The 55,771-nt window shown below is 71.9% G+C and carries 50 protein-coding genes and 1 tRNA gene (2 of these 51 running past the window's edge); 21 read left to right on the top strand and 30 right to left on the bottom strand.

The window, feature by feature from the left end:
* Together AC2D8W_RS18410 and AC2D8W_RS18415 are read right to left on the bottom strand one after the other, a co-directional pair.
* A protein-coding gene (locus AC2D8W_RS18410) for a serine hydrolase domain-containing protein (protein ID WP_484672747.1) crosses the window boundary here: on the bottom strand, positions 1–330 show its start. 906 nt of this gene lie to the left of the window's left edge; 330 of the gene's 1,236 nt are visible here — the first part of the coding sequence; the start codon lies at positions 328–330; its stop codon lies beyond the left edge, outside the window.
* Positions 331–430: 100 nt separating this feature from the next.
* Positions 431–2,008 carry a sulfatase family protein gene (locus tag AC2D8W_RS18415; RefSeq protein ID WP_484672748.1) on the bottom strand — a complete coding sequence of 526 codons (1,578 nt, stop codon included), beginning with the start codon at positions 2,006–2,008 and terminating at the stop codon, positions 431–433.
* A 145-nt stretch (positions 2,009–2,153) separates the two neighbouring features.
* Here AC2D8W_RS18415 and AC2D8W_RS18420 point away from each other — a divergent pair, with 145 nt between their 5' ends.
* Complete coding sequence (locus AC2D8W_RS18420) at positions 2,154–3,485, top strand: dicarboxylate/amino acid:cation symporter (RefSeq protein ID WP_484672749.1); 1,332 nt, start codon at positions 2,154–2,156, stop codon at positions 3,483–3,485.
* 5 nt (positions 3,486–3,490) lie between these two features.
* Here AC2D8W_RS18420 and AC2D8W_RS18425 read toward each other — a convergent pair whose 3' ends face one another.
* The 4 genes from AC2D8W_RS18425 to AC2D8W_RS18440 form a co-directional block, all read right to left on the bottom strand.
* Positions 3,491–3,925 (bottom strand): response regulator, encoded by a 435-nt coding sequence (locus tag AC2D8W_RS18425; protein WP_484672750.1) that lies wholly within the window; start codon positions 3,923–3,925, stop codon positions 3,491–3,493.
* Between the two features lie 509 nt (positions 3,926–4,434).
* Positions 4,435–5,889: a sensor histidine kinase gene (locus tag AC2D8W_RS18430; protein ID WP_484672751.1), complete on the bottom strand. Its 1,455-nt coding sequence runs from the start codon at positions 5,887–5,889 to the stop codon at positions 4,435–4,437.
* A gap of 90 nt (positions 5,890–5,979) precedes the next feature.
* Complete coding sequence (locus tag AC2D8W_RS18435; RefSeq protein ID WP_484672752.1) at positions 5,980–6,360, bottom strand: hypothetical protein; 381 nt, start codon at positions 6,358–6,360, stop codon at positions 5,980–5,982.
* Between the two features lie 76 nt (positions 6,361–6,436).
* Positions 6,437–8,089 carry a M20/M25/M40 family metallo-hydrolase gene (locus AC2D8W_RS18440; protein WP_484672753.1) on the bottom strand — a complete coding sequence of 551 codons (1,653 nt, stop codon included), beginning with the start codon at positions 8,087–8,089 and terminating at the stop codon, positions 6,437–6,439.
* Positions 8,090–8,104: 15 nt separating this feature from the next.
* Here AC2D8W_RS18440 and AC2D8W_RS18445 point away from each other — a divergent pair, with 15 nt between their 5' ends.
* From AC2D8W_RS18445 to AC2D8W_RS18460, 4 genes are all read left to right on the top strand, one after another.
* On the top strand, positions 8,105–8,428 hold the full coding sequence (locus AC2D8W_RS18445; protein ID WP_293485991.1) for a hypothetical protein: 324 nt from the start codon (positions 8,105–8,107) through the stop codon (positions 8,426–8,428).
* A gap of 133 nt (positions 8,429–8,561) precedes the next feature.
* Positions 8,562–9,230, top strand: a complete 669-nt coding sequence (locus tag AC2D8W_RS18450) for a hypothetical protein (RefSeq protein WP_484672754.1) — start codon at positions 8,562–8,564, stop codon at positions 9,228–9,230.
* 4 nt (positions 9,231–9,234) lie between these two features.
* On the top strand, positions 9,235–9,633 hold the full coding sequence (locus tag AC2D8W_RS18455) for a phage holin family protein (RefSeq protein ID WP_484672755.1): 399 nt from the start codon (positions 9,235–9,237) through the stop codon (positions 9,631–9,633).
* Positions 9,630–10,478: a DUF3618 domain-containing protein gene (locus AC2D8W_RS18460; protein WP_484672756.1), complete on the top strand. Its 849-nt coding sequence runs from the start codon at positions 9,630–9,632 to the stop codon at positions 10,476–10,478. Before AC2D8W_RS18455 ends, AC2D8W_RS18460 begins: the two co-directional genes overlap by 4 nt.
* A 25-nt stretch (positions 10,479–10,503) precedes the next feature.
* Here AC2D8W_RS18460 and AC2D8W_RS18465 read toward each other — a convergent pair whose 3' ends face one another.
* Positions 10,504–11,589, bottom strand: coding sequence for a copper resistance protein B (locus AC2D8W_RS18465; RefSeq protein WP_484672757.1), 1,086 nt, complete (start codon positions 11,587–11,589; stop codon positions 10,504–10,506).
* Positions 11,586–13,301, bottom strand: coding sequence for a copper resistance system multicopper oxidase (locus tag AC2D8W_RS18470; RefSeq protein WP_484672758.1), 1,716 nt, complete (start codon positions 13,299–13,301; stop codon positions 11,586–11,588). Before AC2D8W_RS18470 ends, AC2D8W_RS18465 begins: the two co-directional genes overlap by 4 nt.
* A gap of 64 nt (positions 13,302–13,365) precedes the next feature.
* Between AC2D8W_RS18470 and AC2D8W_RS18475 the strand changes: the two genes are divergently transcribed.
* Complete coding sequence (locus AC2D8W_RS18475; RefSeq protein ID WP_484672759.1) at positions 13,366–14,079, top strand: PepSY domain-containing protein; 714 nt, start codon at positions 13,366–13,368, stop codon at positions 14,077–14,079.
* A 19-nt stretch (positions 14,080–14,098) separates the two neighbouring features.
* Here AC2D8W_RS18475 and AC2D8W_RS18480 read toward each other — a convergent pair whose 3' ends face one another.
* Positions 14,099–14,374, bottom strand: a complete 276-nt coding sequence (locus AC2D8W_RS18480; RefSeq protein ID WP_484672760.1) for a metal-sensitive transcriptional regulator — start codon at positions 14,372–14,374, stop codon at positions 14,099–14,101.
* Positions 14,375–14,451: 77 nt separating this feature from the next.
* Between AC2D8W_RS18480 and AC2D8W_RS18485 the strand changes: the two genes are divergently transcribed.
* Positions 14,452–16,806 (top strand): heavy metal translocating P-type ATPase, encoded by a 2,355-nt coding sequence (locus tag AC2D8W_RS18485; protein ID WP_484672761.1) that lies wholly within the window; start codon positions 14,452–14,454, stop codon positions 16,804–16,806.
* 13 nt (positions 16,807–16,819) lie between these two features.
* Here the strand turns inward: AC2D8W_RS18485 and AC2D8W_RS18490 are convergent, their stop codons facing one another.
* The gene (locus AC2D8W_RS18490) at positions 16,820–17,233 is read right to left on the bottom strand and encodes a four-helix bundle copper-binding protein (RefSeq protein WP_484672762.1); all 414 of its coding nucleotides are present in this window, start codon (positions 17,231–17,233) and stop codon (positions 16,820–16,822) included.
* Positions 17,234–17,348: 115 nt separating this feature from the next.
* On the opposite strand from AC2D8W_RS18490, the gene AC2D8W_RS18495 reads away from it, so the two are divergent.
* The gene (locus AC2D8W_RS18495) at positions 17,349–17,639 is read left to right on the top strand and encodes a hypothetical protein (protein ID WP_484672763.1); all 291 of its coding nucleotides are present in this window, start codon (positions 17,349–17,351) and stop codon (positions 17,637–17,639) included.
* A gap of 3 nt (positions 17,640–17,642) precedes the next feature.
* On the opposite strand, the gene AC2D8W_RS18500 is transcribed toward AC2D8W_RS18495, so the two are convergent.
* From AC2D8W_RS18500 to AC2D8W_RS18530, 7 genes are all read right to left on the bottom strand, one after another.
* Complete coding sequence (locus tag AC2D8W_RS18500; RefSeq protein WP_484672764.1) at positions 17,643–18,731, bottom strand: hypothetical protein; 1,089 nt, start codon at positions 18,729–18,731, stop codon at positions 17,643–17,645.
* 109 nt (positions 18,732–18,840) lie between these two features.
* Positions 18,841–20,076, bottom strand: a complete 1,236-nt coding sequence (locus AC2D8W_RS18505; RefSeq protein ID WP_484672765.1) for an MFS transporter — start codon at positions 20,074–20,076, stop codon at positions 18,841–18,843.
* 44 nt (positions 20,077–20,120) lie between these two features.
* The gene (locus tag AC2D8W_RS18510) at positions 20,121–21,296 is read right to left on the bottom strand and encodes a zinc-dependent alcohol dehydrogenase (RefSeq protein WP_484672766.1); all 1,176 of its coding nucleotides are present in this window, start codon (positions 21,294–21,296) and stop codon (positions 20,121–20,123) included.
* Between the two features lie 13 nt (positions 21,297–21,309).
* Entirely contained in the window at positions 21,310–21,879 is a 570-nt protein-coding gene (locus AC2D8W_RS18515) for a hypothetical protein (RefSeq protein ID WP_484672767.1), read from the bottom strand.
* A 160-nt stretch (positions 21,880–22,039) separates the two neighbouring features.
* Positions 22,040–22,651 (bottom strand): DUF4142 domain-containing protein, encoded by a 612-nt coding sequence (locus AC2D8W_RS18520; protein ID WP_484672768.1) that lies wholly within the window; start codon positions 22,649–22,651, stop codon positions 22,040–22,042.
* Between the two features lie 39 nt (positions 22,652–22,690).
* Positions 22,691–23,653 carry an aspartyl protease family protein gene (locus AC2D8W_RS18525; protein WP_484672769.1) on the bottom strand — a complete coding sequence of 321 codons (963 nt, stop codon included), beginning with the start codon at positions 23,651–23,653 and terminating at the stop codon, positions 22,691–22,693.
* Positions 23,654–23,666: 13 nt separating this feature from the next.
* Complete coding sequence (locus AC2D8W_RS18530; protein WP_484672770.1) at positions 23,667–24,734, bottom strand: beta-N-acetylglucosaminidase domain-containing protein; 1,068 nt, start codon at positions 24,732–24,734, stop codon at positions 23,667–23,669.
* Positions 24,735–24,815: 81 nt separating this feature from the next.
* On the opposite strand from AC2D8W_RS18530, the gene AC2D8W_RS18535 reads away from it, so the two are divergent.
* Positions 24,816–25,973, top strand: coding sequence for a saccharopine dehydrogenase family protein (locus tag AC2D8W_RS18535; RefSeq protein ID WP_484672771.1), 1,158 nt, complete (start codon positions 24,816–24,818; stop codon positions 25,971–25,973).
* 155 nt (positions 25,974–26,128) lie between these two features.
* Here AC2D8W_RS18535 and AC2D8W_RS18540 read toward each other — a convergent pair whose 3' ends face one another.
* The gene (locus AC2D8W_RS18540) at positions 26,129–27,604 is read right to left on the bottom strand and encodes an MFS transporter (RefSeq protein ID WP_484672772.1); all 1,476 of its coding nucleotides are present in this window, start codon (positions 27,602–27,604) and stop codon (positions 26,129–26,131) included.
* Between the two features lie 122 nt (positions 27,605–27,726).
* On the bottom strand, positions 27,727–28,473 hold the full coding sequence (radC, locus tag AC2D8W_RS18545) for a RadC family protein (protein ID WP_293485951.1): 747 nt from the start codon (positions 28,471–28,473) through the stop codon (positions 27,727–27,729).
* A 355-nt stretch (positions 28,474–28,828) separates the two neighbouring features.
* Between radC and AC2D8W_RS18550 the strand changes: the two genes are divergently transcribed.
* The 3 genes from AC2D8W_RS18550 to AC2D8W_RS18560 all read left to right on the top strand — a co-directional run bounded on the left by AC2D8W_RS18550 (position 28,829) and on the right by AC2D8W_RS18560 (position 31,925).
* The gene (locus tag AC2D8W_RS18550) at positions 28,829–29,620 is read left to right on the top strand and encodes a TetR/AcrR family transcriptional regulator (protein ID WP_484672773.1); all 792 of its coding nucleotides are present in this window, start codon (positions 28,829–28,831) and stop codon (positions 29,618–29,620) included.
* Between the two features lie 76 nt (positions 29,621–29,696).
* Positions 29,697–31,049, top strand: a complete 1,353-nt coding sequence (locus tag AC2D8W_RS18555; RefSeq protein ID WP_484672774.1) for an NtaA/DmoA family FMN-dependent monooxygenase — start codon at positions 29,697–29,699, stop codon at positions 31,047–31,049.
* A 3-nt stretch (positions 31,050–31,052) separates the two neighbouring features.
* Entirely contained in the window at positions 31,053–31,925 is an 873-nt protein-coding gene (locus tag AC2D8W_RS18560) for a DMT family transporter (protein ID WP_484672775.1), read from the top strand.
* Between the two features lie 98 nt (positions 31,926–32,023).
* On the opposite strand, the gene AC2D8W_RS18565 is transcribed toward AC2D8W_RS18560, so the two are convergent.
* From AC2D8W_RS18565 to sfsA, 6 genes are all read right to left on the bottom strand, one after another.
* Entirely contained in the window at positions 32,024–35,623 is a 3,600-nt protein-coding gene (locus tag AC2D8W_RS18565; protein WP_484672776.1) for an ABC transporter permease/M1 family aminopeptidase, read from the bottom strand.
* A gap of 14 nt (positions 35,624–35,637) precedes the next feature.
* A complete protein-coding gene (locus AC2D8W_RS18570; RefSeq protein ID WP_484672777.1) occupies positions 35,638–36,519 on the bottom strand; it encodes an ABC transporter ATP-binding protein in 882 nt (293 codons plus the stop codon).
* A 105-nt stretch (positions 36,520–36,624) separates the two neighbouring features.
* On the bottom strand, positions 36,625–38,271 hold the full coding sequence (locus AC2D8W_RS18575; RefSeq protein ID WP_484672778.1) for a tetratricopeptide repeat protein: 1,647 nt from the start codon (positions 38,269–38,271) through the stop codon (positions 36,625–36,627).
* A gap of 56 nt (positions 38,272–38,327) precedes the next feature.
* The gene (map, locus tag AC2D8W_RS18580; RefSeq protein WP_484672779.1) at positions 38,328–39,146 is read right to left on the bottom strand and encodes a type I methionyl aminopeptidase; all 819 of its coding nucleotides are present in this window, start codon (positions 39,144–39,146) and stop codon (positions 38,328–38,330) included.
* A gap of 105 nt (positions 39,147–39,251) precedes the next feature.
* Positions 39,252–40,604 carry an MATE family efflux transporter gene (locus AC2D8W_RS18585; protein ID WP_484672780.1) on the bottom strand — a complete coding sequence of 451 codons (1,353 nt, stop codon included), beginning with the start codon at positions 40,602–40,604 and terminating at the stop codon, positions 39,252–39,254.
* Between the two features lie 275 nt (positions 40,605–40,879).
* A complete protein-coding gene (gene sfsA / locus AC2D8W_RS18590) occupies positions 40,880–41,587 on the bottom strand; it encodes a DNA/RNA nuclease SfsA (RefSeq protein WP_484672781.1) in 708 nt (235 codons plus the stop codon).
* Between the two features lie 48 nt (positions 41,588–41,635).
* On the opposite strand from sfsA, the gene AC2D8W_RS18595 reads away from it, so the two are divergent.
* The 4 genes from AC2D8W_RS18595 to AC2D8W_RS18610 all read left to right on the top strand — a co-directional run bounded on the left by AC2D8W_RS18595 (position 41,636) and on the right by AC2D8W_RS18610 (position 45,062).
* A complete protein-coding gene (locus AC2D8W_RS18595; protein WP_484672782.1) occupies positions 41,636–42,403 on the top strand; it encodes a competence/damage-inducible protein A in 768 nt (255 codons plus the stop codon).
* A 203-nt stretch (positions 42,404–42,606) separates the two neighbouring features.
* On the top strand, positions 42,607–43,308 hold the full coding sequence (locus AC2D8W_RS18600) for a nucleotide-binding protein (protein WP_484672783.1): 702 nt from the start codon (positions 42,607–42,609) through the stop codon (positions 43,306–43,308).
* Positions 43,309–43,390: 82 nt separating this feature from the next.
* Positions 43,391–44,170: an SDR family NAD(P)-dependent oxidoreductase gene (locus AC2D8W_RS18605; RefSeq protein ID WP_293485932.1), complete on the top strand. Its 780-nt coding sequence runs from the start codon at positions 43,391–43,393 to the stop codon at positions 44,168–44,170.
* 55 nt (positions 44,171–44,225) lie between these two features.
* Entirely contained in the window at positions 44,226–45,062 is an 837-nt protein-coding gene (locus AC2D8W_RS18610) for an enoyl-CoA hydratase/isomerase family protein (RefSeq protein ID WP_484672784.1), read from the top strand.
* 109 nt (positions 45,063–45,171) lie between these two features.
* Here AC2D8W_RS18610 and AC2D8W_RS18615 read toward each other — a convergent pair whose 3' ends face one another.
* The 4 genes from AC2D8W_RS18615 to AC2D8W_RS18630 are packed head-to-tail and all read right to left on the bottom strand — an operon-like array spanning position 45,172 to position 47,961.
* On the bottom strand, positions 45,172–45,558 hold the full coding sequence (locus AC2D8W_RS18615; RefSeq protein ID WP_293485929.1) for an EF-hand domain-containing protein: 387 nt from the start codon (positions 45,556–45,558) through the stop codon (positions 45,172–45,174).
* The gene (gene purU / locus AC2D8W_RS18620) at positions 45,558–46,400 is read right to left on the bottom strand and encodes a formyltetrahydrofolate deformylase (protein WP_484672785.1); all 843 of its coding nucleotides are present in this window, start codon (positions 46,398–46,400) and stop codon (positions 45,558–45,560) included. The genes AC2D8W_RS18615 and purU overlap by 1 nt, the downstream gene beginning before the upstream one ends.
* A 44-nt stretch (positions 46,401–46,444) precedes the next feature.
* Positions 46,445–47,134, bottom strand: a complete 690-nt coding sequence (locus AC2D8W_RS18625; RefSeq protein ID WP_484672786.1) for a superoxide dismutase — start codon at positions 47,132–47,134, stop codon at positions 46,445–46,447.
* A 56-nt stretch (positions 47,135–47,190) separates the two neighbouring features.
* Positions 47,191–47,961 (bottom strand): glycine zipper domain-containing protein, encoded by a 771-nt coding sequence (locus AC2D8W_RS18630; RefSeq protein WP_484672787.1) that lies wholly within the window; start codon positions 47,959–47,961, stop codon positions 47,191–47,193.
* Between the two features lie 101 nt (positions 47,962–48,062).
* On the opposite strand from AC2D8W_RS18630, the gene AC2D8W_RS18635 reads away from it, so the two are divergent.
* The 3 genes from AC2D8W_RS18635 to AC2D8W_RS18645 all read left to right on the top strand — a co-directional run bounded on the left by AC2D8W_RS18635 (position 48,063) and on the right by AC2D8W_RS18645 (position 51,044).
* Positions 48,063–48,149, top strand: a tRNA-Leu gene (locus tag AC2D8W_RS18635).
* Positions 48,150–48,252: 103 nt separating this feature from the next.
* Entirely contained in the window at positions 48,253–50,214 is a 1,962-nt protein-coding gene (locus AC2D8W_RS18640) for a pyrroloquinoline quinone-dependent dehydrogenase (RefSeq protein WP_484672788.1), read from the top strand.
* Between the two features lie 11 nt (positions 50,215–50,225).
* The gene (locus AC2D8W_RS18645; protein ID WP_484672789.1) at positions 50,226–51,044 is read left to right on the top strand and encodes an EthD domain-containing protein; all 819 of its coding nucleotides are present in this window, start codon (positions 50,226–50,228) and stop codon (positions 51,042–51,044) included.
* Positions 51,045–51,074: 30 nt separating this feature from the next.
* Here the strand turns inward: AC2D8W_RS18645 and AC2D8W_RS18650 are convergent, their stop codons facing one another.
* Complete coding sequence (locus AC2D8W_RS18650) at positions 51,075–54,128, bottom strand: tetratricopeptide repeat protein (RefSeq protein ID WP_484672790.1); 3,054 nt, start codon at positions 54,126–54,128, stop codon at positions 51,075–51,077.
* Between the two features lie 189 nt (positions 54,129–54,317).
* Between AC2D8W_RS18650 and AC2D8W_RS18655 the strand changes: the two genes are divergently transcribed.
* Positions 54,318–55,499, top strand: a complete 1,182-nt coding sequence (locus AC2D8W_RS18655) for an acyl-CoA dehydrogenase family protein (protein ID WP_484672791.1) — start codon at positions 54,318–54,320, stop codon at positions 55,497–55,499.
* 20 nt (positions 55,500–55,519) lie between these two features.
* Positions 55,520–55,771, top strand: the 5' portion of a protein-coding gene (locus tag AC2D8W_RS18660) for a MerR family transcriptional regulator (RefSeq protein WP_293484977.1). Its footprint extends 162 nt past the window's final position; the window shows 252 of its 414 coding nt (coding positions 1–252); its start codon is at positions 55,520–55,522; the stop codon falls past the right edge of the window.

Genomic DNA, 55,771 nt, shown 5'->3' on the forward strand with positions numbered 1-55,771 from the left:
CTCCCACAGCTGCATCATGGCCACGCCGGCGATGGGCTTGGTCATGGAGGCGATCCGGAAGATCGAGTCGGCGGCCATCGGCGTGGCCTGCGAGACGTCCTGCCGCCCGTAGGCGTCGAGGTTCACGACCTTGCCCTTGCGGGCCAGCAGGGTGACCACGCCGGCCAGTTTCTGCTGGTCGACGAGGGCGTGCATCTCGCGGTTCAGCGCCGCCACGCCGGCGGCGGAAAAGCCTGCGGAAGCAGGGGGTTGGACCGTGACCTTCGCCCAGGCCGGGGCCGCGAAGCCGGCCGCGGCCGCCCCCAGCAGAAGATTGCGCCGATCGAGCATCTGATCCTGTCCTCCCCACGCCGGTCCGTTCGCGGACTCTCGCGCCACAGCATTCCCTGTCTTCGAAGAATGGGCCAGCCGTTTTGCGGCCGTGTTTCGCTCAGCGCGTCCCGGGCCCGGCCGGCCGGGCGAACTCGGGCGGGAAGGGCCCCTGGGCCGCCCCGTCGGCGCGCCTCAGCATCGCGCGGAAGCCCGCGTCCCGGGGCAGGGGGATGTCGGTCCCGCCGCTGGCGGCCAGCATGTCGAACAGCTTGCCGTTGAGCTGCTTCACGATCGCCTCGTGGCCCGGGCTGAAGATGAGATTCTCGGCCTCCAGCGGGTCGGCCTGCAGGTCGTAGAGCTCGTCGATGTCCCAGAGGCCGTGGTAGCGGATGTACTTGTACCGCTGCTCCCGCACGGCGTGGACCGTGGGCGTCATGGGGAAGTTGCGCTCCCAGTAGTACTCGTAGAGCAGCGCCTGCCGCCACGGCGCGGGCTTGCCCTGGGCGAGCGGCAGGGCGTTGGCGCCGGCCAGGCCCTTCGGCGCCTGCAGGCCCGCGGCGGCGAGCAGGGTCGGCGCGACGTCGATGTTGGCCACCACCTGGTCGACCACCGTCGCGGCCGGGAACAGCTCGGGGCAGCGGGCCAGCATGGGGATGCGGATCGATTCCTCGTAGGCGGTGCGCTTGTCGATCAGGCCGTGCTCGCCGAAGGCGAAGCCGTTGTCGCCCATGTAGAGGATCAGGGTGGAGTCCAGGACGCCGCGGCGCTCCAGGTGGTCCATCAGCCGGCCGGCGCTCTCGTCGACGGCGAGCAGGGTCTCGGCGTAGCGGCGGTAGTACTCGGCGATGTCGAGCCGAGAGTGGTAGGGGAAGTCGACGCCGTGCCAGCTGTTGCGCTGGTCCTGCACCCAGCGCGGCCGCGACCCCGGGTTGGCGGGCGCCGCCATGGTGGCCGGGTAGCGGAACGGCGCGCCGGCGTAGCGGCCCCTGTGCCGCGCGGCGGGCACGAAGTCGGAATGCACCGCCTTGTGCGACAGGAAGAGCAGGAAGGGCCGCTCGCCCGTCCGCCCCTCGAGCCAGCGCAGCGCATAGTCGGTGAGTTCGTCGGTGATGTAGCCCTGCTGGGGGACCTTGCGGCCGTCGACGTTCAGGCCGTTCGGGCTGGGCAGGTAGGTCCCCTGGCCCTTGAAGCTCACCCAGTGGTCGAAGCCGGGCTGCGGGTCGTCGCCCTCGGGGCCCATGTGCCACTTGCCGACGAAGGCGGTCTCGTAGCCCGCGCGCTGCAGGTGCTCGGGGAAGAAGGTGAGCGCCGGGTCGATGGCGTGGTTGTTGTCCACCACCCGGTGCTGGTGGGCGTAGAGGCCGGTGAAGATGGAGGCCCGCGACGGCGAGCAGAGGGCCGTCGTGACCATGGCGTTGCGGAAGTGCACGCCCTCGGCGGCGAGGCGGTCGAGGTTCGGCGTCTCGAGGAACGACTGGGTCTTCAGGAAGCCGAGGGCGTCGTAGCGGTGGTCGTCGGTCAGGATCACCACGATGTTGCGCGGCTTCGCTCCGGCCAGCCGGGCCAGCGGGGCCGGCCGGCGGCGCGGCCCCGGGGCCGCGGCCGCCGCGGCGTCCCACGAGAAGAGGCCCATGGGCGCAGCGAGGCCCAGGCCCGCCAGCAGCACCCGGCGGTCGGTCGAAGTCTCGTGGCTCATGTGCGCCTCCCGCGGTCATCGGGCGCCGGCGCCGGCAGGGCGTCAAGGGCGCGGCGGCGCGGAAATGGTCGCGGACAGCGCGGCCGCGCGTCGTCTAGATTGCCGGCCGACGACTGCCGACGACTGCGACTTTGGGGGGACTTCCGTGGCCGGACCGCTTGCCGAGGCTCCGCCGCCAGCACGGCGGCCGCTGTGGACGCAGCTCTATGTGCAGGTTCTGGCGGCGATCGCGCTGGGCGCCCTGATCGGCCACGTCTGGCCCACGGTGGGCGAGAGCCTGAAGCCGCTGGGCGACGCCTTCATCAAGCTGGTGAAGATGATCATCGCCCCGGTGATCTTCCTGACCGTCACCACCGGCATCGCCCACATGCGCGACCTGGGCAAGGCCGGCGGCACGGCGGTGAAGGCGTTCGGCTATTTCATCGCCGTCTCCAGCTTCGCCCTGGTGGTGGGGCTGATCGTGGCCAACGTCCTCAAGCCGGGCTGGAGCATGGCGCCAGTGGACCCGGCCACGCTCGATCCCTCCAAGGTGACCGACTACGCCACCAAGGCCCACGACCTGACCATCGTCGGGTTCCTGATGGACATCATCCCCTCGTCGGTGGCCAGCGCGTTCGTCGACGGGAACATCCTGCAGGTGCTGTTCTTCTCGATCCCCTTCGGGATCGCGCTGGCCATGATCGGCGAGCGGGCCGAGCCGGTGCTGAAGGTCCTGGACGCCACCGCTCAGGCCTTCTTCAAGCTGGTGGCCATCTTCATGCGCGCGGCGCCGATCGGGGCGTTCGGCGCGTTCGCCTTCACCATCGGCAAGTACGGGATCGGCTCGGTGGTGAGCCTGGCGGCGCTGGTGGCGACCTTCTACCTGACGTCGCTCGCCTTCGTGCTCGTGGTGCTGGGGGCGATCGCGGCGCTGAACGGATTTTCGATCCTGAAGCTGATCCGCTACCTCAAGGAGGAGCTGCTGCTGGTGCTCGGGACCTCGTCGTCCGAGGCCGCTCTGCCTTCTCTGATGGAGAAGATGGAGCGTGCGGGCGCGGCCAAGCCGGTGGTGGGGCTGGTGGTGCCGACCGGCTATTCGTTCAACCTCGACGGCACGAACATCTACATGACGCTGGCGGCCCTGTTCATCGCCCAGGCCCTGCGCATCGACCTCTCGCTGGCCGACCAGCTCCTGCTCCTCGCCGTCGCCATGCTGAGCTCGAAAGGCGCGGCCGGCGTCACGGGCGCGGGCTTCATCACCCTGGCCGCCACGCTCCAGGTGGTGCCGACCGTGCCGCTCGCGGGGATGACGCTGATCCTTGGGGTGGACCGGTTCATGAGCGAGTGCCGGGCCCTGACCAACTTCATCGGCAACGCGGTCGCCAGCCTGGTCGTGGCCGGCTGGGAGGGGCAGCTCGATCGCGGGAAGCTGGCGGCGGCGCTGGCGGGCGAGCCCGAACCAATCGCCGCGCAGCCGGTGGAGGCCGACGCGGACTGACCGCCTCAGCCCGCCTGACGCTCCAGGGACGCCGTGGCGGGGGGCGCGACGCAGCAGCGCTTGATGGCCGCCATCAGGTTCGACACCAGGATCGGCTTCGAGACGAAGTCCGAGAACCCGAGGGCGACGTACTCGGCCGGGCGGCGCGAGTAGATGTCGGCGGTGAGCGCGATCACGGGCACGTCGCGCTGCGGGCTGGCGGGCGCGCGCAGCTTCTCGACCACTTGGACGCCGGTCATCCCGGGCATGTGGATATCGAGAAGCACGAGGTCGAAGGCTTCGACGGCCAGGCGGTCGAGGGCCTCCTGTCCCGAGCAGGCGATCACGCCCTGATGCCCGAAGGCGCCCAGGATTTCCTGCACGACGCGCAGGTTCATCGGGTCGTCATCGACGTGCAGGACCTTGAGCGGCCTGCCGCCGTCGCCAGTCGTCTCCGACACTGGACTGCTCCGGCTGGGAGGCGCTGGGGGGTGCGCCTGCTGGCCCGACCATGTCCCGGGGCGGTTTAAGGTAACTTTATCGAAGGTGCTGAATCGTCGTTAACCCGGCTGATTCGCGGGCCGCGCCCCTGGAGAAGCCGGCGCCGGAGACACGGTCCGGCAGGGTTTCCGCGGCCGATCGTTCGGATTCTAAGCGTTAAGGAACAGCCTCGCCTCAGAGAAGCCCGGCCGTCACGGCGATGACGCCGGCCGCCGAGGCCGTGAGCGCGAGGATCTCGGTGACCCTGGCCCAGCGGATGATGTAGCGCGGGCGCATCGCGTCGCCTCCTGACGGGGGGACTCGCCACCCGGGCCGCCCGCCGCCGTGGGGGAGGTGGGGGGGTGCGGGCAGGCCCTGGCGTGGGGAGCGCCGGGGCAAGGGCCCGAGTGGCGAGATCTCGGAAATCCAGTTGTTGAGAGTTTAGTAAATACTGGAGTCGCGGCTGTCAACCCGGCCGCTTGGAGTCCCGTCAGATCTGGTCCGGGCGTGGCGCCGTCTCGAGAGGCGCGGAGATCCGGCAGACGACCCCCTCCGGGTCGAAATGCAGCTCGGCTTCCCCGTTGAGGTCGGAGCGTAGCCCTTGCGAAAGAAGGCGCCAGCCGAAGCCGCGCCGCCTTGGCGGCGTCACCGGCGGCCCCCCGACCTCGCGCCACTCGAGTTCGAACCGAGCCTGCTCGCCCTCGCAGTGCGCCCGCCAGCCGAGGATCACCTGGCCCGCGTCGCCCGACAGCGCGCCGTACTTCGCCGCGTTGGTAGCCAGTTCGTGCAGCGCCATGGAGAGCGCGATGGCCGCTCGCGCCCCCAGGCGGACCTCGGCGCCCGACGCCTGGATCCGCGCCTCGTCGAAGGGGGCCAGGGCGACCTGCACGATCTCGCGCACGGCCGCTCCCTCCCAGTGCTCGCGGGTGAGGATGTCGTGGGCCGCGGACAGCGAGACGAGGCGCGAGGTGAAGGCCGCGGACATCTCCGCCGGATCGCGCCCGCTGCGCAGGCTCTGGCGGGCGATCGACTGCACGGCGGCCAGGGTGTTCTTGACCCGGTGGTTGAGCTCGTTGATCAGCAGGCTGCGGCGCTCCTCGGCGCGCTTGCGCTCGTCGATGTCGATGGCGGCGTTCAGCGTCTGGGCGACCCGGCCCGAGGCGTCGCGCTCGAAGACGGCCCCACGGTCGAGGATCCAGCGGTAGCTGCCGTCCGCCCGGCGGATCCGAAGCTCCAGCTCCATGACCACGCCGTCCGGCTGCTTCGCGAGCGCGGCCACGCGGGCCATGACCCGCGGGAAGTCCTCAGGGTGTATCAGTCCGCGGAGGAACGCCCGGTCGGCCGCCTGCATGGCCTCGGCCGAGACGCCGTAGACCGCCTCCATCATGCCGGCCGCCCACGGCACGCGGCCCTCCAGGAAGTCGAAGATGTAGTTGGCCGTCGGCGTGACGGCGTTGATGTGGGTGAGGCGCGCCTCGTTCTCCCTGACGGTGCGGTCCAGCGCCTGGGTCTCGGTGACGTCGTAGAGCGTCACCACCGCGCCCGTGATCCCTTTGGCGCCGGACGCCCGGGGCGAGACCAGCAGCCGCAGCGCGCGGACCTCGCCCTCGATATCGCGCAGCGTGACGTCGCCCTCGGTGGCGTGCCCCTCGAAGGCGGCGGCCAGCGGCGCCTCGAGCGCCTCTCGCAGGCCTGGGAGGAGAGCCTCGTCGGCGGCGACGCCGAAGGCCGGCGCCGGCACGGCGAGCCAGCGCTGTGCGGCGCGGCTGGCGACGTCGATGCGGCCGTCGACGGACAGGGCCATCACGCCCCAGGGCGCGCTCTCGAGCGTGCGGTACAGGCTCGCACGGTCGATGGTCGGCTTGGCCGACAGCTCGGCTTCCAGCTCGGCCACGCGCGCGCGCAGCCGCCGGAGCTCAGCCTCAGGGGTCTCGGACGACGCCATTCCAGCCCCACGAGCGCCACGCCAGGGATCTACATCCTACGGTAGCGTCGTGGGGCGGGATTGGCGAGGGCCTGCATCGGCCCCCGGGGTTCAGCAGGGGTACTCGCGCTGGATCTTCACGTGACGACCGATGTAGGGGTCCCAGACCCGCTCGCGCGTGACGCAGATGCGCCGGTCGCGCGGGTAATATCCGCCATAGTAGCTGTCGTAGTAGGGATCGTAGCGGTAGCCGGTGCTGTAGCTGCGGCTGTACGTGCGCGGGCCGCGGCGATCGTTGTCGGACAGGGCGGCGCCCAGGGCGAGGCCCGCGATGCCCGCGATGGCGGCCACGGCGACGTCGTTGCCGCCTCCGCCGCGATGGTGGTGCCGATAGTAGTGGCGGCGGTCGCCCGCGTCGGCCGGGCCGGCCACGGCCAGGACGGGTCCGGCGGCCATGACGGCGGCCAGGGCCGAGACGACGTACTTGCGCATGAGAGCCTCCTGATCTTGGAGGAGAGTTAACGGGCGTTGACCCTGAACCCAGCCTGAACGCCGCCGACAGGTTCGCTCAGCGCCGCGCACCGGCCGAGGCGGCGCGGACCGCCTTGAACTCGCTGGTGTCGTTCCAGTCCGGCCAGCGGCCGCCGTCGGCAAGCTCCCGGCCGGCCTCGAAGGCGAGCTGAACGTCGGCGGCCGCGCCGCGGTAGTCCTGGGTCGCCTCCCACCGGTCGCAGGTCTGGTGGTAGCAGCGGGCCGTGTAGTCCTCGACCCAGCGGTCCCCGGCGGCCCGGCCGCCCGTCTCCAGGTCGGCGCCGCCGCTCATCCCCATGAAGAGCAGCGTCGGCACGCCCCGCTTGGCCAGCGAGAAGTGGTCGGCGCGGTAGAACAGGGCGCGCTCGGGCCGCGGGTCGGGCGTCACCGTGCGGCCGCGCCGGGCGGCGACGGCGGCGAGATGCGGCTCCAGCTGGTTCTGTCCCGAGCCCACCAGCACCACGTCCTTCGCCGGGCCCGCGGTCTGCAGGACGTCGAAGGTGTAGCTGGCCGCCATCCGGGGCAGGGCCGCCTCGTGCGCCTGCGCCCAGTATTCGCTGCCCAAGAGCCCGCGCTCCTCGGCCGTCCAGGCGGCGAAGAGGATGGTCCGCGCGGGCGGCGGTCCCGCCTTGAAGGCGCGGGCCGTCTCGATGACGCCCGCCACGCCCACCGCGTCGTCCACGGCGCCGGGCCGGACCGTCGCCCCGTCGGCCGAGGCCGGACCCACGCCGTAGGCGTCCCAGTGCGCGGCGTAGAGGATCGTCTCGTCGGGCCGCGTCGCGCCCGCGATGCGCGCCAGCACGTTGCGGCTGACGAGCCGGGTGAAGCGGTTGCGGTAGTCGGCGGAGAACGTCGCGTTCTTCAGGGTCACCGGGCGGAACGCGGTGGTCCGGGCGCGGGCCTTTTCCGCCTCGAAGTCGAGCCCGGCCTGGCGGAAGAGGTCGACTGCCAGGTCGCGCTGGATCCAGCCCTGCAGCAGCAGCTTGTCCTTGGCGGGGTTCCTGCGCACGACGTCGTAGCTTTCGCCGTTCGGCGCGACCACGGTCGACCAGCCGTACGCCGCGCCGGCGGTCTCGTGCACGATCAGCACGCCCAGGGCGCCGCGGCGGACCGCCTCCTCGTACTTGTAGACCCAACGCCCGTAGTACAGCGCCGCGCGCCCCCCGAAGCGGCCCGCCACCGGCTCGCCGGGCTGGGCCTCGAAGTCCGGGTCGTTGATCAGGACGAGAGCGATCTTGCCCTTGAGGTCGACGCCCTTGAAGTCGTCCCACTGCCGCTCGGGCGCGGTGACCCCGTAGCCGACGAACACGATCGGCGCCGCGCGGATCGCCACGCGCTCCACCGGCCGCTGGGTTTCGATGCGAAGGTCGGACTGCTCGTGCAGCGCCTTGGCCTGGCCGTTGACCGTCAGGGTGTAGGTTCCGCCCGGTTCGGTCTGGTAGCGCCAGAGCGGCACGTCCTGCGTCCAGCCGCCGCCGTCGCCCGCGGGCTCCAGGCCCAGCGCCTTGAATTGGCCGACAATGAAGTCGATGGTCATCGCCTCGCCAGGTCCGCCGGGCGCGCGGCCCTGGTAGGCGTCCGAGGCAAGCTCGCGGGTGATGCCCGAAAGCCGCTCGGCCGAGATTTCCTGCGCCTGCGCCGGCAGAATGGCCGCGAAAGCGAAAGCTAGGGCTGGAAAGAGTCGCGTCATATCTCTCGTATAGAAGTGAAGGCTGCAGACCGCGCGCACGTTCGACGCGGCGGCGGCGACAGGGTGGTGACCATGGGCGTGCTGGACGATTCGATGCGCAAGCTGGGCAAGACCCAGGACTGGGCGCGACACCTGAAGCCCGAGCGGCTGTCGGGGCAGTACGAAATCTACGAGGGCTACGAGGAAGACAGCCGCGGGCGGGTGCGCCGCCGGGCTGCGGCCGCGGCCCGGGCCATCGAGGGCGCGCTCGACCGCGAGGCGCTGGCGATGGGCGCGCTCGGGCTGGCCATCGGGTTGGCGCTGGGCGTCACCCTCGCCCGGCGCGGCCGGCGCGCTTAAGTCGGCTTCCCGACTTCCGCTGAAAAATCAGCGCTCGTGGGGTTTCGGCCGGAACCCCTGAGCGCCCTTCGCGCGTTCACGCTGGCACAGGGCGGCCGGGCAGGTCGCCCCATGCCTGCCAGCGGAGCTTGCAATGACCGACATCGATACGGGAACGGCGACGGGCGCCGGCGCCTCGGGCCGCAAGGCCCAGGCGAAGGAGCTGATCGGCCAGGCCGGCCAGACGTTGAAGTCCGAGGCGCAGAGCTTCGCGAGCGTGGCCCAGGAGCGGGTCCGCGCCGAGGCGCAGAAGGGCACGCAGGCCGGCGCCAAGACGCTCGGCGACTTCGCCAACGCCATTCGCCGCGCCGGCGACGAACTCGCGAGCGCCGACCAGAGCCCCACCTCGCGGCTGGTGCAGAAGGCCGCGGACGGGCTCGAGGGCCTGTCGCGCGACCTGGCCGACAAGGACCCCGGCGACCTGCTGAACGCCGTCCGCGACTTCGGCCGGCGCAATCCGGCGGCCTTCATCGGCGGCGCCGTGCTGCTGGGCGTGGCCCTCGGGCGCTTCGTCCGGGCCTCGGAGCCGTACGACGCGTCGGCCCTGGCCGGCGAGGACCTCGCCTTCGAGCCCCAGGCGCCGTTCGAGGACGCGACGGACCTCGGCGCCAGCGGCGGCTACGCAGCCCCCCTAGCCGACAACCTGGGCGACCTGTCCGGGTCTGACGCCACCGAGACCGCCTCGCCGGTGGGCGTGGCCGACGACATCCCCGATCTGACGGAAGCCGATCCCACGGCCTCGCCGCACATCGGGAGCCGTTAGCGCCATGGATGGGGGTCAAACCCCACGGAGCGTCGGGCTCGTCGATCTGGTGGGCCAGCTCGGGACGGACCTCGCCGCCCTCGTGCGGAAGGAATCCGAACTCATCCGGGCCGAGCTTTCGGAAAAGCTGCGGGGCGCGGCCAAGGCCGTCGGCGACATCGCCGCGGGCGGTCTCCTGCTGGTGGCGGCGCTCCTCGTGCTGCTCCAGGCGCTCGTGCTGGCCCTGTCGAAGGTGATGGATCCGGTCTGGGCCTCGCTTCTGGTGGGGCTCGGCGTCGCCGTGCTCGGGGGTCTCCTGGTGCGCGTCGGCATGAAGGCGCTCAGCCCCGACGAACTGAAACCCGACCGGGCTGCCCGGCAGCTCCGCAAGGACGCTGAACTGATCAAGGGAGACAAGCCATGAAGAGTTCGGCCGAGATCGAGCGCGAGGTCGAAGACGCCCGCGGCCGCATCGACCAGACCGTCGGTGCGCTGAAGGACAAGATGCAACCCCAGGAACTGTTCGACGAGGCGACGAGGATCATGAGCGGCGCAAGCAACAAGGTGCTGACCACCACGGTCGAGCAGCTGAAGGAAAATCCCCTGCCGATCGCGCTGATCGGGCTCGGCGTGGCGTGGCTCGCCATGTCGCAGACGCGGCGCCCCCGTGTTGCGGGCTCCTCGGCCATGGGCGCCGACGGCTACTACCCGACCTACGAAGGGTACGAAGGCGACGAGGGCCTGCGGGCCAAGGTCCGGGAGAAGGCCGAGGCGGCCAAGGCCAAGCTGGCCCGGACGGCCGACGGCGCGAAGGCGCGGCTGAGCGCGGCCACGCACGCCGCGGGCGACGGCGCCGCCGGCGCCAAGGCCCGGGCTGCGGAGCTCGCCGATGCCGCGCGGGCCAAGGCGAGCGAGTACGGCGACGCCGCCAAGCAGCGCTTCGACGACACGCTGGAAGCCGAGCCGCTGGTGATCGGCGCCCTGGGCGTCGCGCTGGGCGCTGCGCTGGGCGCCGCGCTGCCGTCGACCCCGGTCGAGCGGCGCTACATCGGCCCCGCGCGGACCAAGGCGACCGAGGCCGCGAAGGCGCAGCTGGGCGAGCTCAAGGGCACGGCCGCGCGCGCCTACGATCAGGTGAAGGACGAACTGCATCGGCAGACCGGTCCCGACGGCGACGGCGCGACCCTTCGCGAGAAGGCCGCCTCGATCGCCGAGGCGGGATCCCGGGCCGTGCGCGACGAGCTGTCCGGCCCCGCCGCGCAGCACTGATCCCGTCAGGGCCTGCCGCGCCTGTTCAGAACCAGGCGCGCAAGCCCACCACCAGACGGGTGTCCTCGACATCATCGCCGGCCGCGCGCGCGCGGCCGGCGGTTTCGCCCAGCTTGCGGCTCCAGTTGACGCCGACATAGGGCGCGAACTCCGGCGCGACGGCATAGCGCAGCCGCAATCCCAGCTCGAGATCGGTGACGCCGGCGGCCAGGCCCAGGGCGGGCGCGTCTTGCGCGGCCAGGTTCGCCTCGGCCCGCGGCTCCAGGATCAGCCTCTGGCTCAGGCGCAGGTCGTACGAGCCCTCCAGCCGGACGGTGACGTCGCCCCGGTCTGACAGAAACGCGTGCGCGCCGACCTCGAACCAGTAGGGCGCCAGGCCCTCGACCCCCACGGTGGCGTAGGTCCGGCGGCGCGGCTCCAGGTCGTGGCGGACGCCGGCGCGCAGGTCGAAGTAGGGGCCGACGGCGTGGGACCACAGCGCCTGGATCTCAGCGTCCTCCAGTCCATGGCCCTCGCTCTCGCCCTCGGTCGCGATGACCAGCCGGTCGATGTCTCCGCCGTAGGAGATGGTCCCTTCCCAGGCATAGCCGTCGCCGCGGCCGGCGGGGCGATACTCGAAGGTCTCCAGGCGCGTCGTGGCCCAGTTCATCACGCCATGCTCGCGACGCAGCAGGCCGCGCGCGGCCGCCATGTCGGCCGGCGGGAAGACCCGGTCGGCGGCGTGATCGGTGGGAACCGGCGGCGCCGGCGCGGACGGGATCGGCGCAGGCTGTACGACGTGGCCGGCATGCGGGTCATGCGCCGAATGGCCGGCGTGCGGATCGGCCAGCGGTGGGGCGGGCGGGGCCGGCCTGTGATGCGCGTGCGGGTCTGCAGGCGCGGCGTGGCCGGCGTGCGGGTCGGCCACAGCGGGAGCGGGCGGCGCCGACCTGTGATGCGCGTGCGGGTCCGCCGCCGGTGGGGCGGGCGGGGCAGGCCGGTGGTGCGCGTGCGGATCGGCTGGCGCGGCCTGAGCCCGGTGCGCGGCGTGCGGATCGGACACCTGAGCGGCGGCGGGGGCGGTGGCGGGGGCGGCGATGGCGGCGAGCGCCAGGATCAGGGCGGGGTTCATGCGTGCGCCATCGGTCGCACGGTCACCACTCGGAACATCCCGGCGTGCATGTGCAGGAGCATGTGGCAGTGGAACGCCCAGTCGCCGGGCGCGTCGGCCGTCAGGTCGAAGGCGAGCTTCGCGCCGGGCATGACGTTGACGGTGTGCTTGCGCGGCTGCCGGTCCGCCTCGGCCCCGTTGACCACCTCGAAGAAGTGCCCGTGGAGGTGAATCGGGTGGTTCATCATGGTGTCGTTGACCAGGACCACGCGGACGCGCTCGTCCAGGCGGAAGGGGATGGGCTCGGCGCCTTCGGAGTACTTCACTCCGTCGAACGACCACATGAAGCGTTCCATGTTGCCCGTGAGGTGGACCTCGATCTGCCGGGTCGGCGGCGCGGCCTTCGGATTGGGGGCGAGGGCCACCAGGTCCTTGTAGGTCAGCACGCGGCCGGGCGCGTCCTCCAGGCCGGTGGGGCGCTCGCCGATCCGGTCGACCGGCATCGGCGAGATCATCTGAACGCTGGGCGTCAGCTTCACCTGGGGCGCGTTCTTCGGGTCGCGCATCGACATGCTGTGGCCGCCGCCGCCGTGGCCGGCATGGCCCGACATGTCCATGCCCATGTCGCGCATGGTCAGCACCTTGCGCGGACGCAGGGGCGGAACCTCGGCCGACATGCCGGGGCGGGGGGCCAGCGTGGCGCGGGCCATTCCCGATCCGTCGGCCGCCTCGGCGACGAGGGTGTAGGCGCGGTCGTCCGGGATCGTGACCACCACGTCGTAGGTCTCGGCGTTGGCGATCTGCAGTTCGTCGACCACCACCGGGCGCACGTTCTCGCCATCGGCCTGGACGACGGTCATCGGCAGCCCCGGGATGCGCAGGTTGAAGAGCGTCATCGCCCCCGCGTTGATGAGGCGCAGGCGCACCCGCTCGCCGGGCCTGAACAGGCCGGTCCAGTTGTCGCGCGGGCCGTGGCCGTTCACCAGGTAGCGGTAGGTCGAGCCGGTCACGTCGAGGATGTCGGTGGGATCCATCCGCATGGAGGCCCAGGCGGCGCGGTCCTTCAGCGGTTGGTCGCGGCCCGCGAGCAGCCCGGCCACGGTCTGCTTCTGGCGGTTGAAGTAGCCGGGCTCCTGCTTGAGCTTTTTCATCAGCGTGTGCGGGTGCAGGAAGCTGTAGTCCGAGAGCACCAGGACGTGCTCGCGATCGTAGGCGATCGGGTCGGCGCCCGCGGGATCGAAGATGATCGGCGCGTAGTGGCCGACCAGCTCCTGCAGGCCCGAATGGCTGTGGTACCAGAACGTGCCCGCGTGCCTGACGGGGAACTCGTAGACGAAGGTCTCGCCGGGATCGACGCCCGGGAAGCTGACGCCCGGCACGCCGTCCATCTGGAACGGCAGCAGCACGCCGTGCCAGTGGATCGAGGTCTGTTCGTCCTTCAGCCGGTTCTCGAGGGCGATGCGGACCGTCTCGCCCTCCTTCAGCCGGATCAGCGGGCCGGGGACCGAACCGTTGATGGCGATCCCGTGCCCGGCGCGGCCGTCGACGGTCAGGGGGACGTGGTCGACCGTGAGCCTGATCTCGGGGCCGGTCAGCGCACGAGCGGCGGCGAGCCCGGGCGTCTGGCTGCGGGCCCAGGCGGGCAGGAGCGCCGCGAGCGCGCCGCCCCCGCCGAGGGCGGCCGCGCCGCGCAGGAGCTGGCGTCTGTCGAAATCAGTTGCGCGGGGGCGCATCACGGGGGGTCCTTAGGCTCTGTTCGTGGCGGGATTCGTTCGCCGACGGCGGGGGAGGCGCGTCATGCTTCGGGTGTCGACCCAGATCCACAAGTGGCTGGGCCTGGTGGTGGGACTGCAGGTGCTGGCCTGGGTGGCGGGCGGCCTGGTCATGACCGCCATTCCCATCGAACGGGTCCGCGGCGAGCACCATCTGGCGCGCTTCCAGGCCGACGCGCTGCCGGCCGAGGGCCTGGTGAGCTACGCCGCCGCGGCCGCGCGCCTGGGCGTCACGCCCGTGGAGGCGACGCTCAAGTCGACGCTTCGCGGCCCGCTGTGGGTGCTGAAGGACGCCGACGGCCGCACGCACGTGGCCGACGCCGCCACCGGGAACCACGTGGCGGCGCTGCCCCAGGCCGAGGCGCGCTTCCTGGCGGGCGCGCAGTACCAGGGGCAGGGCAAGCCGGTCGCCGTGCGCTGGTTCGCCGAGCCGCCGCAGGAGGCGGGGCGGCCGGGGCCGCTCTGGGCCGTCGACTTCGACGACGCCGAAAAGACCCGCTTCTACGTCTCGCCCGAGACGGGCGAGGTGGTGAGCCGACGGTCCGACGTCTGGCGGTTCTACGACTTCTTCTGGCGGCTCCACATCCTGGACTTCACGACGGGCGAGGACTTCAACCACCCGCTGATCATCGCCGCGGCGGCGCTGTCGCTGCCCATGGCGGTGACGGGCCTGATCATCCTGGTGATCCGGCTGGCGCGCGATCTCAAGGGACTGCGCCGCCGCCGTGCGGCGGGCTAGGCAGGACACGACAGGCATATCAGCGGGCCGTCCGCTCCAGGAGCTGGATCAGTTCGGACGCCTTGCGGCGCTGCTCGTCCTTGTCGCCGGCGGCGATGGCGCCCTCGATGCAGTGGCCCAGGTGGTCGCGCAGCATCTCGGTCTCGACCTTCGCCAGGGCGGCGCGCACCGCCTGGATCTGCGTGAGCACGTCGATGCAGTAGCGGTCTTCCTCGACCATGCGCGCGACGCCGCGCACCTGCCCCTCGATGCGGTTCAGGCGGTTCACGAGGCGGGGCTTGTTCTCACGTTCCATAGGGCGACAGATATACCCTGCCCGGGTAATTGCGCAATGCCCCATGGGGGTATATCTGACATGGCCTGGAGGCAGCCATGGCCCATCACGATCACCACCACCACCACGCCCACGATCACGGCGGGACGCCGGCAGATGCGGGCAAGACCGCCACCGACCCGGTGTGCGGCATGAAGGTGAATCCGCTCACGAGCCCGCATCATGCAGAGCACGCGGGCGTCCCGTTCCACTTCTGCAGCGCCGGCTGCCGCACCAAGTTCGTCGCCGATCCGGTGAAGTACCTGGAAACCGAGCGCGCGCCGCCGCCGCCCGCCGCGCCCGGCGCCATCTACACCTGCCCCATGCACCCCGAGGTCCGTCAGGAGGGCCCCGGCAGCTGCCCGATCTGCGGCATGGCGCTGGAGCCCGAGACGGTCACCGCCGACGCAGGGCCCAATCCCGAACTGGCCGACATGACGCGGCGGTTCTGGGTCGGCCTGGCGTTCACCCTGCCGGTGTTCGCGCTGGAGATGGGCGGCCACCTGGTGGACCTGCACGCCCTGATCGCACCCAAGGTCTCGAACTGGCTGCAGCTCGCCCTGTCGGCGCCGGTCGTGCTCTGGGCGGGCTGGCCGTTCTTCGAGCGCGGATGGGCCTCGCTGCGCACCCGCAACCTCAACATGTTCACCCTCATCGCCATGGGCGTGGGCGTGGCCTTCGCCTACAGCCTCGTGGCGACGCTGGCGCCCGGGGTCTTCCCGCCGGCCTTCCGCCGGCACGACGGCAGCGTCCCGATCTATTTCGAGGCGGCCTCGGTGATCACCGTCCTGGTGCTGCTGGGCCAGGTCCTGGAACTGCGGGCCCGCGAGCAGACGTCCGGGGCGCTCCGGGCCCTGCTCGACCTCGCGCCCAAGACCGCGCGCCGGGTGCGCGAGGACGGCGACGACGAGGAGGTGACCCTGGACCTCGTCCAGCCCGGCGACCGCCTGCGCGTCCGCCCGGGCGAGAAGGTCCCCGTCGACGGCGAGGTCCTGGAAGGCCGCGTCTCGATCGACGAGTCGATGGTCACGGGCGAGTCCATGCCGGTCACCAAGGAGGCCGGCGCGAAGGTGGTCGGCGGTTCGATCAACAGGACCGGCTCGTTCGTCATGCGGGCCGAGAAGGTGGGCGCCGAGACCCTGCTTGCCCGCATCGTGCAGATGGTCGCCGCCGCCCAGCGCAGCCGCGCGCCGATCCAGCGGATGGCGGACAGGGTCTCGGGCTGGTTCGTGCCGGCCGTGATCGCCGCGTCCGTGCTGGCGTTCGCGGGCTGGTGGGTGTTCGGGCCCGAGCCCCCGTTCGCCTTCGCACTGGTCGCGGCGGTGTCGGTGCTGATCATCGCCTGTCCGTGCGCGCTGGGCCTCGCGACGCCGATCTCGATCATGGTCGGCGTGGGTCGCGGCGCGCAGGCCGGGGTCCTGATCAAGGACGCCGAGGCGCTCGAGCGCTTCGGAGCGCTGGACACCCTGGTCGTCGACAAGACCGGAACCCTGACCGAGGGGCGGCCGGCGGTCACCGCGATCCGGCCGGTCGCGGGCCTCGACGAGGCCGAGGCGTTGCGGCTCGCGGCGAGTCTCGAGCGGGGGAGCGAGCATCCCCTGGCCGACGCCATCGTGCAGGCCGCCCGCGCGCGCGGGCTGACCCTCGCGGAGCCCACCGGCTTCGACTCGCCCGTCGGCAAGGGCGTGACCGGGGTCGTCGGCGGGCGTCGGGTGGCGCTGGGGTCGGGCCGCTTCCTCGCCGAGCTCGGTGTCGACACCTCGGCGCTCGAGGCCGAGGCCGAGGCGTTTCGGGCCGAGGGGGCCAGCGCGATCTTCATGGCGCTCGACGGCGAGGCCGCGGCGATCTTCGCCATCGCCGATCCGGTGAAGGCCACGACGCCCGAGGCGGTCCGTGCGCTGAAGGCCGAGGGCGTCCGGCTGGTCATGATGACCGGGGACAACCGCACCACGGCCGAGGCGGTGGCCCGCCGGCTGGGCATCGACGAGGTCGCGGCCGAGGTGCTGCCGCAGGACAAGGCCGCCGTCGTGGAGCGGCTTCGGCGCGAAGGCCGCCGCGTCGCCATGGCGGGCGACGGCGTCAACGACGCCCCGGCCCTGGCGGCCGCCGACGTGGGCGTGGCCATGGGCGCGGGGTCGGACGTGGCGATCGAGAGCGCGGGGGTGACCCTGCTGACCGGCGACCTGATCGGCCTCGTGCGGGCGCGGCGGCTGTCGCGGACGGTGATGCGCAACATCCGCCAGAACCTGGTGTTCGCCTTCGCCTACAACGCCGCGGGCGTGCCCGTGGCGGCGGGCCTGCTCTACCCGGTGTTCGGCTGGCTGCTGTCGCCGCAGATCGCCGCGGCCGCCATGGCGCTTTCCAGCGTCAGCGTCGTCGGCAACGCGTTGCGGCTGCGTGGCGTGCGGCTGTAGCGCGCCGGGCGGGTCAGTGGACGCCGGGCGTGATGCTGTCGGCGGCCTCGCCGCAGGCCTGCTCGCATTCGCGGCAGGCCTCGGCGCAGATCCGGCAGTGCTCCATGTGCTGCGCGTGACGGCTGCATTCGTCGCCGCAGAGCCGGCAGGCCTCGGCGCAGGTCGCCAGCAGGCGCTGGATGACGCGCTCGTTGGAGCCGGTGCGGCGCGCCCCGACCAGCGCCGTGCTGGTGCACAGGTCGGCGCAGTCGAGGTTGAACCGGATGCACTGGGTCAGCTCCGCCACATTCGGCTCGGCGAGGCACGCGTCGGCGCAGGAGGCGCAGACCTGGGCGCAGTTGGCGGCGAGTTCGATCGCGCGGATGAGGGCGTCGTTCGTGGCGCCGCGGACCTGGGGATGCGTGGCGATCATGGCGTGGGTGCGCATGGCGATCTCCTTGGGGGACGGTCCACAACCGTGCCGGCCCCCTTCGGTTGCAGCGGCGCCGGAACTACCGGGGCCCGTCGCGCTTTTCCGCACGGCCACCCAAGGAGACATCCGAATGCACCGGAACCTGCCGTTCGCCGCGGTCGCCGCCGCCACCCTCGCGCTCACCCTGGGGGCCTGTTCGAAGGAACGCGAAGCCGAGGTCAACACGGGGACCGCCGAGGTCGAGGTGAAGACCACGTTGCCGGAAAGCCAGGTGAGCGACCAGCAGCTCGAGGCGGCCGCCCAGGGCGCGGCGGCCATCGCCGAGACGCCGCAGGGCTCGAACACCGCCGTCGTCGTGACGCCGCCGGCCGACGCGCCCGCGCCCACGGGCGAGACGGTGACGGGCGGCGAGCGGAAGTAGGCGTCAGTCGCCGCCTTCCTCCTTCACCTCGCCGCGGTTGCCTTCCATCTCCCGGCCCTTGCGTTCCTCTTCCCGGGCGCCCGCCAGGATGCCGGGCAGCGCGTAGTTCCCCTCGGCGCAGGCGTACTCGTAGATCTGGTCCTTGCTGAGGTTCCAGGCCACCTCGCCCTCCACAGGCTCGGTGAAGGTCGCCGGGTCGGTGACGCGGAACTGGTAGAGGAGCTGGGTCGGTGAGATGCGGGTGAAGCGCTCGGTCACGCGCATGTCGGCCGTGGCGCCCCGGAAGGTCTGGTCAGGGCGGAAGTTGGTGGTCTCGACCACCAGCGTCTCGCCCTCCCAGCGCGCGACGCTGTCGCCCATCCACTTGCGGATCGACGCCGGCTCGTGGCGGTCGTTCAGCCGGAAGACCCGCACGTCGTGCACCATCTCGATCTGCACCGCGACCTGGTCCGGCGACTGCGCGATGGCGTAGTGGTTGTTGTAGAGCACCGGCAGCATCGGCGGGCCGGACGTGGAGCCGAAGCCCACGAGGCAGCGCTCGCCCAGCGGGCGGCGCTCGGGGCCGTCGAAGTTGCCCACCTGCGCGTTGCCGAACTGCGCCCGCTGGCGGGCGAGCGCCTCGGGGCGCATGGGCAGCCGGCCCGACGCGGGCGACACCAGGATCGACGAGCGGGCCTCGGCGCCGACGCGCATCACCCGCGTGCCGGGATCGACCCAGAAGTTGTTGTATCCGCAGTTCACGCCCGAGAAGCCGCGGCCGCACTCGTGCGGCAGATCCTCGGTGCGCAGCTTGGGGTCCGTCGGCGCGGCGCCGGCGGCGTTCAGCTGGGCGTTGGCGCTCTCGGCGGCCTTCACCTCGGCGTCGGTCAGCACCAGCCGCTGGCCCAGCGCGGCGTCCCGCTCCAGCCGCGTGATCGTGGCGGGCGACCACACGCCGGCCAGGTCGGGCTGGCCCCAGGCGTTGCGCGGCGCCTTGTAGCCCTTGGCGTACGCGGCCGGGTCGGAAAGGGCGGCATGAGACGCCTCGGGGATGACGAGGGGCGCCGCCGCGATCGCGGCGGCCAGGGCGGCGAGCGCCAGGCGGCGGGTCATGGGCTTCCTCCTATGGGTCCCGCGACGCCCGAGCGGGCCGCGGAACAAACCGGATCTTCGAGTCCGTCGCAGGCAGCATAGGCCCTTGGCCGCGTCTTGCGGAAGGGGATCAGCCGGGATGGACGCCATGCCGGCGCAGCGCCTCGGCCGCCCGCCAGCCCAGCCAGGCCGCCGGCAGCATGAACAGCCCCGCCGCGACCACCGGCGCCCAGGGGCCCACGATGGAGAACAGCGCGCCGCCCAGCACCGGGCCGACCACCCGCGACGCGGCGCCGGAGGCGCTGCCCGCGCCCAGGACGGCGCCCTGGCGGTCGGGATGCGTAGACCGCGAGACCAGGGTCGTGGTGGCCGGCTGCCAGACGGAGTGCCCGACGACCGAAGCGGTCAGCGCAAGGGCCGCCATCCAGCCCACGGGCGAGGCGGCCATGGCCAGCATGCAGACCGATGCGAAGGCCAGTCCGCCCGCGATGGTCACGCCCGCGCCCCAGCGGCGCACCAGCATCCCCGACAGCACGGCCTGGGTGACCGCGGCGGCGACGCCCGTTCCCGCCATGACGAGCCCGACCTGGCGCGGCCCCCACCCGAACCGCGCTTCGGTCCAGAGTCCCAGCACCGACCACATGGACGACGAGGCGAAGAAGCCCAGGAAGATGGTGGCGAACGCCCGGCGCAGCACCGGATGGCGCCATGCCTCGCCCATGGCCTCGAAGGGGTTGCCCCGCGGCCCCGCGCTCGTCTGCGGATGCCGGCTCTCGCGCACGAACGCGATCACCCCGATCGTGGCCGCCGCGCAGAGGGCCGCGGCCACGATCAGGGGCGGCTGGAAGCCGGTGGGGCCCAGGCTGGGCTGGGCCATCAGCCCTCCCAGGGCCGGTCCCACCACGAAGCCCACGTTGAACGCCGAGCCCACCAGACCCAGCCGGTGGGGCAGGGCGGCGGCGGGCGAGACGTCGACGATGTAGCCCTGGATCACCGACATGTTGCCGGAGAAGAAGCCCGCCAGCGCGCGGACGAGGATGGCGATCCAGATCGTCGGCGAGAAGGCGAGCGCCAGGTAGCCCAGCCCCGAGGCGACGATGGTGATCAAGAGCACGGGCCGGCGGCCGATCCGGTCGGACAGGCGGCCGAAGAAGAGTTCGCCGCCGAACTGGCCCGCCGAATAGACGGCGAACAGCAGCGTCACCTGCCAGGGTTCGGCGTCGAACGCCGTGGCGAAGAACGGCAGCAGCGGGATCACCACGCCGAACCCGATCAGGCTCAGGATGACCGTGAGCAGCAGCACGGGCACCGCCGCCGCGGAGGGCGGCGGCGGAACCTGTGTCGGGCCGGGACGGGGCGGGCTCACCCCCAGGGCTTACCCGGCGTTGCGCCGGACCTCCACCCCGCGCGTCAAGGCTTCAGCACCACCTTGATGCAACCGTCCTTCTTGTCGTTGAACAGGCCGTACATTTCGGGCGCGCGGCCCAGCGGCTCGGTGTGCGTCACGACGAAGGTCGGGTCGATCTCGCCGGAGTCGATGCGCTGCAGGAGATCGTCCGTCCAGCGCTTCACGTGCGTCTGGCCGGTGCGGATGGTGAGCCCCTTGTTCATCAGCGCGCCCATCGGGATCATGTTCGACATCCCGCCGTAGACGCCCGGGATCGAGACCGTGCCGGCCGACTTGCAGGCCATGATCGCCTCGCGCAGGGCCACCGGCCGCTCGGTCTCGAGCTTCAGCGCCACCTGCACGCGGTCGATCATCTGCAGGACCGGCGTGGGCCCGTGCGCCTCGATGCCGACGGCGTCGATGCACTTCGCCGGTCCGTGGCCGCCGGTCATCTCCTTCAGCGCGGCGATCACGTTCACCTGGCTGCGGTCGAGGATCTCGGCGCCGAGGCGCTGGGCGACGGCCAGGCGCTCGGGCACGTCGTCGATGGCGATCACGCGGTGGGCTCCCTGCACGATCGCCGACTGGATCGTGAACAAGCCGACGGGCCCGCAGCCCCACACCGCCACCGTGTCCGAGGGCTGGATGTCGGCGAACTTCGCCGCCTGCCAGCCGGTGGGCAGGATGTCGGAGAGGAACAGGTACTTCTCGTCCTCGCCGGTGTGGGGGACCTTGACGACCGTGCTCGCCGCATAGGGCACACGCATGTACTCGGCCTGGCCGCCGGCATAGCCGCCGGTGATGTGCGAATAGCCGAAAAGCCCCGCCGTCGTGTCGCCGAAGAAGGCCTTGGCGAGGTGGGCGTTGCGGTTGGTGACCTGGCAGACCGAGAAGTTGCCCGCCAGGCACTGCTCGCACTCGCCGCAGATCATCTGGAACGGCACGACCACGCGGTCGCCGACGTTCAGGCCGCCCGCGCGCGCCTCGGGGCCGACCTCGACCACCTCGCCCATGGGCTCGTGGCCCAGCACGTCGCCCAGGCACATGGTCGGGACCAGGCCGTTGCGCAGGTGCAGGTCCGACCCGCAGATGCAGGTGGAGGTGACCCGGATGATGGCGTCCTTCGGGTCTTCGATGATGGGGTCGGGCACGACCTCGCAGCGGAGATCCTTCTTGCCCTGCCAGCAGATGGCTTTCATGCGTGGTCTCCGGTCAGACGCAATTGCGCTTCACGGTGCTCATGCGCACCGCGGCGAAGAGATCGAGCGCCGTGACCGCGAGTACGACGCCGAGGGCGACGCGGGCGTTGCCGCGCTTGGGATTCTCGGGTCCGCACAGGCGGCTCAGCACGGCGATGTCGAAGGCGTCGCCGGCGACGCGGGCCCACAGGATCGAGGCGCGCGTGGGATCCGAGGCGAGGGTGACGCCGGTGGCCATCTCCCGCGCGCCGAACGCCAGCCGGGTGATCTCGGGCGAGTTCGTCAGGCCCAGGAAGCTGTTGACGCTGCCCGGCGCGAACAGGCCCCAGAGGCCCAGGCCGATCGCGTTCTGGCCCAGCATGAAGGACACCTGCGGCGCGACGGCGGGCCGGGCGCGCACGCGGTCGGCGAAGAAGTGCGCCTGGCCGCCCCCCGGCAGCGGCGCGGCCGCGCCGTGCACCGGCGCGGCGGCCGCCTGGTCGAAGGTCCAGGACCGCGGCTCGGTGGCGAGGGCTTCCGGGGCGGCCGACTTCCTGCGGCGTTTCGGGGCGGCGGCGTCGAGCTCAGGGTCGGCGATGGACACGGGCGGGCTCCAGGGTGGCTGCGTGGGCTGTCCCAGCGAGACCCGCGAGCGGGGGTCTTCGTTCCACGGGCCTGACAAAGTGATCGGGGCGCGCGCCGACACGAAAACGCCCGCCGGGCGGGCGCTCGGCGGGCGTCGGGTCCGTAAGCGAGGACCGGCGTCAGGTCGCGCCGCCGGCCTGCTGCAGCTGCTTCACGCGGTCGAGGTGCTGCTGGATCTTGGGAACGGCCTTCCCGGCCATGTCCTTGAGCCCGGCGTTGTCGCCGCGCTCGGCGTAGCCCCGCATGAGGTCGAGCGCCTCGCTGTGGGCCGCCTCCTGCTGGCTGAGGTAGACGCGATCGAAGTCGGCGGCCGAGGCCGCGTTCAGGTTGTCGATCATGCCCTTGCGGCGCTCGTCGAGGCCGGTCGGCGGCGTCTGGTTGGCCGCGGTGGCCAGCGGCTTCATCTGGTTCATCATGGCCGTGTGGTCGGTGGCCATCATCTGGCCGAACGCCTTCACGTCCGCCGAGCGGGCCTTCTGCTGGGCGATCCGCCCGGCCTGGACCTCGTACATGTCGCTGATCGCGGCGTTGGTGACGAACGATTCCGTGGTCATGGGGCCCATGGTGTTGGCCGCCACGGCGCCCACGGCGGCGCTGGTCGCGTCCTGCGCGGCGTTGACGGTCTCGTTCGTGGTGCCCGCGTCGGTGGAGGCCGGGGGGTTGTCGGTCTTCTGGCACGCGGCCAGCGCAAGCGCGGCCGCTGCGGCCGCGAATAGGGTCGGGGTCTTCATCAAGCTCTCCCTGGATCAAATGTGGGCGAGCAACCCGGCTCAGCGGGCGTTTGTTCCGGACACGACGCTGAGGGCCGGGGTCTGGAGGACCAGCCGCCGCCGTCCGAGGTCGACGGCCATGCCGAAGCGGCGCAGGAGCCGCAGGCCGATCAGGCCCGAGGGGGCCGGCGCATGGGTGGCGGGCGCATAGATCTGCACGTCGATGTCGCGCAGCGTCACCGGACCCAGCCGCACCTGGCGCGCCGTGACCAGGCGATCGACGCTCAGGCCGCCGAGGCCCACCGAGTGCGCCTGGGAGACCTGGCGGCCGGGCGCCAGGAGGCCGGCCTGGGCGGCCGCCGCCTCCGACAGGGCGATCCAGCCGCTGGCGCCGGTGTCCACCAGGAGGTCCAGAGGCGCGGCGTCCTCGATCGCGACGGGCACCGTGGGCGCGCCGCTGCGCGGGGTCAGCGGCAGGATCATCGCCCGCGCCGGCGTCGCGGCCCGGTCCGCCGCCACGAGGCGCACCCTGTCGCGCGTGAAATCCGCCTCGAGCACGACGCGGGACAGCACGTCGCGTCCGATCAGGAGCTGGAAGTCGCGGCCGGTCGCCGCGGAGATGGCGGCCAGGTCGAGGGCCGCCGCCCGCACGCGGTCGATGGCGAAGCCGGGCAGTCTCAGATCCAGCCGCACGGTGTGGGCGAGCGAGGGACGTCCGCTGACGCCGTAGGCGAGCACCGGCGCCGCCAGCGGGCGCTCGAGCCCGGCGCGCTCGGCGAAGGCGGCGTCCACGGCCGTGAACTCCGCGCCGGTGTCGACGATGGCGCGCAGGCGCCGGCCGTTCACCACCGCCGGGACCTCGATCAGCCCCTGGCGCGGGATCGGCAGCCAGGGTGTGGCGCGGCCATCGGCGAACCTGGGTTCCAGCGGCGGCCACGGGAGGCGGTCGCGCACCAGGAAGAGGGCCGCGCCGCCCGCGGCCAGGAGCCCTGCGCGCGTGAGGAGCGTGCGCCGGGTGGTCACCCGTCCCGGCCCGTCATTGGGTCTGCAGCTCCTCGGTCCCGATCCGCCAGTGGCCGTCGAGCCAGGCCAGGACCTCGCGCGCGGCCGGATGGTCGAAGGCGGCGAAGCGCTTCCGCAGGTTGCCGTGCCGCTCGTCGCCGAGCCGGTCCAGCCCGGTGTCGTCGAGCAGCAGGATCGTGCGCTCCAGGGCGTCGGCCAGCTCGGGGCCGCAGACCTCGACCGCGGCGCGGCGGAAGGCGGCGAGGTACTCGTAGGCCTCGCCCCGGGCGTAGCTCTCGGCCAGCGTCAGCGCGGGGATGCGCGACAGCACCGCCTGAGAGGCGGTGTTCACCCCATGCGCGGCGATGTGAGGCCCGATTGCGGCGGGCCGCCCCGTGAAGGCGCGCAGGTGCAGGTGCTGGCTCATGCGCGGACCGTCGTTGACGGGATAGTTGTCCCAGAGGAACGGCTTGCGTCGGAACTGCTCGGTCACGCGCGCCAGGTGGCCGGGCGAGAACTCCTTGGCGCACACCTCCTCGCCGGTCCACATCAGCTGGATGGCGGGGTCCAGGCCGCGGCCGAGATCCTCGAGGTAGTTGTCGGGCCGTCGGCCGAAGACGCGGTCCAGGATGGGATCGTCCGTGTAGTAGCTGGGGCAGACGATCAGGCGGCCGGCGCGGCTCCGCTCGGCGATCCAGTGGGCGATCTCGACCTGGCGCTCGGCGAGGTCGGCCTGGTCGCCCTTCATGTCGTCGAAGAACACCCCCAGGTCGGCCAGGCCCAGGCTGTCCAGCTGCTCCAGCTTGGCGGCGAGCGCGGCCTTGGACGCCTCGTCGAAGTCCATGAACAGCTCGTACGGCGACAGCCCGACGCCGAAGCGGACGCCGGCCGCGCGGCAGGCGTCCGCAAAGCCCCCCAGGGCCGCAAGCTCGGCCTCGGGATAGGGTTCGCGCCAGCGCCGGCGGAGGTAGCCGTCGATCTTCGGCGCATAGATGTAGAAGCCGTAGCCGGCCGGCTGCAGCGCGCGGACCATCCCGGCGCGCTCGTCCCAGGTGTAGGGCCGCCCGAAGAAGCCCTCGATGATGCCGAGTTCCGGAGTCATGGTCCCTGATTAGCCGAGGGCGGTTGCGATAACGATGTAAATTCGTAAGGTCGCCGTCCACATGTCGCCGGAGGAACGCCCATGAACCCCAACGCCGAATTCGACCTGATCGTCTATGGCGCCACCGGCTACACCGGCCGCCTGGTGGCCGAGCACCTGGCGAAGCGCTACGGCGTCGGCGGCGAGGTGACGTGGGCCATGGCCGGCCGCTCGGCCGACAAGCTCGCGGCGGTGCGCGACGAGATCGGCGCGCCGAAGGAGACGCCGCTGATCGTGGCCGACGCCTCGGACCCGGCGTCGCTCGCCGCCATGGTGGCGCGCGCGAAGGCGGTGATCACCACCGTCGGCCCCTATCAGCTCTACGGCAACGAGCTCGTGGCCGCCTGCGTGGCGGCCGGAACCGACTGCCTGGACCTGTCGGGCGAGCCCAACTGGATGCGGGCCATGATCGACAAGCACGACGCCGCGGCGAAGGCGTCGGGCGCGCGGATCGTGCACTCGTGCGGCTTCGACTCCATCCCGTTCGAGGCCGGCGTCTGGTTCTGCCAGGAGACCGCGAAGGCGAAGCTGGGGCACACCGTCCCGCGCGTGAAGGCCCGCATCCGCGGCATGAAGGGCGGCCTGTCCGGCGGCACCGCGGCCAGCGGCGCGGCCACCATGGCGGCGATCCAGAAGGATCCGTCGCTGCTGGCGATCATGATGAGCCCGTTCGGCCTGACGCCGGGCTTCGAGGGCCCGCCGCAGCCTCCCGGCCAGACGCCGGAGGAGGACCCGGACGTCGGCCCCGTCTCGCCGTTCATGATGGCGGTGATCAACAGCAAGAACGTCCACCGTTCGAACCTGCTGATGGGCCACCCCTACGGCCGGGACTTCGTCTACGACGAGATGGCCATGGGGGCGCCGGGCTCGGGCGGCCCCGGCTTCACCGACCTGGGCTCGATCCCGGGCGGGCCGCCGAAGCCGGGCGAGGGGCCCACGAAGGAGGAGCGCGAGACGGGCTTCTACGACATCCTGTTCATCGGCATCGACCGCGACGGCCGCCAGGTGCGCGTGGCGGTGAAGGGCGACATGGACCCCGGCTACGGCTCCACGTCCAAGATGCTGGCCGAGACCGCGATCGCTCTGGTGCGCGCCCCCGACGTGCCCGGCGGCGTGCTCACCCCGGCCGCGGCGCTCCAGGGCAGGCTGGTCGAGCGGCTGGAGGCGAACGCAGGCCTGAGCTTCGTGGTGGAGGCATAGGGCCCCTACTTGATGCCCGATCATCCCGGCGAAGGCCGGGATCCAGATGGAATGGCCCAGATGGGGGTTCCGTGGGTTCAGAGCCCCTCCAACCAAGATCTCGCGCGTGGATCTGGGTCCCGGCATTCGCCGGGACGCTCGGAAGCTGTTGAAATCTAGCCTCCGCCGCCGCTGCGGGCCTGCGCCAGCTTGCGCAGGTTCTCCTCGTGGTCGTCGCGGCTCAGCTTGTAGGTGGTCATCACCGCGATCATCGCCAGCCAGATCGCGAGGATCGTGGGGACGTAGAGCGCGCCGAACCGCCACAGCGTCTCGTCCGACACCTGGTCCGGGGCCGCGCCGGCCGGGAAGCCCGCGAAGGTGAGCACGAAGCCCGCGGCAATCACGCCCACGCCCTGCACCGCCTTGCGGATGAAGGTGGACGCCGCGAAGAACAGGCCCTCGGAGCGGCGGCCGGTCCGCAGCTCGGCCTGCTCCACCAGGTCGGCCAGCATGGACGACGACAGGATCTGGAAGCAGATGATCAGGCCGGTGTCGATCATGGTGGTCGCCACCACGATCGGGAAGTTGAAGCCGGGGTCGTCCGGCAGCACGCCGATGAGCTTCAGGGTCACCGGGAGCGGGTTTCCGAGGAAGGCGACCAGCCCGATGATGATCGCGCCCCGCTTCTTGCCCAGGGTGCGGGTGATGTAGGGCGCCATCACCGAGCCGATGATGGCCGAGCCGAAGACGCTGATCGTCACCCAGCCGATCTGCTGCGGATCGAACCGCCAGAAGTAGATGCTGAAATAGAAGGCCAGCGCCGCCGACAGGCCCGTGGCCACGGCGCCCAGCAGGGCGGCGAAGAAAAGCGAGACGAACGAGCGGTTCACCAGGGTCTCGATGATCTCGCGGAACACCGTGCCCAGCGTCATGCTGCGCTTGGGCGGCGGCGGCTTCAGGTGCCGGATGCGGGCATGGGTGCCGCCGGCCGAGACGATGATCGCCAGAAAGATCAGGGCCGAGGCGATGATCCCGTAGAGCTCGTAGGCCTCGCGGTTGAACCGGCCGTCGGGGATGGTCGCCGTCACGAACATGGGGAACAGCGCCATGAACATGAGCACCGACATCACGTTGCCGCCGGTCCAGCCGAAGTAGAACCGGAAGCTCAGCAGCGAGCTGCGCTGGTCGTAGTCGTCGGTCAGCTCGGGCGCGAGCGCGGAACTGGGCGTCTCGTAGAAGGTGATGAACGTGCGGATCAGCACGGCCATGACCAGCAGGTAGACGAACAGCGCCTGGTCGGACCAGCCCTGCGGCGGGTTCCACATCAGGAAGTAGGTCGCCGCCACGGGGATCGCCGAGGCGTACATGAAGGGGTGCCGGCGGCCGAACCGGGAGTGGAAATTGTCGGACCAGTAGCCGACGATCGGATCGCTGAGCGCGTCGAGGACCAGCGCGGTGGTGATCGCCAGGCCCACCAGCCGCGCATCAACCCCGATCACCTGGCTGTAGAACAGCAGCAGGAAGTAGTTGAAGCCGTTGTCCTTGACCCCATAGGCCACCGAGCCGAAGCCATAGGCGAGCTTGGTCCAGATCGTAGGCGGACCGGGTTGCGCGCCTGAAGCCGCCTGAGCGCGGCCAACAGCTTCCGTCATGCTTCCTGCCCTTATGGTCGCTCCCGCTGGCGGCGGGTTGGCGCGCATAGTCCGGGCGGCCGGCGGACTTGTAAACCGGTTGCTCAAATCCCGGGGGCGCCCGTTTCGGCGCAGGCAAGGCGCTACATCAGGCCCAGCGCCTTGAGGCTGGCGACCCCGTCGCGCCCGACGACGAGGTGGTCGTGCACGGAGATGCGCATCGGCCGCGCCGCGTCCACGATCTGGCGGGTCATCTCGACATCGGGCGACGAGGGGGTCGGATCGCCGCTGGGGTGATTGTGGACCAGGATGATCGCGCTGGCCGACAGTTCCAGCGCGCGCCGCACCACCTCGCGGGGGTAGACCGGCGCGTGGTCGACCGTGCCGCGGTTCATCACCTCGTCGGCGATCAGCTGGTTCTTCTTGTCGAGGAAGAGCACGCGGAACTGCTCGCGCGCCTCGTGGGCCATGGCCGTCTTCACGTAGGCGAGCAGGGCGGTCCAGGACGAGATCACCGTGCGGCGCGCCACCTGCTCGCGGGCGGTGCGCAGGCCCGCTTCGTGCAGCAGCTTCAGGTCCAGCGCCAGCGCCTCGCCGACGCCGCGCACAGTGCGCAGCTCCTCGGCCGTCGCGCCCAGCACGCCGCCCAGCGACCCGAAGCGGGCGAGAAGCTGCTTGGCCAGCGGCTTGACGTCGCCGCGGGGGATGGAGCGGAACAGGAAGAGCTCGAGCACCTCGTAGTCGGGGAGCGCCGCCAGGCCGCCGGCCTCCGCCCGCTCGCGCAGCCGCTCACGATGGCCGGCGTAGTGCGGCTTCGGCTCGGACGTGGGCCGCCCGCGCCAGAGGTCGGGCTGGGCGGCGGCGTCTTCGACGGCGAACGGTCGGGCCATGGCGACGCCAGTTGTTCCGTAAACGTTCCAGCTTGGCAAGCCCCCGTTCGGGGGAGGACGGCGCCCCCGCGCCGCCGCATCCTCATGATGGGGCGAGGGGTGCGGGCCATGAAGCTGACCACGGTGTTCTCGGTGATGGCCGTCGCCCTGGCGATGGTCCTGGTGATCGCCGCCGCCTAGCGGGGCGCGGGACGGGGCTGGCGCTGCAGGACGCCGTGCAGCCCGCGTGAGCCTGAAGGCTTGGCGTCACCTGCGCACGGCCGGCCAGGCCGCCCCGAGATCGGCCGCTCAAGCCGCTCAAGCGAAGACGTCGCGCTATGCTATGCCCGGTGGCGATACGTCGAGAGCCGAAGCCATGAGCGATCCGCCGGAGCTGAGAACCCGCAAGGGCTCGGGAGTCTATCAGACGGGCCGCGAGCGTGTCGGACAGATCCTGGACGTGTCTCTCGATATCCTTGTGGAGAGCGGCTACCAGGCCCTGACCCTGCGCGAGGTCGCGCGACGATGCGGCGTTCGGCTTGGCGCCGTCACGTACTACTACAAGGGGCGCCATGACCTGCTGCAGGATGTCCTGAACCGGGTCCTCGCTCCCTATGCCGAGAAGTTCGAGGCAATCCGCGCGGCTCCGGGACTTTCGGGCGAGCAGAAGCTGGAGCGCCTGATCCGACTGCTTCTCGAAGACATCCAGACGAAGAGGACGACGCGGCTCTTCCCGCACCTTTGGATGCTCGCCAACCACGACCCCTTCGTCGCCCGGGCTGTGGATCGCATCTATGTGCTCGAGCGACTGACGCTGAACAGCTTGGTGGCCGAGATCAATCCGGGTCTGTCGCGGCAAGCGCGAGAGGTGCTGTCGGTCTTCATCTCGGCGTCGATCGCCGGATCGACGATGTTCATCGGGCATGAAAAGCCATGGTCCGGCGAGTTGCCCCTCTACGCCGCCATCAGCAGCCTCGCCCTCGTGGGTCTCGTGAAGACGTTCCGACCGGAGCAGTTGGAGGCCTTCGGCTGGCGGCAGGCGGACGAGAAGGGGCCAGGCTGGACGACGCCCACGCTGCTGGCTCCCGAGGACTTCCAGGACATCCTTGCCGACTGGCACGCCAGATTGATTTCCGAGGGCGGGATCGGAGGCCCTTCGGGAATCTAATTTTGGTCATTTGACCGAAGTTGTCGGTTTGTGCTTACTGCGGCCTGACGTGCATCACGCGAGCAGGAGGGACGTCATGGGTCGGGAGCTTCGCCTGAACGCGTTCGCCATGAACTGCGTCGGACATCAGGCGCAGGGGATGTGGCGTCATCCCCGCGACCGTTCCTCCGAGTATCGGACCCTGGACTACTGGGTCGATCTGGCGCGGCTGCTGGAGCGCGGCCGGTTCGACGCCCTGTTCCTGGCCGACGTGGTCGGCGTGTACGACGTCTACGAGGGCCGGCCGGACACGGCCTTGCGCGAGGCTGTCCAGGCGCCGGTCAATGACCCGCTTCTGATCATCCCCTCGATGGCGCAGGCCACCGAGCACCTGGGCTTCGCCGTGACCTGCAACCTCTCGCACGAGCCGCCCCTGCCGTTCGCCCGGCGGATGACGACCCTCGACCACCTGACCGACGGCCGCATCGGTTGGAACGTCGTGACGGGCTACCTCGAGAGCGGGGCCAAGGGGGCCGGTCGCGCCGGGCAGGTCTCGCACGACGTGCGATACGACATCGCCGAGGAATTCATGCGGATCCAGTACGGGTTCTGGGAGGGCAGCTGGGAAGACGGCGCCGTCCTGCGCGACCGGACGGCGGGCGTGTTCACCGATCCCGGGAAGGTGCGCCGGGTGAAGCTCCACGGCGAGTACTTCACCGTGGATGCGGTGCACATCTGCGAGCCGTCGCCCCAGCGGACGCCGGTGATCTATCAGGCGGGATCATCCGCAAAGGGGACGGCGTTCGCGGCGCGGCATGCCGAGTGCGTATTCATCGGCGGGAACGAGCCGGCGAAGATGGCCGCGGATGTCGTCAGGCTCAGGGACATGGCCGTCCAGAACGGCCGCTCGCGCGACGACATCCTGGTCTTCGCCCTCGCTACGGTGGTGACGGCGGCGACCGACGCGGAGGCTGAGGCGAAGTTCGCCGAGTATCAGAGCTATGTCAGCGAAGCGGGCACGCTGGCGATGATGTCCGGATGGGCTGGCGTCGACCTGTCCAAGCCGAAGGAGGCGAAGGCTGGCGCGGCGAGCAGCAACGCCATCCAGTCGGTGGCGGCCGGCCTCGCAGGACCCCCTGCCCAGGCCGGACGGCGTGTCGGGCGGCCGGTGGGTCTTGGGGGCGGCGGTCCCGCCATCGTGGGCGGTCCCGGGCGCGTCGCCGACGAACTGGCAGCGTGGGCCGAGGAAGCCGACCTGGACGGCTTCAACCTAGCCTATGTCGTCATGCCCGAGACATTCTCCGACATCGTCGAGCACCTGATCCCCGAGCTCCAGCGGCGCGGCCTCTACAAGCAGGACTATGCTCCCGGCGCATACCGCCAGAAGCTGTTCGGCGAGGGGCCTCGGCTCGGCCAGCGCCACCCCGGCGCCCGATACCGGCGCTCCTAAGGCGTGTCCCCGCCTGCCGCAGCGGATAGGCTGAGCCCCAGGGTCATCGCCCTGACGGCGGCGGCCATGACTGCGTTTGCCGCCAACTCCATCCTCTGTCGCCTGGCGTTCTCCCAGGACTCGATCGATCCGGCCAGCTTCACCCTCGTACGGCTGGCCGCCGGCGTGGCGACGCTGTGGGCGATCGTCGGCGCCAGGCGCAGGCGGGGCCCGATTCTCGGGACGTGGCGCGGAGCGCTGGCCCTTTTCGTCTATGCCGGCGCGTTCTCCTGGGCCTACCGGACCCTCTCCGCCAGCACGGGAGCTCTGCTGCTCTTCGGCGCGGTGCAGGCGACGATGGTGGCCACAGGCCTGGCCCGAGGCGAGAAGCTCTCGGCGCCGCAATGGACCGGCTTTCTCCTGGCCCTCGGCGGCCTCGCGGCGCTGCTGGCGCCCGGAGCTTCGGCGCCCCCCCTGTCCGGAGCCCTTCTGATGCTGACGGCCGGCGCGGCCTGGGGCGCCTATTCCCTGCTGGGGCGAGGTGTGGCAGACCCGCTTTCGACGACCGCGGGGAATTTCCTCCGCGCCTTGCCCATGGCCATGGCGGCGGTCGTGCTCGCCGCGGCGGCGGGGATCCATCAGGAGCCGGCGGGCATAGCGTACGCGGTGCTGTCCGGGGCCTTGGCGTCGGGCCTGGGCTACGCCATCTGGTACGCCGCACTCGCCGCCCTCTCACCTGTCCAGGGGGCGTCCGTGCAACTCAGCGTCCCGGTGCTGACGGCGCTGGCGGGCGCGTTCGCCTTGGGCGAGGGCCTCTCGATCCGGCTCGCGCCGACGTCGGTCTTGATCCTCGGTGGGATCGGGCTCGTCATCGCCCATCGGCCACGCGCGCCCTGACCTTGCGGACGCCCGGGCGGCTGGCTGGATCACGGGGCCGGATGTCGCGCCCCGATCGCCGCCGCCCAGCGGGCGCCGGCCGGCGCCGTGCCGCCGTCTCAGCGCATCGTCACCCGGATCGCGTTGTCGTCCGAGGCGCGGTCGATCTGCTTGTTGTAGGGATCCACGCCGGCGAACTTCGGCGGCTTGTCCACGGTGAGCGTGATCGTCTGGGCGCCAGTCCGCAGAGGGGTGGTGCGGAAGGCCAGGACGTCCTTGCGCCCGAAGCCGGGCTGGCCGGGCTCGGCGGTGAAGACGCCCAGGTCGAACACCTCGCCCTTCGGGAACGCCACGGCGGTCTCCTTGCCGGCGCCGTCCGCGTAGAGCTTCCTGGCCTCGATCGTCAGGGTCACGTCATAGCGGCCGTCGGGGCGGCGGCGCGCCTCGGCGGTGCGGGTCTTCAGGTCGTAGAGGGTGATCTTCTCGAAGAGGTCGGTGATCAGCTGCTGGGCCGCCGGGTCGTCGCCCGCCTCGGCCCGCAGCGCGTCCACCAGGTCCTGCGAGCGCGGATAGGGCGCGCCCTTGAAGGCGTACTTGTCCAGCAGCCGGCGCAGCGCCGCGTTGACCTTCGCCTCGCCCATCCGGTCGCGCAGCAGGTACATGACCAGCGAGCCCTTCCGGTAGTGGATATAGGGCTGGTTCTCGACGCGGTTGAGCGGCAGCTCCTCGACCAGCTCGCCGCCGCGCGCGCTGAGGTAGCGGTCCAGCTCGTACTTCAGGAACTTGCGGATCCCGTCGGCGCCGTAGGTCTTCTCCATCACGATCAGCGCCGAGTACTGGGCCAGCGTCTCGGAGAGGCTCGTGGCGCCCTGCATGTCGGCGCCGATGATCTGGTGCGCCCACCACTGGTGGGCCAGCTCGTGGGCCGTGACGTAGGTGACGTAGTCGATCTTGTCCGGCTTGGTGGTGTCGGCCACGAACCCGATCGTCTCGGAGTAGGGCATGGTGTTGGCGAACGCCTGGGCGAAGCGGGCGTAGCCGGGGAACTCCAGGATCCGCGCCTGGCGGAACTGGTAGGGGCTGAAGTTGGCCTGGAAGTAGTCGAGGCCCGTCCGCAGGGACGCCAGCATCTTGTCGACGTTCCAGGGGTGCTGGGCGTCGTAGTAGATCGCCAGCTCCACGCCCTTGTAGGTCTCGCGCCTGATCTCGTAGCGCGCGGATTGGACCGAGAAGAAGTTCAGCACCGGCGCGTCGGTGCGGTAGCGGATGGTCCGGCGGCCCTGGCGGGTGTCGTCCGAGATGCGGTAGCCGGGCGCGACGGGGGTCTGGTCGGCGTCGGTGGTGATGCGGATGTCGGCGTTCACCCAGTCGGCGTCGGCGATGTAGTTGCGCCGGGTCGCCGACAGGTCCTCCAGCTTCGCTGGGCGCAGCTCGGGGACCAGGCCGTACTTCTTGCGCTTGGTGCGGTCCTGGAGGAGGCGGCTGCGGTCCATCCCCACCACGGGCCCGAACTCGTAGTTGTTGACGAAGGTCCCGTTTTCCACGACCCGCGTCATGTTCCCCGAGTTCCTGAACCCGGTCTGGCCCATCGCCGTCTGGAACGACAGCACCGTGCGCTCGCCGGGCTGCAGCGGCCGGTCGAAGGTGAAGACGCGGTAGTTGTAGCGGTCGTACGTCCGGACCTTCGAGGCTCCGTTCACGCTCATCTGCAGGGCCTTGGTCTCGCGGTCGAGACGCGCGTGCAGCTCGCGCACCGGCGCGCCCGTGTCGTTGATCAGGTGGTAGACGCCCTCGACGACCAGCTTCGGCGCGCGGGGGTAGATCTCGACCTCCAGCTGGACGTCGGTGACCGACGGCTGCGGCAGGGTCTCGTACTTGAGGAACGCCTTCTCGTAGTCGGCCAGCCATTCCTCGTCGCTGATCCGCGTGCGGTACTCGTTCTGGACGTTGGTGTTGTGGAAGATGAAGCCGCCCAGGCCGACGAAGGCCACGAGCGCGCCGCCCGCGACCACGCCTGCGCCGCCGCGCAGGCGCCGCGGGAGCTGGCGCAGGCGGGTCGACAGCCGGGCCTCGCGGCCGCGGGGCCACAGGGCGTAGGCCAGCGCCACGAGAAGCACCACGAACGCCGTCCAGTAGGCGCGGAACCAGGCCGCGATGGCGGCGAAGTCGCCCTGGCCGTTCATGTCCGACAGCGGCTCGCCGTTGAAGCCGGGATACGCGGGCCTGCCGCCGTAGAGGTAGAGCGCGTGGTCGAGGCCCAGCCTGGGCAGCACCAGCCGGGCAACCAGGATCAGGATCAGGACGCCCCAGCCGGCGAACTTGTTGGGCGACAGCGCCTGGACGACCACGGCCAGCACCGCCAGCAGCGACCAGTCGATCGTGCCGGGTATCACGTACCAGAACAGGTAGCGGTCGGGATGGATCTGGGTGAAACCCTGGCCCAGCTGCACCAGCATCCCGGTCAGCGCCGCGACGCTCATCATCGACAGCATGACGAGGCAGATCGCCACCACCTTGGGGATCAGCAGCGCCCAGTCGGGCAGGGCGCTGGCGTCGATCAGCTCCTGGGTGCGGCGTTCGCGGTCGCGCCACACGAGCTCGCCGGCGTAGTAGATCGCCACCACCCAGACCAGGATGACGAAGCTGCCCTGCAGCACCTCGATGACCCAGCGCGTCACGGGGTAGAGCGCCGCCCCGTCCAGCTCGCCGCGCCCCAGGAGGTTGCCCAGGGCGTTGAACACGCCCAGCAGCAGCAGGACCAGGAACGCCGGGCTCTTGAACGTCTGGCTCACCTCGAAGCGCATCTGCTCCCAGAACTGCACGGTCGCGGTGAAGGTGTTGAAGCGCGGCCGGGCCAGCGGGCGCTGTCCGGGCCGGGCGGCCGGCGCGGCCGCCTCTCGCCGCTCGGGCGCGCGCCGGCTCGGCCGGGCCTCGAACCGGTAGCCGAAGTAGGCGCCGGCCAGCGCCAGCGCGCCCAGCGCGCTCCAGGCCAGCCGGTTCCAGAGCAGCGCCCCGCCCATCGGCGGGATCAGCGTGTTGGCGTCCGCCGCCGTGAAGTACCGCGTGACCAGCTGCAGGGCCGCCGCGCCGAACGGGTCGACCAGGGCCGCGGTCTCCAGCCTCTCGGGGTCGGAGAGGACCACGCTGGCGGTGAGGAAGACGGCCAGGAAGGCCACGGCCGCCACGTAGGTGGCCATCATCGAGCGCGTCACGGTGGCCGCGGCGAAGAACAGCGACGAGACCAGGAAGATCGTGGGCAGCGCCACCCAGACGTAGGCGTAGACATAGGCCGCCGGCATGACCGGGCCCAGCTTGTCCGGGTCGATCCACCACATGAGCGAGCCCACGGCGTTGCCGAGCGGCACGGCCAGGAACAGCAGCAGGATCGCGCCGAAGGCGCCGGTGAAGCGGCCGAACAGGTAGTCGAACTTGCTCAGCCGCGAGGAGCGGACGAGCGGCCCGAAGCCGGTCTCCTCGTCGCGGGTGACCACGTTCGCCACGAAGGCCGTGGAGGCGAACATGAAGATCGTCGCCATGGTCGCCGTGGTGTAGGCGATGGCGACGGGCGCGTTCTTGTGGATGTTGCCGGGCGCCCCGATGTTCAGGTTGTCGGTCGCCACCGCGATGTACGGCATCAGGAAGAACACGACCGCGCTGATCCAGAAGATCGGCTGCCGAAGCTGGTAGCGCAGCTCGAAGGCCGCGATCTTGCCGAACATGCTGCGACCCGGTCCTAGGCGGCGAGGCGGCGCGAAGCGGCCAGGGTGGAGAAGTAGACGTCTTCCAGGCCGCCCTGCACGGCGGCGTAGCCGTCGCCGGGGTCGCCGTCGGCCAGGACGTGCACCACCAGGCGCCCGCCGGAGAGGCGGGTGGAGATCACGGCGTGACGGGCCTGCTCCGCGGCGAGGTCCTGCCGGTCGATGGTCTTGCGCCACACGCGGCCGTCGAGCTCGCGGATGAGGTCGGCCGGCGCGCCGTCCTTGAGGATCCGGCCGCCCGCCAGCACCGCCATCTTCGGACAGAGGTCCGACACGTCGTCGACGATGTGGGTGGAGAGGATCACCACCACGTTCTCGCCGATCTCGGCCAGCAGGTTGAGGAAGCGGTTGCGCTCTTCGGGGTCGAGGCCGGCGGTGGGCTCGTCGACGATGATCAGGCTGGGCTGGCCGATCAGCGCCTGGGCGATGCCGAACCGCTGGCGCATGCCGCCGGAGTAGCCGGCCACGGCCTTCTTGCGCACCTCCCACAGGTTCACCTGCTGCAGCAGGGTCTCGACGGTGTCCTTGCGCTCGCCGCGGTCCGCGATCCCCTTGAGCACCGCCATGTGGTCGAGGAGCTCGACGGCCGAGACCCGGGGATAGACCCCGAAATCCTGCGGCAGGTAGCCGAGCGTGCGGCGGAGCGCCTCGGGGGTGGCGATGACGTCCACGTCGCCGAACTGGATCGCGCCGCTGGTGGGGGTCTGCAGCGTGGCGATGGTGCGCATCAGCGTCGACTTGCCGGCGCCGTTCGGGCCCAGCAGGCCGAACATGCCCTTGCCGATCTCCAGGTCGACTCCGTCCAGCGCGCGCGTCCCGTTCGGATAGACGTGCGTCAGGCCCTTGATGAGAAGCATAGGCTCACCTTCACCCCCGTCCCTTGCGCCCGAAGCTGCCCCCTGCGGCCCGGGGGAGCAAGTGAGGGATGTGTAACGATCCGCCGTCCGTTACGGCAGCGAGCCTCAGAGGATCTCCAGCGGCGCCTTCCAGGGATCGCCGCGGTAGGCCTTGCGGGCGGCGTCGCGGTGCGCGGCCGCCCCGGTGCGGTCGGCCTCGGCCAGGATGCGCAGCGCCAGGCCGTCGTGCGGCCACTCCACCAGGCTCGCGCGGGCTTCGCGGGCGGCGTCGTCCAGGCGGCCGGCCTTCAGGTGCGCGGCGGCCAGGCTGCGCCGCACCGGGTACCACCACGGCGGCGGGTCGAAGAAGCGGATGACCGGATAGGCCTTCTCCTGGGCTGCCGCGGCCCGCTGGAAGTGGGGCGCGGCGGCGTCGGGGCGGCCCGCGGCCATCTCGGCCCGGCCCAGCAGCACCTGCTCGGCGATCTCGGCGATCTCCATTTCGCGCCCGTAGTCGTTGAGCGGCCGGGCCTTGGCCAGGGCGGCGATGGCGGCGGCCTCGCGGCGGATGGCGCGCACATTGCGGCGGGCCGCATAGGCCTCGCCGCGGGCGTAGTGGCGGTAGACGGCCAGCACGCGGGGATCGTCCTTGCCGGCGGGGACGGCCAGCGCGCGTTCGGGCGCGTAGCGGGCCAGCGCGATCAGGCTGCGCGCCCGCGAGATGACGCGGCTGCGCTCGGGCGCATCGGCCGGGAACGCCTTCTCCGCGTGGTCGGCGTACTTGAGCGCGAGCGCGTCGTCGCCCGCCATCAGGGCCCCGCCCAGGCCGAAGAGGTAGTTGTGCAGGTAGTAGCGCTGCGCCAGCGACCCCGAGGTCGGCAGCAGCGGCTGGGTCTCGACGTCCACCTTCAGCGCCCGTGCGTTGCGCAGCGCCACCTCGTCGTAGTCGCCCACGCGCATGAGGGTGTGGGTGCCCATGTGCACGAGGTGGCCCGAGCCCGGGGCTAGGTCGGCCAGGCGCTCGGCGTAGGCCAGGGCCTTGGGCGCGCGCCCGGCGAACTCGGTGGCGTGAATGTAGTAGTGGATGGCCGCTGTATCGTCCGGCTTCTTCGCCAAGACCCCCTCGATCAGCGCGATGGCCGGCTCCACGCCCGCGTAATTCTCCTGCCGCGCGGGGATCAGCATCGCGTGCGCCGCCAGGTTGGCGATCATGTCGTCGTCGGGCGCGGCCTTCAGGTACGGCTCCAGCGCCGCGGCGAAGGCCATCTCGCGGCCGCCCTTGGGCTCGGTCTCGGCGTAGCGGACCGTCAGGGCCTCGGCGAGGGCGCGGGCGCGGGCGTCCCCCGGCCGGGCGAGCCGCACCGCCCGCTGCGCCTCGGCCAGCGCCGCCGCCCGGTCCGCGGGCGTCATGCCGGTGTTCAGCGTGGCTCCCAGGGACAGGGCCACGCCCGAGGCGCACAGGCTGCAGGTCGGGTCCGCCGCCGCGGCGCGGGCGAACGCGGCCTTGGATTCGTCGTGGGCGAAGGCGTGGTACTGGTTCATCGCCTGGTTGAACCAGGCTTCGGCCTCGGGCGTGGCGCCGTCCACGGCGATGCGGGCGTTGCCGAAGCCCGCGCGCATCACGCCGGTCGCCGAGCCGCCGGCGGCGCCGGGCGTGTCCTCGGCCCCGCAGATGAACCCGATGCCCAGGACGGTCGGATCCAGGTTCGCGCCGCCCAGGACGCTGGGCGTGGCGACGATCATGGCGGCGCAGGCGGCGACGGCGAGCTTCATGGCGCAAGCGTCGCCCTATTGGGCGGCCCTGTCCAGAATCCGCGGGTCGGCGGCGGTCAGGCGCTCTGGATCGGCGGCCGGAACTGGCCCGTCGGCGAGGCTGTGAAGACCTCCACGCCGTCCTCGGTGACGCCGACCGAGTGCTCGCACTGGGCCGAAAGCGACTTGTCGCGGGTCACCGCCGTCCAGCCGTCCGACAGCAGCTTCACCGGGTGCTTGCCCAGGTTCACCATCGGCTCGATCGTGAAGAACATCCCGGGCCGCAGCAGCTCGCCCGTGCCCTTGTGGCCGAAGTGCAGGATGTTCGGGGCGTCGTGGAACACCCGGCCCAGGCCGTGGCCGCAGAAGTCGCGCACCACCGAGCAGCGCATCGATTCCACGTACGCCTGGATGGCCGCGCCGATGTCGCCGGTGCGCGCGCCGGGCTTCACCGCCGCGAGGCCGCGATCCAGCGCCTCGTAGGTGACGTCGACCAGCCGCTTGGCCCGCGGCGCCACCGCGCCCACGCCGTACATGCGGCTGGTGTCGCCGTGCCAGCCGTCGACGATGACCGTCACGTCGATGTTGGCGATGTCGCCTTCCCGCAGCGCACGGTCGCCGGGGATGCCGTGGCAGACCACGTGGTTGGGGCTGATGCAGACGGTCTTGGTGTAGCCCCGGTAGCCCAGGCAGGCGGGCAGGGCGCCGTGGTCCAGGATGAACTCGCGCGCCAGGTCGTCCAGACGGCCGGTGGAGACCCCCGGCACGACGTAGGGCGTCAGCATGTCCAGGCACTCGGCCGCGAGCCGTCCGGCCTTGCGCATGCCTTCGAAGCCTTCGGGGCCGTGCAGCTTGATCTGGCCGGTGCGGTATTCCGCGTCGAGGGTGTCGGTCATGGGGTGCTCCGGCGCGCTATGTCGCGATCCTACCACGGAAAATCAACCGCCGATGAACGCCGCGTCCCGATGGCCGCCCGGGCGACGCCGCGGGATGACTCAGGCCTACCCCTTCGCCGCCCGGGGCCCCCACGGCGTCATCGCCACGAAGACGACAGAGGCCGCGCCCGCCGTCACCATGCCCGCGGCCACGAGGGCGAAGAGCGTCCAGGCCGGCGCGTCGTGGGTCACCAGCAGCCATCCGCCGATGGCGATCACGATCAGGCGCAGGGTGCCCGCCAGCAGCGGGCCCCCGATCCGCCCAGCGCCCTGGGCCGAGAAGTAGAGCGCCAGGTTGAGCCCGAAGAAGAGGAAGGCCGGACCCGCGATGCGCAGGTAGAGCTCGGCGGCGGCGGCGACGCCGGGATCGCGGGTGAAGACGCTGACCCAGAGCGCCGGGAACAGGGCGAGGAGCACGCCGATCACGCCGAGGCCGGCGCCGCCCATGACCCCGGCCGTCCACGCCACGCGCCGCGCCCGCGCGACCTGCCCCGCGCCGATGGCGATGCCCACCATGGGCAGGGACGCGACGCCCACCGAGAAGGCGATGGGCACCAGCAGGAACTCGAGCCGCGACCCGATGCCGTATCCGGCGAGGGTCTCGGTGCCGAACCGGGCCGCGATGGCGGTGAGGATCAGGATCGCGCCCACCGTCTGCAGCGGCGACAGCAGCGCGGGACCGCCCACCCGCAGGATGTCGGCGAAGGCGTCGCGCCGGAGCGGCCCAAGCAGTTTCAGCTTCACCCGGGCGCGCGGGGTCTTCAGCAGCCAGAAGAAGGCCGCGGCGGACAGGATGCCGGTCAGCGCCTGGCCGAGGCCGACGCCGATCAGGCCCAGCGCCGGGGCGGGGCCCCAGCCGAAGCAGAGCGAGCCGCCCACCAGCACCTGCAGCCCGGCGCCCGCGATCATCACCATCGAGGGCCGCGTCATGTCCCCCGACGCCCGCAGGACCGAGGCCAGGATGTTCACCAGCCAGACCGCGACGGCCACCGAGAACACGACGCCGGCGTAGGCGGTGGCCAGCTGCAGCGTCTCGCCCCGTCCGCCCAGCAGGTGGAACACCGGCGCCCCGAACACCGCCAGCCCGACCGTGAAGACCGCGCCGAAGCCGAGGGCGATCACGGCGCCGTGCCGGGCGAGATCCTCGGCCCGGGCCACGTCGCCCGCGCCGATCGCCCGCGCGATCGCCGAGGAGACCCCGCCGCCCATCGCGCCCCCGCTCATCATCCCCATGAGCATGATCAGCGGCAGCACCAGCGCCGCGGCCGCCAGCGGCTCGGGTCCCAGCGCGCCGATGTAGGCCGTCTCGGCGATCGACACCGCGGTGGTCGCCAGCATCCCGATCAGGTTCGGCGCCGCCATCCGCGCCAGCGTGCTGGCGACGGGGGCGGTGAGCAGCGGATGCGGATCGGTGGTCATGCGCCAAGCTAGACCGCTTGCCGTAACGTCCGCCCACGGGGGCGAACTGGGCAGGCGCTGAGGGGTGGAGTCTCTGAGCCCGCCAGATGACTGCGCCTTCGCCGGCAGGCCACCGTACCCAACCGTCATCCCGCGGCTCGTCCGCGGGACCCATCCGTCCGCTTGCGGGGCGGGTGGGATAGGCGCCCGTGCGCGCCCGGCCCCTCGAAGCCTGCCGCCGACATGGATCCCGCGGACGAGCCGCGGGATGACGAGGGAGACGGGCGACGCCCCCCTTAGGCGTCCCCGGTCCAGGGCACGCGGTCGGCCAGGGCGACGCCGTCGGGCGTGATGGCGCAGCGGTAGGCCAGGACCTCGACGCCCGCCGCGGCGGCTTCGGTCAGGCCGCGGGCGTAGGCGGGATCCAGGTCGTGGCAGGCCGCGAAGGCGTCGCAGTCGGTGCGCTGAACCACGAACAGCATGACCGCCCGCTCGCCCGCCGCCACCATGGCGGTCAGCTCGCGCAGGTGCTTGAGCGAGCGCGCCGCCACGCAGTCGGGAAATTCCGCCAGCGTCCCTTCGCGCCGCAGATGGCAGTTCTTCACCTCCAGCCAGCAGCGCGGCCGGTCCGGGTGTTCCAGCAGGAAGTCGACGCGGGAGTTGGCGCCGTACCTGACCTCGCGCCGGTGCGTGGCGTAGCCCGCCACCTCGGGAATCGCGCCGGCCGCCAGCGCCTCGGCCACGATCCGGTTGGGGTGCAGGGTGTTGATCCCCACGAGGCCGCCGTCGGCCTCCACCAGCTCCAGGGTGTGAGCGAGCTTGCGCTTGGGGTCGTCCGACTTCGAGAGCCAGGCGCCGAGCCCCGGCGTGTTCAGTCCCAGCATCGCGCCGGGGTTGGGGCAGTGGGCGGTGACCGGGGTCCCGTCCTCCAGGACCACGTCGGCGAAGAACCGCTTGTAGCGGCTGACCAGGGTCCCGCGGACGAGGGGCGAGGGAAAGTCCATGCGCCCTGGTGCTTGAACTCGCCCGGACGCTCAAGCCATATCGCGGCCATGGCTGAGACTCCTCCCGACCGCGTCACCTGCGCCGTTCTGATCATCGGCGACGAGATCCTGTCGGGGCGGACGCAGGACACCAACCTGCGCGACATCGCCCGCTACCTGAACGTCATCGGCGTCGACCTGGCCGAGGCGCGGACGGTGCCCGACGTGATGGAGGAGATCGTCGACGCGCTGAACGCGCTCCGGTCCCGCTACGACTACGTCATCACCACCGGCGGCATCGGGCCGACCCACGACGACATCACCGCCGACGCCGTGGCGCTGGCCTTCGGGGTGGAGCTCGAGGAGCACCCCGAGATCATCGAGATGATGACCCGCCGCTGGGGCCAGGAGCTGAATGCGGCGCGCCGGCGGATGGCGCGGGTGCCGGTGGGCGGCGACCTGGTGAAGAACCCGGTCCAGGGCCCGCCGGGCTTCACCATCGGCAACGTCTTCACCCTGGCCGGCGTGCCCACCATCATGCGCGGGATGCTCGAGGACGTGGGGCCGCGGATGCGCGGCGGCCGCCCGACGGTGTCGCGGACCGTGCGCGTCGAGGGCTCGGGCGAGGGCGTCATCGCCGCGCCCCTGGAGGCGGTCGCCAAGGCCCATCCGGACATGAGCCTGGGCAGCTATCCCTTCTTCGGGCCCGACGGCTACGGGTCGAACCTCGTCGTGCGCAGCCGCGACGCCGAAGCGCTCTCGGGCGCGGTCGCGGAGCTCGTCGCCGCCCTGCGCGGCGCCGGCATCGACAACGTACGGGAGATCGATGTTGCCTGACCCCCGCGCGGTGGTCGGCGTAAGGCTGCGGGGGAGGGCGCGCCCAGGGACGCTCGGACCAGCGCCGCCCCGCCTAGGACGTTCGGCGGGCCGCGGCCCGCACTCATCCACAGGCTGGCTCTTCCGCCTGTGGATAACATGTGCATGATGCGCGCCGGAGGGGGCGCGGCCGACGCTGCGCCGGCATAGCCGAGGGCGTACGCGTGAAGACGCTTGCCGTGATGTCCCGCAAGGGCGGGGCGGGAAAGACGACCGTCGCGGTCAACCTCACGCTCGCTGCGCGCGCCATGGGCGTGCGGGCCGTGCTCGCCGACGCCGACCCCCTGCGCAGCGCCCACGAGGTGCTCAAGGGCCGCGAGGAGGCCCCCTCGCTGCTCTTCGAGACCAGCGCGTCCAAGCTGTTCGCCCTGACCGAGGCCTGCCGGCGCTCGGGCGTCGAGCTCCTGATCATCGACACGCCGGCGGCCCCCGAGGCCGACGTGGCCGAGGCGGTGAAGGTGGCCGACCTGTGCCTGGCCGTGGCGCGGCCGACCTACCTGGACCTGGCGGCGGCGGTGATGTCGGTGGCCGTGATCCAGCGCCTGGGCCGCGAGGGGCAGATCGTGCTGAACCAGTGTCCCCCGGCGCGGGCCGGCGTGGAGCCGCCCTCGGTGCTGAAGGCCTTCGAGGCGCTGCGCTTCGCCAACCTGCCGGTGGCCGCCATCGCCGTGCGCTCGCGCATGATCTACCAGACCGCCTTCGCCCAGGGCCGCTCGGTGCTGGAGATCGACGCCGAGGGCTCGGCCGCCCGCGAGGTCCGCGCCCTGTTCGGGCAGGTGTGGAAGCGGATGAACGGCGAGCGCCCCGCGCCCATGCGGACCGCCAACGACGACCTGGGCGCCGGCCTGCGCCTGCGGCCCGCCTGACGCATTCGCCCGACAGGGCCGCTTGACCGACGTCGCGGCGCCCGCGACTAGTCCTCCCCAAATCGTGGGAGGATCCTTCAAGATGACGTTCAAGCCCTTCGACCTGACCGGCAAGGTGGCGCTCGTCACCGGCGGCAACGGCGGCATCGGGCTCGGCATGGCCGAGGGCATGGCGCAGGCGGGGGCGAAGATCGCCGTCTGGGGTCAGAACCCCGACAAGAACGCCCAGGCCGAGGCGCGCCTGAAGGCGCACGGCGTCGAGGTGCTGGTGCAGAAGGTCGACGTCGCCGACGAGGCGTCGGTGGTGAAGGGCGTGGCCGAGGTGCTCGAGCGGTTCGGCCGCATCGACTTCTGCGCCGCGAACGCCGGCATCGGCGGCGGCGGGGCCTTCGAGGAGATGACCACCGAGCGCTGGCGCCGCGTCACGACCGTGAACCTGGACGCCGTGTTCTGGACCTTCCGCGAGACGGTGCGCCACATGGTGGAGCGGGCCAAGGCCGGCGATCCCGGCGGCTCGCTGGTGGTGACGTCGTCCACCTCGGCCATCCACGGCGCGCCGCGGAACGAGGCCTACGCCTCCACCAAGGGCGCGGTGCTGTCGATGGTGCGCGGCCTGGCGGTGGAGTACGCCCGCTACGGCGTCCGGGCGAACTCGATCCTGCCCGGGTGGATCGCCACGGACATGACCGCCGCCTCGCAGAAGTGGGACAAGTTCAACGACAAGGTCATCGGCCGCGTGCCCATGCGCCGCTGGGGCGAATGGGAGGACTTCGCCGGCATCGCCGTGTACCTCGCCTCGGACGCCTCGAAGTTCCACACCGGCGACAGCTTCGTCATCGACGGCGGCTACACCATCTACTGAGAGATCCGTCGTCCCCCTTCCTGCGTCGAGGAGAGGGCATCGAAAGGAGCCAGACTTGGCCGACCGCTACGCCCGCTACCAGCGGCTGAAGTTCGAGCGCCCGGCGCCCGGCGTGCTGCGCATCGTCATGAGCAATCCCGGCAAGCTGAACGCCGCGGACGAGGTGATGCACCGCGAGCTCGCCGAGATCTGGCGCGACGTGGACGCCGATCCCGACACCCGCTGCGCCATCCTGACGGGGGAGGGGACCGCCTTCTCCGCCGGGGGTGACTTCGGGATGATCGAGCAGATCGTCGAGGACTTCGAGGTCCGCGTCCGGGTGATGCGCGAGGCCCGGGACATCGTGCTCAACATCATCGACTGCCAGACGCCGGTGGTGAGCGCCATCCGCGGGCCGGCGGTGGGGGCGGGCCTGGTCTGCGGCCTGCTCGCGGACGTCTCCATCGCCACGCCGGACGCGCGGATCATCGACGGCCACACCCGCCTGGGCGTGGCGGCGGGCGACCACGCGGCCATCGTCTGGCCGCTGCTCTGCGGCATGGCCAAGGCCAAGTACTACCTGCTGACCTGCGACCCGCTGAACGGGGCCGAGGCCGAGCGGATCGGCCTCATCTCGCTGTGCGTGCCCGATGACCAGCTCGACGCCAAGGCCCTGGAGGTCGCCACGAAGCTGGCGAACGGCGCCACCCGGGCGATCGCCTGGACCAAGCATACGCTGAACCACTGGTTGCGTACGGCCGGTCCCACCTTCGACGCCTCCCTGGCCATGGAATTCCTGGGCTTCACCGGCCCCGAAGCTGCCGAGGGCCTCGCCTCCCACCGCGAGAAGCGCAAGCCGGACTTCCTTTCCCGCGCAGCGGGAGAGGGGGACCGCTCGCCGAGGCCGGCCTGAGCCGGCCGTAGAGCGGGTGGTGGAGAGGGCGAGCCCCATCCCGCCACGTCAGCACCGGCGAGCCCGAGCGCATTGCACCGCTGGCTTTCCCTTAGTGGGAAGGGAAGGGTCAGCGGCTGCGGCGGGCCGCCTTGATCTCCGCCGCGTCGAGATGGCCGTCCGCGGTGGTGTCGAGCTCGCGGAACCGGACCTCGGCCCGGGCGGTCAGCTCGGCCCGCGACAGCGCCCCGTCGCCGTCGGCGTCATTGCCCCGGAAGACGCGGTCCACGATCCCCTTCGCGCCCGGAAGGCGGGCCAGCGCCGGCAGCTCGCCCCGGGTGACCCGGCCGTCGCCGTTCCTGTCGAACTTCATGGACTCGCCCACGAACCCGCTGCGGTACTCGGCGCGGGTGATCCGCCCGTCCCGGTCGCCGTCCAGTCCGGCCAGGCCCATGGGCTGGGCCGCCGCCGGCGTGGCGGCCAGGAGCGCGGCGGCGAGGGCCAGGGCGGCGCGCATCAGTCGGTGAACACCACGGTCTTGCGGCCGTTCGGCAGCACCCGGTCCTCCAGGAACCAGCGCACGGCGCGGGCCAGCACCCGGCGCTCGATGTCGCGCCCCTTGCGGATGAGGGCCGCCGGCGTGTCGCGGTGGCTGATGCGCTCGACGTCCTGCTCGATGATCGGGCCCTCGTCGAGATCGGCGGTGACGAAGTGCGCCGTGGCGCCGATCACCTTCACGCCGCGCGCATGCGCCTGGTGATAGGGCCGCGCGCCCTTGAAGCCGGGCAGGAACGAGTGGTGGATGTTGATGCACCGGCCCTCCAGCTTCGCCGCCAGTTCGGACGACAGGACCTGCATGTAGCGCGCGAGGACCACCAGCTCGGTCCCGGTCTCCTGGATCAGCGCCCAGAGCCGGGCCTCCTGGTCTGCCTTGGTCTCGGGCGTCACGGGGAGGTGGCGGAAGGCGATGCCGTGGAGGTCGGTGTGGGGAAACGTCGACGCCGGGTGGTTCGAGACCACCGCGGCGATGTCCATCGGCAGCTCGCCCTGCCGCCAGCGCCAGATCAGGTCGGACAGGCAGTGGTCCTGCTGCGAGGCCAGGATCATCACCCGCCGGCGCTGCTTGCGGTCGCGCAGCGCCCAGGTCATGGCGTAGCTCTCGGCGAGCGGCGTCAACGCGTCGCGCCAGGCCTCCAGGCCCGCGTCGCCCGGATCGAACACTACCCGCATGAAGAAGCGGCCGGTCTCCTGGTCGTTGTACTGCTGGGCGTCCAGGATGTTGGCGCCGGCCTCGAACAGCCGGGCCGAGACGCGCGCCACGATGCCGGGCCGGTCGTCGCAGGAGAGGGTCAGGATCATCGCGGGGCCAGCCCTTGCCGCCCGGCCCCGCCCAGGTCAAGCCGTCAGACCGTCGAGTGGACGCCCGGTTCGTCGCCGTCCTGCGCGGCCCGGCCCTCGCCCTCCGGGGGCGGATACCGGAAGCCGTCGCCGCCGCCGTTGCTGGCGGCGAGCTGCTCGGCGGCGAAGGCCCAGTTGGCGACGTTGTCGAACCAGCGCTCCAGGAACGCCTTCCGGTCGTTCTTGTAGTCCAGGTAGTAGGCGTGCTCCCAGAGGTCGCAGACCAGCAACGGGAACACCCCGTCGCGCACCAGCGTGTCGTCGGCGTCGTGGGTCGAGATCACCTTCAGCCCCTGCGGCCCCGTGACGAGCCAGACCCAGCCGGACGCGAAGTGGCCCGCGCCCTCGGTGACGAAGGCTTCCTTCAGGGCGTCCAGCCCATCGAAGCTCTCGTCGATCGCGCGCAGCAGTTCGCCCTCGGGACCGCCGCCGCCCGCGGGGCGCATGCAGCGCCAGAAGAAGGCGTGGTTCCAGGCCTGGGCCGCGTTGTTGAAGAGCGACTTGTCCTCGCGCCGGTGCGCCTCGCGCACCACTTCCTCCAGCGGACGGCCCGCCAGTCCGGCCTTGGCCGCCAGGTCGTTCGTCTTGTCGACGTAGGTCTTGTGGTGCTTGCCGTGGTGCGTGCGCAGCGTGTCGGCGGACACGAAGGGCGCCAGGGCGTCAGGGTCGTACGGCAGCGCCGGGAGAACGTACATGAGTGCCTCGGGATGTGGGGTCGTCCGCAGAACCCACACACGGCGCTTGCGTTCCGTCAGATCGCCGTGAGCTGCCAGGCGCCGTTCGCGCCGCGGCAGGCGTTGAAGCGCTCGCGCACCGGCGCATAGCCGCGCTCGGTCACGGTCTGCTGCACCACCCGGCAGTCGCCGCTGGTCCCGTCGTAGAGCGGCTGGGCCACCGAACGCGAGACGTAGCCCTGGATCAGGCCGTCCTCCACGACGGCCAGCCAGCCGCCCGCCACGGCCCCCGCCGCCTCGAAGCGCTCGCCCGACTGCAGCCGGTCGACGATGGCCGCCTGGGCGTTCGGCGCCGCCCGCATGTTGATCCGTCCGTTGGCCGCATAGGTCCCGCCGGCGCTGGAGGTGCGCACCGCCGGCGTGACGCCCTCGGCGAACCGCCAGCGCCCCACGTAGCCACCGCCCCCGCCCGCGCTCTCGCCCCGGCCGACCACCACGATCTCGCCGCGCGCCCCGGTGGCCGGGTCGGACCAGGTCTGCGGCCGGCCGGTCTCCAGCGCGCGCTCGAAGGCGACCTGGGCGTCCTGGCGCGCCTTGCGGTCCATGCGGCAGCCGATGGAGTTGCCGATCGCCGCGCCGATGCCGGCCCCGATCACCGCGCCCAGCGCCCGCTCGTTCTTCGATACCTGGCTGCCCGCCAGCGCGCCGACGAGGCCGCCGATGACGGCCCCGCCGGTGTTGGCGCTTCCGGGCGCGTCGCAGCCGAACAGGCTCCCCAGCCCCGTCTGGGCCGCGGCCGGCGAGGCGGCGAGGGTCAGGGCGGCGGCGGCGAGGGCGAGGCGGCGCATGGTGGATCTCCGAGCCTAGAGTCGCCGCATCATGCCTCCGGCCGCCGGACAAGGCCAAGCTTGCCGTCGCCGAACCAATCGTCGTACCGCTCGGAACCGCTGCGGGCGTGGCGGAACAGGTAGACGCAGCGGACTTAAAATCCGCTTCCGGAAACGGAGTGCCGGTTCGAGCCCGGCCGCCCGCACCATGTTCGCCCTGAGGCATCGCGGGATGCCCCGCCGCTATGGCCGCGCTTGTCGCGACGGCGTCCTGCGGCCGCTATCGTGCGGCCACGACGCACGGAGGAGATCGTGGCGAAGGCGGGAGAAGCGGGGCGGCTCAGCCGCCGCGGCGTGCTGTCGGCGGGCGCCGGCGCGGCGGCGCTCGGGGTCGGCGTCGAGGCCCGATCCGCGGCGCCCGTCCGGCGGCCGGGGGAATGGCCCGCCTACGGCGCCACCAACGCCGCCACCAAGTACTCGCCCCTGGACCAGATCGACGCCGCCAATGCGCGGCGTCTGCAGGTGGCCTGGGAATGGCGGTCGCCCGACGCGGAGATCCTGAAAGCCAACCCCCACCTGCGGCCCGGCGAGTTCCAGGCGACGCCGATCATGGTCGACGGCGTCCTCTACACGTCCACCGCCATGTGCCAGGTGGCGGCGATCGACGCCGCCACGGGCCGGACGATCTGGGTCCACGATCCGCAGACCTGGCGGCGGGGACGCTTCACGAGCAAGGGGTTCCAGCACCGTGGCGTGGCCTACTGGGCCGACGGCGCCGACCGCCGCATCCTGATCGCCACCGGCGACAATCGCCTGATCGCGCTCTCGGCCGCCACCGGCGAGAAGGTGGCGGGCTTCGGCGTGGGCGGCGAGGTGGACCTGGGCCGCATCGGCCTGCAGCGGCCGCCGGCCGCCGATCCGGCCGACCTGTTCGGCACGACCTCGCCGCCGCTGATCTGCCGCGACGTGGTGGTGGTGGGCCAGTACATCCACGACCGCGAGATCACGGCCGAGATGCCGCCCGGCGACGTGCGCGGCTTCGACGTCCGCACCGGCGCGCTGAAGTGGACCTTCCACACCATCCCGCGGAAGGGCGAGCCCGGCTACGAAACCTGGGCGCCCGGGACCGCCGAGCGCAACGGCAACGCCAACATCTGGGCGCCCATGGCGGCCGACGACGAGCTGGGGCTGGTCTACCTGCCGGGCTCGTGCCCGACGAACAACTTCTATGGCGGCGGCCGCCCGGGCGACAATCTCTACGGCAACAGCCTGATCGCCCTCGACGCGGCCACGGGCCGCCGCCGCTGGCACTTCCAGTTCGTGCATCACGACGTCTGGGACTACGACCTGCCGTGCGCGCCGAACCTCGTCGACGTCACGGTGCGCGGGCGACGGATCAAGGCGGTGGCCCAAGCCACCAAGCAGGGCTTCCTGTTCGTGTTCGACCGGGCCACCGGCAAGCCGATCTGGCCCATCGAGGAGCGGCCGGTCCCGCAGAGCCGGATCGAGGGCGAGCGCACGTCGCCGACCCAGCCCTTCCCGACGCGGCCCGCGCCGTTCGAGCCCAACGGGATCGGCGAGGACGACCTGATCGACTTCACCCCCGAGCTCAGGGCCGAGGCCCGGGCGATCCTGGCCGAGTATGTGGCGGGCCCGCTCTACACGCCCTACGAGACGCGCCCCACCATCACCCGGCCGGCCTGGGTCGGGGGCGCCAACTGGGGCGGCGCGGCGGTGGACCCCGAGACGGGGGTGATCTTCATTCCTTCGCAGTCGTCGATCGCCGCCATGGCGCTGGACCCCAGCGGCGCGCGCAAGCCGGGGGCGAACGAGGCCGAGGAGATCGCCGGCGGCGCGCGCATCGTCACCGGCCCGCGCGGCCTGCCGCTGATCAACCCGCCCTACAGCCGCATCACGGCGATCGATCTCAACACCGGGGAGCACGTCTGGAGCCGCCCGAACGGCCCCGGCGCCACCGACTCCCCGGCCTTCGCCCCGTTCAAGCTGGGGTGGATCGGGTCGAACCAGCGGGCGGGGCCCCTGGTCACGCGCACGCTTCTGTTCGTGGGCGAGGGCCCGCACGATCCGCGCTTCGGCAAGAAGGTGCTGCGGGCGTACGACAAGGCCACCGGCGCCGTCGTGGCCGAGATCCCGCTGCCCGGCTACACCCTCGGTCCGCCGATGACCTGCATGGCCGGCGGCCGGCAACTGATCGTCTGCGGCATGGGCTTCCGTGGCGAGCCGCACCGGCTCGTGGCGCTCGCCCTGCCTTGAAGGAGGCTCCGATGTCGACCGTTCTGGACCGCCGGGCCGCGCTGGGCCTGAGCCTCGCGGGGCTGGCGACGGCGGTGGCCGCGCCTGCCCAGGCCGTGGGCGCGATGAAGCACTACATCCTCGTCGACCTGAAGCCGGGCGTGGACCAGCTCGTCCTCGACCGCTGGTACATGACGTTCCATGCGCCGGAAGTGCGGCGCGCGTTCAAGGCGTGGCAGCGCAACTACGTCTCGTTCCGCAGCTACCTGCCGCCCGAGGAGGCGAGGGCGGCCTACCGCCTGCTCTACGGCCGGATGACCGAGATCCACTTCGACAGCCTGGCCGACTTCCAGGAGTCGCGGCCCAACAACATCTACAGCGGCCAGGGTCTCGGGGCGTTCACGCCGCCGCCGGGTGGATGGGCCGCCGCGCCCTTCACCTCGACGACCGCGTCGCTGCCGGTGAACCCGCAGCACATGCACCTCAACACCAACACGCCGCCGAAGCAGACGCCGTACCTGCGCTGGATCGTCTTCTTCCGCTACCCGGACGGGGTGACGGCCGAGCAGGGCGACGCCTGGTATCGCGGGTCGTATGCGCCCGAGGCGGCGAAGCGCCCCGGCCTGAAGCGCTATGCGACCTACGAAGCCGTCAGCCGTGCGGCGGAGTATCCGCGGGTGGCCGAGCTGTGGTTCGACGACTACGCCGCCTGGAAGGCCGCGTTCCTGCCCCGGCCCCAGCTGCCGGCGCCGCCCTGGGGCGGCCGCGGCCTGTTCGCCGACGGGCTGTCGATGTTCATCGGCGAGAACCCGGACGTCGACTTCGTGAATGACCGGCGCGCCATCCCCTGACCGTGCAGCCGGATGCTGGCCCCGCGGGGTTCAGTCGCCCGCGGCGATCAGGACGAACGGCGCCCAGTAGGCCGGATGCGACCACTCGGCGCGCCAGCCGGGCAGGGGCTTGCCGTTCGGCAGCTTGCCGGTCCGCACGACGCGCATCGCCCGCTGCAGGGCCTGGGCCTTGGTGAGGCCCGGGTTGGCCCTCTGGATGGCCAGCGTCTGGACGGTGAGCGCGGCGGTCGCGTCGTCGAACACGCGCCAGTGGCTGACCAGCAGCGCCCGGGCCCCGGCGTAGAGGAAGGCGCGGGCCAGGCCTGAGAGGCTGTCGGACCCGGGCCGTCCGTCCGCGCCGGCGGTGTTGCACGCCGACAGGATCACCCAGTTGGCGGAGAGGTTCAGCGCGGCCGCTTCGGAGGCGGTCAGCACTCCGTCGTCCCCGGCCGTGGCCCGGGCCGGCGGCGTCAGCACGAGGCCCGGTTCGTCGACGCCCTTCACCTGGCGCGACAGCAGGCCATGGGTGGCGAAGGCGATGACGTCGGCGTGCGCGAGTTCGGTCGCCGACTTGATCGCGGACTCGGTGGCCCGCGGCCCGAGGCGCAGGCTCGCGGCCGGGGCGCCCAGGGTCCGGGCCATGGCCCTGAGCTCGTCGGCCGTCCCGGGCAGGGGCGCGAAGGCGGCCGCCAGCGCGCCCGGTTCGGCAAGCCGGCGTTCGGCCGGGCGGGGCCCGTCCAGCACCGGGTCGCCGAACCCGACGAAGGCCGTGCGCGGACCGGCGGGGCGGCGGGGCGGCGGGCCCACGCGCAGGCTCGCGACGGCGGGCAGCGTGGTCAGCGCATAGCGGTCCGAGAGCCAGCCCACGGCGCCGAGCGCCGCGCCGTATCGATCCGTCGGCGGCAGCTTCACCGGCAGGAGGCCCAGCGGCAGCGCGCCGAACGCCCCTGAGGCGGTGACGTAGAGCCTGTCCACGCCGTCCAGGGCGCCCTCCACCGGCGCGAGGACGTCGCGATAGACGGCGTGCGCCATCTGGACGTCGAAGGCGGGGAGGCGGCCGTCGGGCGCCGTGCGGCCGCAGGACTCGTCGTCTAGCTGGCAGCGCAGCGCCCGCAGCCGGCGCTCGAGCCCGGCGCTGCCGCCCGCGATCCGGTTCCAGGCGGCCTGGTCGCGCGAGACGGCGAACACATGGACGTCCGCGCCGGTCGGGACGATCAGGAGCAGCCCTTCGCCGGGCCGCAGCCGCTTTTGGGCCTCCGGGATGGTCAGCGCGCGCGGGACCACGGCCTCGGCGTAGCGCGGATTCCCGCGGGCGAGGCGCGCGTCGAGGCTCGCGAGCTCCCGTCCGACGGCGTCCAGCGCGCCCCCGATCCGGGCCGCCTTCGCGGCGTCGTTCTGCGGCAGGGCTTCGACGAGCTGGCCCTCCAGCTGCCGCGCCTGGTGGGCGAGGTCCTGGCGGACTCGGGCGTCGGTCGCCCCAGGCCCCAGCGCGGCGCGCGCCGCGGTCTGGGCGAGCGCGCGGGCGGCCGGCGAGACGTCGAGGTCCTGCGCGGCCGTGAAGGCGGCGTCGCGCAGCCGCATGAGTTCGTCCGGACGTTCCTTCCCGGCCAGCCAGGCCACCGAAAGGTAGCGCCGGAAGATGGGACCCTCGGCCACGCCGGGACCCGGACTGGAGTCCGCCCGCGCGCGGCGGATCGCGGCGTCCGGGTCCGAGCCGGCGGCCCTCAGGTCGGCGCTGCGCCGCGCCCGCACGATCGCCATGGCCTGGGACGCGAAGACCTCGGCGCGGCCATTGGCGGCGAGGCGATGCTGGTTCTCGGCCAGGGCGTCATAGGCCTTCGCCGTCGCCGGATGGGATTCCCCCAGCACCGCGCGGCGGAGCTGCAGCGCCTTGTCGAGGAACGGAGAGGCCGCGTCGTGGCGCCCCTGCGCGGTCAGCGCCGCGCCCAGACCGGCGTAGGCGTCGGCCGCCGCCGGATGACGTTCGCCGCGCGCCGCCAGCACGATCGCCAGCGCCCGGCGGTGCAGCTTCTCCGCCTCCCGCGGCTGACCTCGCGCGGCCAGGGTCTGGGCCAGGGCGGCGTAGCTGAGCCCGGTGTCGAGGCGGCTTTCGCCCAACGCGCGGCGACGAAGGTTCAGCGCCTTGCGGAGGAGGGGCTCGGCCTCGCCGTGGCGTCCCTGAGCGGCGAGGTTGGCCGCCAAGTCGGCCGTGTCCGACGCGGTCGCCGGATGGGTCGGCCCGCGCACGTCCCGGTCGGTGGCCAGCGCCATCCGATAGAGGGGCTCGGCCTCGGCGTGGCGGCCCTGCGCGTCGAGGTTGGCCGCCACCCGCGCGTAGGCCTGGGCGGTCGCCGCGTCGCGCTCGCCGAACGCGGCGCGGCGCAGGGCGAGCGCGCGCCGGTGCAGGGGCTCGGCTTCCACGTGGCGGCCGAGGTCGTCGAGCGCCGCGGCAAGCGCGCCGAGGTCCTGCGCCAGCCTCGGATCCTTGTCGCCGAACAGCCGGCCGTCGATGTCCACCGCGGCGCGATAGAGCGGCTCAGCCTGGGCGGGCTTCAACGCGGCGCGGAGCACGTCCCCCAGCGCCACCGAGGCGGCGGCCGCCTCCGCGCTGCGCGCGCCGAACACGGCCTGGGTCGACGAGAGCAGGCTGCGCCGAAGCGGCTCGGCCGCGTCGAAGCGGCCCTGGCGCTCCAGCACGGCCGCCAGGTTCGAGACCGCCAGCAGCGTCTGCGGGTCCCGCTCGCCCAAGGCCTTGCGCGAGGCCTCCAGGGCCTTGCGGTAGAAGGGTTCCGCCTCGGCGTCGCGGCCGCGGCGGGACAGCGCCTGGGCGATCCACGACCAGGACGCCGCGGTCACCGCGGCTTCGGGGCCGTACGTGCGTTCCTCGATGGCGGCGCGCCGGCGGGTGAGGGTCTCGACACGCTTCCAGTCCCCGGCCGCGCGGGCGGCCTCGGCGGCCGCCACCAGCGAGCGCCATTCGGCGGCTTCCCTGGCCGTGGGCGCACGGGTCGGCGTGGGCGCAGCGGTTCCCGCTGCGCCCGAGGCGCCGGCAAGCATCAGCGCGGCGAGTCCTGCCAGACCCGCGCGGCGCAGTCCGGGGCGCATGGCGGCTCCCGTCCTTCTACGAATCTCCCACGGCGCGAGCTTACGCCTGCCATCTGCGGCGACGATGGGGCGAGACGCCGCGATCCCCCGACCTGCGGCGATTTTCCCCGACTTTTCGGGCCGCTTGCCGCAACGACAACGATTTCCAGAACTTGTTTTACCATCGCGGGCCGAGCAATGTGCGCGGCCATGGATCTTGAGCTCAGCGCCGAGGACCTCGCCTTCCGGGACGAGGTCCGGACCTTCCTCGACGAGAACCTCACGCCCGAGCTGCGCGAGGCCGGCCGGCGACTGACGTCGGTGTTCTGCGAGCCCCGCCACAGCCTGCCCTGGCAGCGCATCCTGCACGCCCGCGGCTGGGTCGCGCCCTCATGGCCGAAGGCCTACGGCGGTCCGGGTTGGAACGAGGTGCAGCGGGCGATCTTCGCCGCCGAGTGCGCCCGCGCCGGGACGCCCAGCCTCTCGCCCATGGGCCTGAAGATGGTCGGCCCCGTGATCATGGGCTACGGCACGCCCGAGCAGAAGGCCTACTACCTGCCGCGCATCCTCTCCGGCGAGGACTACTGGTGCCAGGGCTACTCCGAACCCGGCTCGGGCTCGGATCTCGCGTCACTGCAGCTTCGGGCCGTAAGTGACGGAGATCACTACGTTCTCTCCGGCTCAAAGATCTGGACGACCCACGCCCATCACGCCAACCGCATGTTCTGCCTGGTCCGCACCAGCACCGAAGGCAAGCCGCAGCAGGGCATCACCTTCCTGCTGCTGGAGATGAACTCGCCGGGCATCGAGGTGAAGCCGATCATCACCCTGGCCGGCGAGCACGAGGTGAACCAGGTCTTCTTCGACAACGTCCGCGTGCCCAAGGCCAACCGCATCGGCGAAGAGAACCAGGGCTGGACCGTGGCCAAGTACCTCTTGGAGTTCGAGCGGGGCGGGGGCTCCGCGCCGGGCCTGCAGGTGGGCCTGGAACGCGCGCAGGGCATCGCGGCCGCGGCCCACGGCGACGAACGGTGGCACCGCCGCCGCATGGCCGAGGCCGAGATCACCGTGACGGCGATCGACATCTCCGAGCGGCGGGTGCTGTCGGAACTCGCCGGCGGCAAGAACCCGGGCCCGGCCTCGTCGATGCTGAAGATCAACGGCACCGAGACCATGCAGCGCATCGACGAGATCTCGGTCGCCGCGCTCGGCCCCTATGCCGCCGTGGATCAGCCGCAGGCGCGCGCCGCCGGGTCCAACATCGCGCCCGTCGGCCCCGAGGAGGGCCTGATCGCGATGCCACGCTACCTGAACAACCGGGCCGCCTCGATCTACGGCGGCTCCAACGAGATCCAACGCGACATCATCGCCCGGCTGGTGCTCGGGCTGTGAAGGAGGAGGAAAAAGTGTCGATGCTGCTCAACCTGCGGCGACCGCCCTACCGGACCTACTCGATCACCCAGCTCTGCCGCGAGTTCGGCGCGACGCCGCGGGCGCTGAGGTTCTACGAGGAGCAGGGTCTGCTGTCGCCCACGCGCCGGGATTCCGCGCGGGTCTATTCCTACAAGGACCGCGCGCGCCTGCAGCTCATCATGCGCGGCCGCCGCGTCGGGTTCTCCATCGCCGAGATCCGGGACATCCTGGACGCGTACGACGAGGACGGC

It is taken from the genome of Phenylobacterium sp. T106 (assembly GCF_057219735.1).

Excerpts from the sequence above, each read along its gene's own strand:
- AC2D8W_RS18485 (WP_484672761.1), top strand. The coding sequence starts at position 14,452 with ATGGCCCATCACGATCACCACCACCACCACGCCCACGATCACGGCGGG.
- AC2D8W_RS18630 (WP_484672787.1), bottom strand. The coding sequence starts at position 47,961 with ATGCGCCGCCTCGCCCTCGCCGCCGCCGCCCTGACCCTCGCCGCCTCG.
- AC2D8W_RS18565 (WP_484672776.1), bottom strand. The coding sequence starts at position 35,623 with ATGTTCGGCAAGATCGCGGCCTTCGAGCTGCGCTACCAGCTTCGGCAG.
- purU (WP_484672785.1), bottom strand. The coding sequence starts at position 46,400 with ATGATCCTGACCCTCTCCTGCGACGACCGGCCCGGCATCGTGGCGCGC.
- AC2D8W_RS18650 (WP_484672790.1), bottom strand. The coding sequence starts at position 54,128 with ATGCGCCCCGGACTGCGCCGCGCGGGTCTGGCAGGACTCGCCGCGCTG.
- AC2D8W_RS18495 (WP_484672763.1), top strand. The coding sequence starts at position 17,349 with ATGCACCGGAACCTGCCGTTCGCCGCGGTCGCCGCCGCCACCCTCGCG.
- AC2D8W_RS18460 (WP_484672756.1), top strand. The coding sequence starts at position 9,630 with ATGAAGAGTTCGGCCGAGATCGAGCGCGAGGTCGAAGACGCCCGCGGC.
- AC2D8W_RS18655 (WP_484672791.1), top strand. The coding sequence starts at position 54,318 with ATGGATCTTGAGCTCAGCGCCGAGGACCTCGCCTTCCGGGACGAGGTC.
- radC (WP_293485951.1), bottom strand. The coding sequence starts at position 28,473 with ATGGCCCGACCGTTCGCCGTCGAAGACGCCGCCGCCCAGCCCGACCTC.
- map (WP_484672779.1), bottom strand. The coding sequence starts at position 39,146 with ATGACCGACACCCTCGACGCGGAATACCGCACCGGCCAGATCAAGCTG.
- AC2D8W_RS18645 (WP_484672789.1), top strand. The coding sequence starts at position 50,226 with ATGTCGACCGTTCTGGACCGCCGGGCCGCGCTGGGCCTGAGCCTCGCG.
- AC2D8W_RS18440 (WP_484672753.1), bottom strand. The coding sequence starts at position 8,089 with ATGACGCGACTCTTTCCAGCCCTAGCTTTCGCTTTCGCGGCCATTCTG.
- AC2D8W_RS18625 (WP_484672786.1), bottom strand. The coding sequence starts at position 47,134 with ATGTACGTTCTCCCGGCGCTGCCGTACGACCCTGACGCCCTGGCGCCC.
- sfsA (WP_484672781.1), bottom strand. The coding sequence starts at position 41,587 with ATGGACTTTCCCTCGCCCCTCGTCCGCGGGACCCTGGTCAGCCGCTAC.
- AC2D8W_RS18550 (WP_484672773.1), top strand. The coding sequence starts at position 28,829 with ATGAGCGATCCGCCGGAGCTGAGAACCCGCAAGGGCTCGGGAGTCTAT.
- AC2D8W_RS18430 (WP_484672751.1), bottom strand. The coding sequence starts at position 5,889 with ATGGCGTCGTCCGAGACCCCTGAGGCTGAGCTCCGGCGGCTGCGCGCG.
- AC2D8W_RS18480 (WP_484672760.1), bottom strand. The coding sequence starts at position 14,374 with ATGGAACGTGAGAACAAGCCCCGCCTCGTGAACCGCCTGAACCGCATC.
- AC2D8W_RS18520 (WP_484672768.1), bottom strand. The coding sequence starts at position 22,651 with ATGAAGACCCCGACCCTATTCGCGGCCGCAGCGGCCGCGCTTGCGCTG.
- AC2D8W_RS18470 (WP_484672758.1), bottom strand. The coding sequence starts at position 13,301 with ATGCGCCCCCGCGCAACTGATTTCGACAGACGCCAGCTCCTGCGCGGC.
- AC2D8W_RS18530 (WP_484672770.1), bottom strand. The coding sequence starts at position 24,734 with ATGACTCCGGAACTCGGCATCATCGAGGGCTTCTTCGGGCGGCCCTAC.
- AC2D8W_RS18465 (WP_484672757.1), bottom strand. The coding sequence starts at position 11,589 with ATGAACCCCGCCCTGATCCTGGCGCTCGCCGCCATCGCCGCCCCCGCC.
- AC2D8W_RS18490 (WP_484672762.1), bottom strand. The coding sequence starts at position 17,233 with ATGCGCACCCACGCCATGATCGCCACGCATCCCCAGGTCCGCGGCGCC.
- AC2D8W_RS18510 (WP_484672766.1), bottom strand. The coding sequence starts at position 21,296 with ATGAAAGCCATCTGCTGGCAGGGCAAGAAGGATCTCCGCTGCGAGGTC.
- AC2D8W_RS18500 (WP_484672764.1), bottom strand. The coding sequence starts at position 18,731 with ATGACCCGCCGCCTGGCGCTCGCCGCCCTGGCCGCCGCGATCGCGGCG.
- AC2D8W_RS18555 (WP_484672774.1), top strand. The coding sequence starts at position 29,697 with ATGGGTCGGGAGCTTCGCCTGAACGCGTTCGCCATGAACTGCGTCGGA.
- AC2D8W_RS18450 (WP_484672754.1), top strand. The coding sequence starts at position 8,562 with ATGACCGACATCGATACGGGAACGGCGACGGGCGCCGGCGCCTCGGGC.
- AC2D8W_RS18585 (WP_484672780.1), bottom strand. The coding sequence starts at position 40,604 with ATGACCACCGATCCGCATCCGCTGCTCACCGCCCCCGTCGCCAGCACG.
- AC2D8W_RS18615 (WP_293485929.1), bottom strand. The coding sequence starts at position 45,558 with ATGCGCGCCGCCCTGGCCCTCGCCGCCGCGCTCCTGGCCGCCACGCCG.
- AC2D8W_RS18605 (WP_293485932.1), top strand. The coding sequence starts at position 43,391 with ATGACGTTCAAGCCCTTCGACCTGACCGGCAAGGTGGCGCTCGTCACC.
- AC2D8W_RS18475 (WP_484672759.1), top strand. The coding sequence starts at position 13,366 with ATGCTTCGGGTGTCGACCCAGATCCACAAGTGGCTGGGCCTGGTGGTG.
- AC2D8W_RS18575 (WP_484672778.1), bottom strand. The coding sequence starts at position 38,271 with ATGAAGCTCGCCGTCGCCGCCTGCGCCGCCATGATCGTCGCCACGCCC.
- AC2D8W_RS18595 (WP_484672782.1), top strand. The coding sequence starts at position 41,636 with ATGGCTGAGACTCCTCCCGACCGCGTCACCTGCGCCGTTCTGATCATC.
- AC2D8W_RS18415 (WP_484672748.1), bottom strand. The coding sequence starts at position 2,008 with ATGAGCCACGAGACTTCGACCGACCGCCGGGTGCTGCTGGCGGGCCTG.
- AC2D8W_RS18540 (WP_484672772.1), bottom strand. The coding sequence starts at position 27,604 with ATGACGGAAGCTGTTGGCCGCGCTCAGGCGGCTTCAGGCGCGCAACCC.
- AC2D8W_RS18435 (WP_484672752.1), bottom strand. The coding sequence starts at position 6,360 with ATGCGCAAGTACGTCGTCTCGGCCCTGGCCGCCGTCATGGCCGCCGGA.
- AC2D8W_RS18535 (WP_484672771.1), top strand. The coding sequence starts at position 24,816 with ATGAACCCCAACGCCGAATTCGACCTGATCGTCTATGGCGCCACCGGC.
- AC2D8W_RS18570 (WP_484672777.1), bottom strand. The coding sequence starts at position 36,519 with ATGCTTCTCATCAAGGGCCTGACGCACGTCTATCCGAACGGGACGCGC.
- AC2D8W_RS18455 (WP_484672755.1), top strand. The coding sequence starts at position 9,235 with ATGGATGGGGGTCAAACCCCACGGAGCGTCGGGCTCGTCGATCTGGTG.